This is a genomic window from Streptomyces sp. NPDC046881 (genome assembly GCF_040645015.1).
Classification (GTDB): Bacteria; Actinomycetota; Actinomycetes; order Streptomycetales; family Streptomycetaceae; genus Streptomyces.
Map to the genome: position 1 here is coordinate 1 of NZ_JBEYXJ010000079.1, position 41588 is coordinate 41588.

Here is a 41588-nt window from a genome sequence, read left to right on the forward strand (position 1 = left end):
GGCACCACGGTGCCCATCGGGCGCCCGCTGCCCGGGGTCACGATGCACGTCCTGGCCGCCCGGCGGCGTGACCGGACGCCCGGCCCGGGTTCAGGCGGGGCCGGACGTCCGGAGCTTCGATGCCCGGCTCAGGCCTTGGCGAGTTCCTTCTCGCCGTCCTGCTGCGCCTCGGGAACCCCGGCCGTCCCGGGCCGGTTCTCGTCCAGCAGCGTGGTCTCGTCGAAGGGCAGCTCACCGGCCAGCACCCGGCGCACCCGTACCTTGTCGATCTCCTTGGTCCACGTGCCCACGAGCACCGTCGCGACCGCGTTGCCCGCGAAGTTCGTCAGGGCCCGCGCCTCGCTCATGAAGCGGTCGATGCCGACGATCAGCCCGACCCCGTCGACCAGCGCCGGCTTGTGCGACTGCAGACCGCCGGCCAGGGTGGCGAGCCCGGCGCCGCTGACCCCGGCCGCGCCCTTGGACGCCAGCAGCAGGAACAGCAGCAACGGGATCTGCTCGCCGACCGACATCGGCGTGCCCAGCGCGTCCGCGATGTACAGCGACGCCATGGTCATGTAGATCATCGTGCCGTCGAGGTTGAAGGAGTACCCGGTCGGCACCGTGATGCCGACGACCGGCCGGCTGACGCCCAGGTGCTCCATCTTGGCGATGAGGCGGGGCAGCGCGGACTCCGACGAGGACGTCGACAGGATCAGCAGGAACTCGCGGCCGAGGTACTTGAACAGGGAGAAGACGTTCAGGCCCGCGACGATCCGCAGCAGCGCGCCGAGCACCACGAAGACGAACAGGAAGCAGGTGACGTAGAAGCCGAGCATCAGCACGGCGAGGCTCTTGAGCGCGTCGATGCCCGCGGAGCCGACCACGGCCGCGATCGCGCCGAACGCACCGATGGGCGCGGCCCACATCACCATGGACAGGATGCGGAAGACCAGCCGCTGGATGTGCTCGATGCCGCGCAGCACCGGCTGTCCGGCCGAGCCCATGGCCTGCAGCGCGAACCCGGCGAGCAGGGCCACGAGCAGGGTCTGCAGGACCTGGCCCTCGGTGAAGGCGGACACGAACGTGGTCGGGATGATCGACAGGACGAAGTCCACCGGCGGCAGCGCGTCGGGCGAGACCTGGCTGTGCCCGGTCGCCTTGATCGCGTTGGTGATGTGCAGCCCGTCACCGGGGTGCAGCACGTTGCCGACGACGAGCCCGATGGCGAGCGCGACGAGCGACATCACGAGGAAGTAGCCGAGGGCGATGCCGCCGACGGCGCCGACCTTCGCGGCCTTCCGTACGGATCCGATGCCGAGCACGATCGTGCAGAAGATGATCGGCGAGATCATCATCTTGATCAGGTTCACGAATCCGGTGCCCAGCGGCTTCAGCTCCACCGCGGCGTCGGGCCAGATCAGGCCCACGGCGATGCCGAGCGCGACCGCCACGATGACGGCGATGTACAGGTAATGGGTCCGGTCCCGCTTCACGCGGGCTGCGGCAGGTGCCGTATCGGGGGTGCTGGCGGCCACGACTGCCCTCCTTGACGTCTTCGTCGGCGTAACTACCGGCGTGCGGCTCACGTCCGGGCGTTATTGGGGAATGCCGTGACTATCTCCCGGCCTGTGAGGGCGGTCACCCTTCCGTTCATTTAGTTCACGCTTAACCGGAGAGGCACACTGCTGACATGCGTCTGCCCACCCTCCCCCGGCCCCGCAGCCTGGCCGGCCAGCTGTTCGCCATGCAGGCCGTGCTGATCGCGGTGGTCGTGGCCGGGTACGCGCTGTTCACCTACGTCAACGACCAGCGGCAGGCCGAGGACGCCGCCGCCCGGCAGGCCACGGCGGTGGCCCGGTCCATCGCCGACTCCCCCTCGGTCCGCGTGGCGATCCGCACCGCCGACCCCACGGCCCGGCTGGAGCCGTACGCCCTCCAGGTCATGCGGGACGCCGACGTCGACTTCGTCACGATCATGAACCCGTCCGGCATCCGCTGGACCCACCCCGACCGCAACCAGATCGGCGGACGCTTCCTCGGCAACATCGGCCCCGCCCAGCACGGTCACACCTTCACCGAGACCTACACCGGCACGCTCGGACCGTCCGTCCGCGCGGTGACCCCCGTCACCGACAACGGCCGGATCGTCGGTCTGGTCAGCGCCGGCATCAAGGTGGAGACGATCAGCGCCCGGGTCCAGGACCAGGTCGCGGCCCTGCTCGGGGTGGCCGGCGGAACGCTGCTGCTCGGCGCGGTCGGCACCTACGTGATCAACGCCCGGCTGCGCCGCCACACCCACGGCATGAACGCCACCGAGCTGAGCCGGATGCACGACTACCACCAGGCGGCGCTGCACGCCGTCCGGGAAGGGCTGCTGATGCTGGACGGCCAGTACCGGGTGGCGCTGATCAACGACGGCGGCCGGGAACTCCTGGGCGTGGGCCCCGAGGAGGAGGCGATCGGCCGCTCGGTGGCCGACCTCGGCCTGCCGGCCCCGCTGACCGGCGCCCTGCTGTCCTCCGAGCCCCGGGTGGACGAGGTACACCTGACGGAGTCCCGAGTGCTGGTCGTGAACACCTCCCCGGTCTCGGGGGGCGAGCATCGCGGCACGGTCGTGACACTCCGTGACGTGACCGAGCTCCAGTCCCTGATGGGCGAACTGGACTCCGAGCGCGGCTTCACCCAGGCCCTGCGCTCCCAGGCACACGAGGCGGCGAACCGGCTGCACACGGTCGTCTCCCTGATCGAGCTGGGCCGGGCCGAGGAGGCGGTGGAGTTCGCCACGGCCGAGCTGGAGCTGGCGCAGGCCCTGACCGACCAGGTGGTGGCCGCCGTGAGCGAGCCGGTCCTGGCCGCGCTGCTGCTGGGCAAGACCGCGCTGGCGAACGAGCGGGGTGTGGAGCTGGTGGTCTCGCCGGACAGCCGGCTGGACGACGGACTGCTCCCGGAGAGCGTGTCCGCCCGCGACCTGGTGACGATCCTCGGCAACCTGATCGACAACGCGGTGGACGCGGCGCAGGGCAGCGTGCGGGCACGGGTGACGGTGACGGCGTACGCTACGGCCGCCGAAGTGGTGCTCCGGGTGTCGGACACCGGACCGGGGGTCGACCCGGACCACGCCGACCTGGTATTCCAGCGGGGGTTCTCCACCAAGCCGGCCGGACCCGGCGGGCGGGGACTCGGGCTGGCCCTGGTCCGGCAGGCGGTGAACCGCCACGAGGGCACGCTGACGGTGACGGAGTCCGGCGAGGACGGCGAGGGCGGAGCGGTGTTCGAGGTGCGGTTGCCGTTGCGCACACCCCTGGGCGGCGGCAGATGACGAACGAGCAGCAGCCCATCCGCGTCCTCGTCGTCGAGGACGACCCGGTGGCCGCCGACGCGCACGTGCTGTACGTCGGCCGGGTGCCGGGGTTCGTCGCGGTCGGGAAGGCGCACACGGGGGCGGAGGCGCGGCGGATCCTGGACCGTACGGCGGTGGACCTGCTGCTGCTCGATCTCCATCTGCCGGACGTCCACGGCCTGCAGCTGGCCCGGTCCCTGCGGGCCGCCGGCTACCACGCCGACGTGATAGCGGTGACCTCGGCGCGGGACCTGGCGGTGGTGCGGGAGGGGGTCTCGCTGGGGGTCGTCCAGTACGTCCTGAAACCCTTCACTTTCGCGACGCTGAGGGACCGGCTGGCGCGCTATGCCGAGTTCCACGCGGCGGTGGGCGAGGCGAGCGGCCAGGACGAGGTGGACCGGGCGCTGGCGGTGCTGCGAGCACCGTCGCCTGCGGCGCTTCCGAAAGGGTTGAGCGGGCCGACGCTGGAGCGGGTGACGTCCGCTCTGCGGGAGGCGGAGGAAGGCCTCACGGCGGCGGGGGTGGCCGAAGCGGTGGGGATCTCGCGGATCACCGCCCGGCGGTATCTGGAACATCTGGTGGAGGCGGGGCGGGCTGGGCGAAGTCCGTTGTACGGGCAGGTGGGGAGGCCGGAGCTGGTGTATCGGTGGGGGGTTCAGGGGCGGTGAGGGAGGCGGCCTGGAGGGCTTGGGCGGCCTCTACGGGGGCGTTGGCCCGGGCGTAGGCCTCGGCGGCGCGCAGGTAGTGGGCGTGGGCTTCGGCCGGACGGCGGGTTTCGATGTGCGCGCCTGCCAGGTTCTGCAGAGTCTGGCCGACCCCGTACCAGTCCTCGAACTCTGTTTCGATCTCCAGTGCTTTGCCGTACGCCTCCACGGCCTCATCCGACCGCCCCACCCGTCTCAAGCCGTTTCCGAGGTTGTACCACCCCGTCGCCTCGCCCTGGCGGTTGCCCAGGGCATGGCTCAGGTCGCGCGCGCGGATGTGTGCCGCGATGGCCTCCTCCAGCCGGTCCGCGTCCTGGAGGCCGTTGCCGAGGTTGTTCCACGCCATCCCCTCCCCGTCGCGGTCACCGAGTTCCCAGTACAGATCGCGCGCGCGGATGTGTGCCGCGATGGCCTCCTCCAGCCGGTCCGCCTCTTGGAGGGCAATGCCCAGGTTGTTCGACGCCATCGCCTCACCCGCGCGGTCGCCGAGTTCCCGGCGCAGCTCGCGGCTGCGGAGGTGGGCGTCGACCGCCTCCGCCACGCGGCCCACCGCGCGGAAGGCGATGCCGAGGTTGTTCCACGCCAATGCCTCACCGCTGCGGTCACCCCTTCGGTGCGAGACCTCTCGGGCCACGACGGTGACGGCGATCTGGGCGTCGAAGTACCGGCGCCACTTCAGATACCCGCTCAAGCACAGAGCCAGCCACACAGCGATCTCGGCGTACGCCTCCTCGCGCGCCCACTGCACCGCGGCGACCAGCCCTTCGCGCTCCCGGTCCAGCCAGGCCAGTGCTTCGGCCCGGGTGGCGAAGCGGTCCGGCTCCGGCTCCCCCGGAAACCACCTCAACCGGTCATCGGCCGCGTCCGCCCACCGGTAGTAGTGCGCGAGCAGTCGCTTGCGCGCCGCATCTCGCGTCTCCGTGTCCTGCCCCAGCTCGATCACCCCGAACGCACGCACCAGGTCGTGCATCCGCCAGCACTCCCGGTTGTTGCCCCGCTCCACCAGATGCGCGCGTGCCAGAGCCCTGAGGTCCCGCGACGGAGCCTCCTCCACCCCGAGCAGCACGGCGGCCATCTCCTCGCTCACCTCCGGCCCCGGCGCGAGGGCGAGCAGGCTCAGCAAACGGGCCTGGCCGGCCGGGAGGCGTCGGTACGACAGGTCGAAGGCGGCACGCACGCTGCGGTTACCGTCGTCCAGGGCGGCGAGCCGGTTGTACGACGTGGCCAGTTCGTCGGCGAGTTCCGCCACCGGCTTGCCCGGGTCCTCCGCCAGCAACGCCACCGCGATCTGCAAGGCCAGCGGCAGATACCCGCACAGTCCCGCCAGCCGCGCCGCCGCCTCCGGGTCCCCCGCGACCCTGCCGTCATCCGGGTCCGCGATCCGCAGCGCCCGGTCGAGGAGTTCGTACGCCGCCTCGGGCGTCAGCTGGTCCAACGGCACCAGCCGAGCCCCCAGCTGCGCCAGCCGGTCCCGCGAAGTGACCAGCACCCGGTGTTTCGAGCCCCCCGGCAGCAACGGCCTCACCTGCTCCGGCGACGACGCGTTGTCGGCGACGATCAGCACCGCCTCCCGCTCGGCCAGCACCGACCGGTACAGCCCCGCCCGCTCGTCCGCCGTGGCCGGGATGTGCTCGGGATCCACACCGAGCGCCCGCAGCAGGGACTGCAGCGCCTGGTCCGCGGTGACCGGCACGTCGTCGTACCCGTGCAGGTCCACGAAGAGCACCCCGCCCGGGAACCACCCCGCCTCCCGCGCCGCGTACGCCGCCTGCACCGCCAGCGCCGTCTTCCCGATGCCGCCGAGCCCGGAAACGGCGGTGACGAGCACGGCCTGTTCGGCGTCGGCGGCCGAGGGATCCAGCGCGGCCCGCAGCCGCCCCAACTCCTCGTCGCGACCGGTGAACCCGGCGGCCGCCGGCGGCAGCGCGTCCAGTGCCGTAGGCGCCGGCGCCTGCTGCGTGTACTCCGCCTTCCCGATGACCGGCCCCCGGAAGTCCCCGCCCCGGAAGTCGACGACATCACTCACCCGCCGCCACCCCCGCCCCGAACGGCACGGCGTACTGCACCACGCACACCCCCAGCCCCACGACCGCGACCGCCTCCAGCACGGACACGATCAGCAGACCGGCCGAGACGTCACCGCCCGCCCAGTACACGACGAGCGCGCTCAACGGCACGACGCAGAAGGCCAGCAGGTCGACCACGCACTGCACGACCTTCCGGGAGAAGCGCCGGGCGTCCCCCCGGTGCGCGGTCTCCCAGCGGAACACCTCGCCGCCCTCGGCCCGGGCCAGCGCGGCGAGCCGGGGCCCCAACTCGGCCCGCACGTAGGCCCCGATCGCCGAGATCTTCTGGTCGTTGACCAGATACGTCCAGCCCAGCACGACGCACACCGGCGGCAGCGCGAGCAGCATCGCCGGCTGCTTGGCCTGGGCCGCCGCGGCGATGACGGCCGCCACCACCGTGAGGGTGACGTAGAGCAGGTTGTCCCGGAAGCCGATCCGGGTCTTCTGCTCGTCCTTCACGGTCTGGTACTCGGTGAGCAGCAACTGCCCCACGGTGACGTCTCGTTCCGGCACACATGCCCCTTCCCCCAGCAGTACCTTATGAGTGTGCCGGAGACTCAATCCACTGTTCTGGTCCTGACCGCACTGCCCCTGGAATACGCCGCTGTCCGGGCGTACATCCCGGAGCGGGAGGAAATCGTCCACACCAAGGGGACCCGCGTCGAGACGGGCCGGCTGCCGGACAGTGCCTGGCACCTGGCGATCAGCGAGCTGGGAGTGGGGGCCGAGCGCGCCGCCGCGCTCACGGCCCAGCTCATCGACTGGCTGCACCCCGAGGCCGTCCTGTTCGTGGGGGTCGCGGGGAGCCTGAAGGACGACATCGAGATCGGCGACGTCGTGGTGGGCACCCAGGTCTACGAGATCCACGGCGGCAAGCAGACCCCCGACGGCTTCAAGGTCCGCCCGAAGGCCCTGCCCGGCTCGCACGCGCTCGAACAGGCGGCGCGTTCCGTGGCCCGGGACCTGCCGGAGATACGGGTGCACTTCGCGCCGATCGCGACCGGCGACGTGGTCCTGGCCGACAACAGGTCCGACATCGCCCGGCACCTCGACGCCCACTACAACGACGCGGGCGCCATCGAGATGGAGGGCTCCGGAGCGGCCCTGGCGGCCCACCTGAGCGGACAGCTGGACGCACTCGTCGTGCGGGGCGTCAGCGACCGCGCGGACCGCAACAAGCGGCGGGCCGACGCCGGCGGCTCCCAGCAGCGGGCGGCCGCGCACGCGGCGACCGTGGCGGTCGAACTGCTGCGCAAGCACCAGCCCCGCGGCACCGGTCCCGGCGACTCCCAGGAGGGACCCCAAGCACGCTACGCGGGCGACCACATCGACTTCCGGGGCGGCACCTTCTACGGACCCGTCACCGGTAAGCAGGTCGGAGGCCGGTAAGGGCACGGCCCACGGCCCGGTCCCGCGCGCGACCGCCGCCCTGCCGGCCCGTCCGCTGGGTTTCACCGGCCGGTCGGCGGAGCTGGACCGCCTGCTCCCCCACCTCGCACCCGGCGACGACGACACGTCCGCGCTCCCGCTGCTCATCTTCGCCGTCACCGGCATGGGCGGCATCGGCAAGACCGCGCTCGCCCTGGAGGCGGCGCACCGGGCGCGCGCGGAGGGATGGTTCCCGGGCGGGACGCTCTTCGTGGACCTGCGTGGGTACGACGACGACCCGGTCACGGCCGACCAGGCGGTCCTGGCCCTGCTCGACGCGCTGGGCGTACGGGACCGGGACCTGCCGCCGACGACCGAGCGCCAGTACGACGCGTACCGCGCGCTCCTCGCCGAACGCCGGGACCGCATGCTCCTCATCCTGGACAACGCGTCGGACCCGTCCCAGTACGTGCCGCTGCTGCCCGGCACGGACCAGCATCGGGTGCTCATCACCTCCCGGGACCGTTGCGACGCACTCCCGGTACGCCTGATCGACCTTGAGACGCTCGCCCCCGATGACTCGGTCGCCCTGATCACCCGTGCCCTGCACGACACCGACGAACGCGACGACCGCCCGGCACGCGAGCCCGCCGCGCTGCGTGAGCTGGTGGATCTGTGCGGTCACCTGCCCTTGGCGTTGCAGATCGCGGCGGGCATGCTGCGCCGGCGCCGGTACCGGGACATCGCGTCCGTGGTGACCGAGATCCGGGACGCGGGGGACGCGGCTGCCGTTCTCGACAACGGCAGCCCTGGAGCGGACCTCTACGGACGCTCCCTCGTGCTGCGTCCTGTGCTGGAGACCTCCTACCGCCGCCTGCCGCCTGACCAGGCCCGCATGCTGCGGCTGCTCTGCCTGGCTCCAGGGGTGGAGACGGGGACGGAGGCGGTCGCGGCCCTCGCGGATCTGAACACGCCGTCCGCGCTGTCGCTGCTAGAGGACTTGGCGGCCACGCATCTCGTCGCACCGGTGCGGGGCGGCGACGGCACTGTTTCGGCGGTGCGGTGGCGATTGCACGACTTGGTGCGGGAGTTCGGGGCGAGTGTGGTGGCGGGGAATCCGGGGCTGCGGAAGGAGGGAGAGTCGGCGCGGAAGCGAGTGCTGGAGTTCTACCGGTGGTGGGCGGAAGCGGCCGACGACCGTTTGCGGTGGCTGCCGGGGAAGAAGGAGCCGGAGCGGTTCGAGCAGCGGGCACAGGCGTTGGCGTGGCTGGACGGTGAGCGGGCGGCTCTGGTGGCTGCGGTGGAGTGGGGGCGGCAGGAGAGGTTCGCGGACGCGGCGGTGGGGCTGGCCGTATCTCTAGGGGAATACCTGGCCTGGCGGCGGTATTCCGACGACTGGATCATCGTGGCGGAGGCGGCGCGGGAGGCCGCCCGCCTTGCCGGGGACCAGCTGGACGAGGCCATCGCGTGGGACCACCTCGGCCTGGCCTTGCGGATGACGAGCCGGGTGGAAGAGGCGATCTACGCCCACACCCGGGCCCGCGACCTGTACCTGGCCGCACAAGACCGCCAGGGTGCGGCCGGTGCGTGGAACAACCTCGGCCTCGCCCTGCGGATGGCGGGCCGGGGAGAAGAGGCGATCGACGCCCACACTCAGGCCCGCGACCTGTACCAGACCGCCGGGGACCGCCACCGTGGCGCCATCGTGTGGAACAACCTCGGCCTCGCCCTGCGGACAGCGGGCCGGGTGGAAGAGGCGATCGACGCCCACACCCGGGCCCGCGACCTGTACCAGGCCGCCGGGGACCGCCACGGCGCCGCCGGTGCGTGGAACAACCTCGGCACCGCTCTTCGGGAGGCAGGCCGCCTGGAAGAGGCGATTGCGGCTCACTGCAAGTCCCATGGGCCTCGTCTGGAGTTCGAGGACTGGTACGGCGCCGGGCAAGGCCTGAACAACCTGGCCCTCGCCTACAAGGCCGCCGACCGCCCCGCCGAAGCCCGCACCGCCTACCTCCAGGCCGCCGACGCCTTCACCCGTGCCAACGCCCCGGACCGAGCCGCCCAGTCCCGCGCCCGAGCCGACGAACTCCCGGATTGACCCGCACACGCATTGACCCCACCAGACCGCCCCTCATACCTTCACACCGCAGCAATCTCCGCGCCACCCCCACGTGTGCTCAGGAGGTCATGCCCGTGCGCCCCACCGCCGCCCTTCCTCTCCTCCTCACCGCCGCCCTCGCCGCCACCGCCCTCACCGCCTGCGGCAGCGGCTCCGGCAGCGACCCGGACACGATCAAGGTGTCGTACAAGCAGTCCACCGACAACTCCGTCAAGGTGATGGACACCTACCTCGCCGGGATCAAGAAGCAGTTCGAGCACGAACACCCCGGCAAAAAGGTCGAGTTCGTGCCGATCAAGGCCCCGGACGCCGAGTACTACACCAAGCTCCAGCAGATGCTGCGCTCACCGCGGACCGCTCCGGACCTGGTCTACGAGGACACCTTCCTCATCAACTCGGACATCACCAGCGGGTACTTGAAGCCGCTCGACCCGTACCTCGCCAAGTGGCCGGACTGGCGTCAGTTCATCGACACCGCGAAGGCGGCGGCCAAGGGGCAGGACGGGAAGACGTACGGCGTTCCGGACGGGACCGACACCCGCGGACTCTGGTTCGACAAGCGGGTGTTCGCCAAGGCCGGGCTGTCCGCCGACTGGCAGCCGAAGACCTGGGACGACGTCCTCACCGCCGCCCGGACCATCAAACGCAAGGTCCCCGGTGTCATCCCGCTCAACGTCTACACCGGCAAGCCGGCCGGTGAGCGGGCCACCATGCAGGGTTTCGAAATGCTTCTGTACGGCACGGGCGACGGCACACAGGATCCGCTCTACGACAGCGGCAGCAAGAAGTGGATCACGGGGTCGCAGGCCTTCAAGGACTCCCTCGGCTTCATCGAAACCGTCTACAAGGACAAGCTGGGCCCCGACGTCTCCGACGCCCTCGACCCGAACTTCAACACCACCGTCAACGGCGAACTGCTCCCCCAGGGCAAGCTCGGCATCGCCCTCGACGGCTCCTGGCTGCCGCAGGCCTGGTTGCCGGGCAGCGGGCACGAGTGGCCGGACTGGTCGAAGCAGCTGGGGCTCGCCGCCATGCCGACGCAACACGGGCAGGCGCCGGGCAGGGTGAGCATGTCCGGCGGCTGGACCTGGTCCATCCCGGCCAGGGCGGGCAACCCCGACCTCGCCTTCGCGTTCGTCCGGACGATGCAGACGAAGGACAACGCCCGGAAGTGGTACATCGCCAACTCCGGTATCGCCGTACGGAAGGACGTCGCCTCCGACCCCGCGTACGCGAAGGCCCAGCCCGGCCTCGCGTTCTTCACCGGCCTGGTGGCGAGCACGCACTACCGGCCCGCGTACCCGGCGTACCCGAAGGTGTCGACCGCCGTGCAGGAGGCCATGGAAGGGGTCACGACCGGCGACCAGTCCGTGGCGGAGGCGGCGCGCGGCTACGACGCCACGGTCGAGGACGTCACCGGCGGCCGAGTGGTCGAGAAGTGAGGCGCGGGAACCCGGCCGTCCGGGCCCTGCCCCTCGCCCCCGCGCTGGTCCTGCTGCTGCTCTTCCTCGCCGGGCCGATCGCCTACTGCGTCTGGATCGCCTTCACCGACCTCCAGCTGACCGGGCAGGCCCACTCCTCGTTCGTCGGCTTCGCCAACTTCCGCCGGGCGTTCCGGGACGACGCGTTCCTGAACGCGGTGTGGCTGACCCTGGTGTTCACGGTGCTGTCCTCGCTCGTCGGGCAGAACACGCTGGGGCTCGCGCTGGCCGCGTTGATGAAGCGTGCCTCGAAGCCCGTCCGGACCGTGACCGGTGCCGTCGTCGTCACCGCGTGGGTGCTGCCGGAGGTCGTCGCCGGGTTCCTGCTGTACGCGTTCTTCCGGCGCGAGGGCACCCTGAACGCCATCCTGGACTGGCTGCACCTGCCCCGGCAGAACTGGCTGTTCACGCTGCCCATCCTCGCCGTGTCCTTCGCCAACGTCTGGCGCGGGACGGCGTTCTCGATGCTCGTGTACTCCGCCGCGCTGGACGAGATCCCCGCCGAGATCACGGAGGCCGCCGAGGTGGACGGGGCCGGCGGGTGGCGGCGGCTGTGGCACATCACGCTGCCGATGATCCGGCGCTCCATCGGCACCAACCTCATGCTCAACACGCTCCAGACGCTGTCCGTCTTCGGGCTGATCTGGGTGATGACCCGGGGCGGCCCCGGCGACCGGAGCCAGACGCTGCCGCTGTTCATGTACGAGCAGGCCTTCCAGAACAGCATGATCGGGTACGGCACCGCGGTGGCCCTGCTCCTGCTGGTCGTCGGCTCCCTGTTCTCCGTCGTCTACCTGCGGCTGCTGCGGACGGAGGTCTGATGGCCGGGAAGCGCTCCGCCCGGCGGGCCGCCGCCGACCTCGCGCTGCTGGCCGTGGCCGCCGCCTTCGTGCTGCCGCTCGCCTGGGTGCTGCTGTCCGCCGTGGATCCGCACGCCGGTCTGCGGGTCCGGGTCCCGGACGGGGTCACCCTGGACAACTTCCGGGCGGTCCTGACCCCGGACATCACCTACACGCCGTTGCTCAACAGCCTGGTGCTGTGCGGGGGCGCCACGGCGCTGACCGTCGGCTGCGCCGCCCTCGCCGCCTATCCGCTGTCCCGGTTCCGGTCCCGGCTGAACCGGCCGTTCCTGCTGACGATCCTGTTCGCGACGAGCCTGCCGATCACGGCGGTCATGGTGCCGGTGTACGCCCTGTTCGTCCGGGTGAACCTGATCGACACCCTCCAGGGCACGGTCTTCTTCTTCGCCGCCTCCCAGCTGCCGTTCGCGATCTGGCTGATGAAGAACTTCATGGACGGCGTGCCGCGGGAACTGGAGGAGGCGGCCTGGACCGACGGGGCGTCGGCGGCACAGTCCCTGCTGCGGATCGTGCTGCCGCTGATGGGGCCGGGGCTCGCCGTGGTGACCGTGTTCTCGTTCGTGATGATGTGGGGGAACTTCTTCGTCCCGTTCATGCTGCTGCTCACCCCGGACCGGATGCCGGCCTCGGTGAGCATCAACGACTTCTTCGGCAACCGGGGCATGGTCGCCTACGGTCAGCTCGCCGCGTTCTCCGTCCTCTACTCGACGCCGGTGATCCTTCTGTACGTCCTGGTGGCGCGGCGGCTGGGCGGCGGATTCGCGCTGGGCGGCGCGGTCAAGGGGTGAGGGAAAGGGTGGTCCGTCCGTTACATACCGAACAGCCGGAACTGTGCTTTCGTACAATCCGTGGTCCTGGCTGAACGGACCGTAGCCATCCGGGGTGCGGCCCCCTAGCTTGTGCCGGGTGCGTGAACCCTCAGCTCCTCTCTTCAACGCTCCGGCCGCCCGCAGACTGCGCGCCGCGCTCGGCATGGGCCCCGAGCACGTCGCGTACGGCATGCGGGTCTCGTACGGACTGCCCTACGTCACACCGGACCTCGTGGTCGCCTGGGAACGCGGTACGGCCGCGCCGAGCCACCCCGAGCTCACCGCGCTGGCGGGCGTGCTGTGGTGCTCCCCGGGGGAACTGTTCGGCCGGCCGCGGACCCTGCGCGAGCACCGCATCGCCCGTGCCGTCGCCCCCGAGGACGTCGCCCGTGCCGTCGGCGTGGACGTGCGGTCGTACCTGCGCATGGAGGAGAGCGGGCAGTGGCGCGGCAACGAGCGCCAGTCGGCGGTGCTCGCCCAGGTCCTCGACCTGGCCCTGCCCGACTTCGTGGCCGTCACCGGCCGCGAGGCGAAGCTTGCCGAGCTGCTGCGCAGCGCGGTGACCACACGCTGGCAGGCCTACGTACGGCCGGTGCGCAGGCTGGCGCCCCTGGAGCCGGACGTCCTCGAAGGGGCGCTGCAGGAACTGCACGAGGACTACCAGGGGCACATGGCCGCCACCCTCAGCTGGGGCGGCGGCAGCAGGAGTGCCAGCGAGTCCGGGCGGGAGTTCCTCGACCGGCTCGTGGAGCACTTCTGGGCAGCGGTGGAGAAGCGGACCTGACGGATACGGCCTAGAAGACCGACTCGGCCTCGTCCATCCGGTCCTTGGGCACGGTCTTCAGCTCGGTGACCGCCTCCGCGAGCGGCACCATGACGATGTCGGTGCCACGCAGGGCGGTCATCCGGCCGAACTCGCCGCGGTGGGCGGCCTCGACGGCGTGCCAGCCGAAGCGGGTGGCGAGGACGCGGTCGTACGCGGTCGGGACGCCGCCGCGCTGGACGTGGCCGAGGATGACCGGCTTGGCCTCCTTGCCGAGGCGCCGTTCCAGCTCGTAGGCGAGGGCGGTGCCGATGCCCTGGAAGCGCTCGTGGCCGTACTGGTCGATCTCGCCCTTGCCGTAGTCCATGGAGCCCTCGGCGGGGTGGGCGCCCTCGGCGACGCAGATGACGGCGAACTTCTTGCCGCGGGCGAACCGCTCCTCGACCATCTTGACCAGGTCGGCGGGGTCGAACGGCCGCTCGGGCAGGCAGATGCCGTGGGCGCCGGCGGCCATGCCGGACTCCAGGGCGATCCAGCCGGCGTGCCGGCCCATGACCTCCACGACCATCACGCGCTGGTGGGACTCGGCGGTGGTCTTGAGGCGGTCCATGGCCTCGGTGGCCACGCCGACGGCGGTGTCGAAGCCGAAGGTGCGGTCGGTGGAGGAGATGTCGTTGTCGATGGTCTTCGGGACGCCGACGACCGGGAGGCCGGCGTCGGAGAGCATGCGGGCCGCGGTCAGCGTGCCCTCGCCGCCGATCGGGATCAGCGCGTCGATGCCGAACTCCTCGACCATGTCCGCGGCGCCCTCGCAGGCCTCGCGCAGCCGGTCGCGCTCCAGCCGGGAGGAGCCGAGGATGGTGCCGCCGCGGGCCAGGATGCCGCTGACCGCGTCCAGGTCGAGGGTGCGGTAGTGGCGGTCCAGCAGACCCCGGTAGCCGTCCTCGAATCCGATGACCTCGTCGCCGTACTGCGCCACCGCCCGGTGCACGACCGACCGGATCACGGCGTTCAGGCCGGGGCAGTCGCCGCCTGCGGTGAGAACTCCGATGCGCATCGTGCTGTGTCTCCTGCTCGCTGTCGGTGCCGGTGAGCCGATGTCGATTCTTTCACGTCCGCCGAGCAGGTGAAGTCCTGACGGGCGCCTTATCCGTCGGCGGGGGTATTGTCAAGAGGGTTCTGCTCACCTTGGTGGGCGATTTTTATGCCAAAGAGGCGACACGAGCGACAAGAGGAACGGAGTGGACACGTGACGCGCAGCGTGTACGTGACCGGGATCGACCGCGGTGACGGCCGCCAGGTCGTGGAGCTGGGAGTCATGGAACTCCTGACCCGGCAGGTCGACCGGGTGGGGGTCTTCCGTCCGCTCGTCCACGACGGCCCCGATCGGCTGTTCGAGTTGCTGCGGGCGCGCTACCGCCTCTCGCAGGACCCGGCGACCGTCTACGGCATGGACTACGACCGGGCGTCCGCGCTCCAGGCCGAGCAGGGCACCGACGAGCTGGTCTCCGCCCTCGTCGACCGCTTCCACCTGGTGGCCCGGGACTACGACGTCGTCCTGGTCCTCGGCACCGACTACGCCGGCACCCAGCTGCCGGACGAGCTGTCCCTGAACGCCCGGCTCGCCAACGAGTTCGGCGCCTCCGTGATCCCGGTGGTCGGCGGCCGCAAGCAGTCCGCCGCGTCCGTGCTGGCCGAGACCCGCAACGCCTACCGCGCCTACGACGGCCTCGGCTGCGACGTGCTGGCCATGGTCGCCAACCGGGTGGCCCGCGAGGACCGCGACGAGATCGCCGAGCGGCTCGCCGACCGGCTGCCGGTGCCGACGTACGTCCTGCCCGACGAACCCGCGCTGTCCGCGCCGACGGTGGCCCAGATCGCCCAGGCCCTCGGCGCCAAGGTGCTGCTCGGCGACGACTCCGGGCTCGCCCGCGACGCGCTGGACTTCGTCTTCGGCGGCGCGATGCTGCCGAACTTCCTCGGCGCCCTGACCCCGGGCTGCCTGGTCGTCACCCCGGGCGACCGCGCCGACCTGGTCGTCGGCTCGCTCGCCGCGCACAGCGCCGGCACCCCGCCGATAGCCGGCGTGCTGCTCACCCTGAACGAGGTGCCGAGCGAGGAGATCCTCACCCTGGCCGCCCGCCTCGCCCCGGGCACCCCCGTGCTCTCGGTGTCCGGCAACAGCTTCCCCACCGCCGAGCAGCTCTTCTCCATGGAGGGGAAGATGACCGCGGCCACCCCGCGCAAGGCGGAGACCGCGCTCGGCCTGTTCGAGCGGTACACCGACACCGCCGGCCTGGCCCGCCGGGTCTCCGCGCCGAGCAGCGACCGGGTCACCCCGATGATGTTCGAGCACAAGCTCCTGGAGCAGGCCCGCTCCGACAAGCGCCGGGTCGTCCTGCCGGAGGGCACCGAGGAGCGGGTGCTGCACGCGGCCGAGGTGCTGCTGCGCCGGGGCGTGTGCGACCTGACCCTGCTCGGCCCGGCCGACCAGATCCGCAAGAAGGCCGCCGACCTCGGCATCGACCTCGGCGACAGCGAGCTGATCGACCCGGCCACCTCCGAGCTGCGGGACGCCTTCGCCGAGCAGTACGCGGCCCTGCGCGCCCACAAGGGCGTCACCGTCGAGCTGGCCTACGACGTCGTCTCCGACGTCAACTACTTCGGCACCCTGATGGTCCAGGAGGGCATGGCCGACGGCATGGTGTCCGGCTCGGTGCACTCCACGGCGGCCACCATCCGCCCGGCCTTCGAGATCATCAAGACCAGGCCGGACTCCTCGATCGTCTCGTCGGTGTTCTTCATGTGCCTGGCCGACAAGGTGCTGGTCTACGGCGACTGCGCGGTCAACCCGGACCCGAACGCCGAGCAGCTCGCGGACATCGCCATCCAGTCGGCGGGCACGGCCGCGCAGTTCGGCGTGGAGCCGCGGATCGCGATGCTGTCGTACTCCACCGGCACGTCCGGGTCGGGCGCCGACGTCGACAAGGTGCGCGAGGCCACCGAGCTGGTCCGCGCGCGCCGGCCGGACCTGAAGATCGAGGGGCCGATCCAGTACGACGCCGCCGTCGAGCCGTCCATCGCCGCGACGAAGCTGCCGGACTCCGATGTCGCCGGGCAGGCCAGCGTGCTGATCTTCCCCGACCTGAACACCGGCAACAACACCTACAAGGCCGTGCAGCGCTCGGCCGGCGCGATCGCCGTCGGCCCCGTCCTGCAGGGCCTGCGCAAGCCGGTCAACGACCTGTCCCGGGGCGCGCTCGTCCAGGACATCGTCTCCACCGTCGCCATCACGGCGATCCAGGCCCAGAACTCCGCCCAGTCCCCGAACGAGAAGGCGTCCCAGCAGTGACCTCCCCCACTCGTGTCCTCGTCCTCAACTCCGGCTCCTCGTCGGTGAAGTACCAGCTGCTGGACATGCGGGACAGCAGCCGGCTCGCGGTGGGCCTGGTCGAGCGCATCGGCGAGCAGACCTCCCGGATCGAGCACACCTGCCTCACCAGCGGCGACACCCGGGAGCACACCGGCCCCATCGCCGACCACGACGCCGCCCTGAAGGCGGTCGCCGATGAGCTGGGCCGCGACGGCCTCGGCCTGGACTCCCCCGAACTGGCCGCGATCGGTCACCGGGTGGTGCACGGCGGGATGTTCTTCACCGAGCCCACCGTCATCGACGACGAGGTGCTCACCGAGATCGAGCGGCTGATCCCGGTCGCCCCGCTGCACAACCCGGCCAATCTCACCGGCATCCGCACCGCGCAGGGGCTGCGCCCCGACCTGCCCCAGGTCGCCGTGTTCGACACCGCCTTCCACACGACGATGCCAGAGTCCGCGGCGCGCTATGCGCTCGACCCGAAGATCGCCGACCGCTACCGGATCCGCCGCTACGGCTTCCACGGCACCTCGCACGCCTACGTCTCCCGGGAGACCGCCCGGCTGCTGGGCAAGGACCCGTCCGAGGTCAACGTGATCGTGCTGCACCTGGGCAACGGCGCCTCCGCCTCCGCGGTGCAGAAGGGCCGCTGCGTGGACACCTCGATGGGGCTGACCCCCTTGGAGGGGCTCGTGATGGGTACGCGGTCCGGTGATCTGGATCCGGCCGTCATCTTCCATTTGGCGCGTGTTGGGGATATGTCCATGGACGAGATCGACACTCTTCTGAACAAGAGGAGCGGTCTGTTCGGTCTGTGCGGGGACAACGACATGCGGGAGATCCGCCGCCGGATCGACGAGGGCGACGAAGAGGCCGCACTCGCCTTCGACATTTACATTCACCGGCTCAAGAAGTACATCGGCGCCTATTACGCGGTGCTCGGCACCGTGGACGCGGTGGCCTTCACCGCCGGGGTCGGCGAGAACGCCGCCCCCGTGCGGGAGGCGGCGATCGCGGGCCTGGAGGGCATGGGCCTGGCGGTCGACGCGGAGCGGAACGCCGTACGCGGCGGCGGGCCCCGGCTGATTTCGCCGGACTCCGCCCGGGTGGCGGTCGCCGTGGTGCCGACCGACGAGGAACTGGAGATCGCGACGCAGACCTACGCACTGGTGGGAAAGAACAACTGAATAGCACCTGAGCGGTGTGGCACTCATTTGTATCTTCCGCCAGACGGAATATTCCGTAGCGAAACAAACCGATAGGATCGCCCCATGCGCCGTTCGAAAATCGTCTGTACTCTCGGCCCCGCGGTCGACTCCCACGAGATGCTCGTCGCCATGATCGAGGCGGGCATGAACGTGGCCCGGTTCAACTTCAGCCACGGCACCCACGCCGAGCACCAGGCGCGGTACGACCGCGTCCGGGCCGCCTCCAAGGAGACCGGCCGTCCCATCGGCGTCCTCGCCGACCTGCAGGGCCCGAAGATCCGCCTGGAGACCTTCGCCGAGGGTCCGGTCGAGCTGGAGCGCGGTGACGAGTTCGTCATCACGACCGAGGACGTGCCGGGTGACAAGCACATCTGCGGTACGACGTACAAGGGGCTGCCGGGCGACGTCTCGCGCGGCGACCAAATCCTGATCAACGACGGCAACGTCGAGCTGAAGGTCCTGGACGTCGAGGGCCCGCGGGTGAAGACGATCGTCATCGAGGGCGGTGTCGTCTCCGACCACAAGGGCATCAACCTGCCCGGCGCGGCCGTCAACGTGCCCGCGCTGAGCGAGAAGGACGTCGAGGACCTGCGCTTCGCCCTCCGCATGGGCTGCGACATGGTCGCGCTGTCCTTCGTCCGGGACGCCAAGGACGTCCAGGACGTGCACCGCGTCATGGACGAGGAGGGCCGCCGCGTCCCCGTCATCGCCAAGGTGGAGAAGCCGCAGGCGGTGGAGAACATGGAGGACGTCGTCGCGGCGTTCGACGCCGTGATGGTCGCCCGGGGTGACCTCGCCGTCGAGTACCCGCTCGAAAAGGTCCCCATGGTGCAGAAGCGCCTGATCGAGCTGTGCCGGCGCAACGCCAAGCCGGTGATCGTCGCGACCCAGATGATGGAGTCGATGATCACCAACTCCCGCCCGACCCGCGCCGAGGCCTCCGACGTCGCCAACGCGATCCTGGACGGTGCCGACGCGGTCATGCTCTCCGCCGAGTCCAGCGTGGGCGCCTACCCGGTCGAGACGGTCAAGACCATGTCGAAGATCGTCACCGCGGCCGAGCAGGAGCTGATCTCCAAGGGCCTGCAGCCGCTGGTGCCGGGCAAGAAGCCGCGCACCCAGGGCGGTTCGGTGGCGCGCGCGGCCTGCGAGATCGCCGACTTCCTCGGCGGCCGGGGCCTGATCGCGTTCACCCAGTCCGGTGACACCGCGCGCCGCCTGTCCCGCTACCGGGCGACCCAGCCGATCATCGCCTTCACCACGGACGAGGGCACCCGCAACCAGCTGACCCTCAGCTGGGGCGTGGAGTCGCACATCGTGCCGTTCGTGAACACCACCGACGAGATGGTCGACCTGGTGGACCAGGAGATCGCCAGGCTGGGCCGCTTCGACGCGGGCGACACCCTCATCATCACCGCCGGCTCGCCCCCCGGGGTCCCCGGCACCACCAACATGCTCCGCGTCCACCACCTGGGCAGCCAGAGCGGCTGACCCGCCTCGCACGGGGTCTGAACGGCACCGAGGGCGCCCCCTGTCCCAGGGGGCGCCCTCGGTGTTGTTGCGGCTCCCGAACCGGCTTGTGCGACCGCTCAGTCGGTCGTGTACACGTGCATGCCGGGCACGTGCAGGTTGCCGCCGAACTGGGCCGCCTGCACCACCTTGACGTTGGTGAAGTAGATCAGCGGGATGTTCAGCGGGGGCGGGCTGTCGGGGCTGAACGTCACCGGTATCAGCCCGAACAGGTTGCCCGAGATGCTCTGGGTGTACATCACCGTGTCGCCGCCGGTGATGGTGGACGTCGAGCCCTTGGCCGCCTGGACGTGGTAGGTCTTGTCCGCCTGCTTGTCCTGCACCGTCTGGTGCAGGTCGCCGATGTCGGTGCCGCCGGAGATGACGTACTTCAGCACCTTCTTGGTGGTGCCGTTGGCCGTCTTCACCTTGACGATGCCCTGGTAGTCGGCGCCCTTGAGGAGCAGGGAGCTGGCGTTCAGGTACCAGGGGTCGTCCGCGACCGGCACCTTGTTGTCGACGCCGCCCTCGTCGTCCGTGGCGACCGGGCAGTCGTCCGCGGAGGCCGACTCGCTGGCGGACGGGCTCGGCGTGGCCGACGCGGTCGCGTCCCCGGCCGTCTTGGCGGTGTCCTCACCGGCCTTGGTGACGGTGCCGGTGGTGTCCTTCACCGTGTCCCCGACCGTGTCGGTGGCCTTCTTCGCCGTGTCCTTCACGGTGTCCGAGGCCCCGGAGTCCTTCCCGCCCGGCGAGGTGCCCTTCGACGAGGTGTCCGTCGAGGAGGTGTCCGTCGAGGAGGTGTCCGCGGCCGACGACTGCGACGCGGACGGCGCCGGGGTCGCGGTCTGCGACGCCGTGCCGGAGTCCTTGCCGCCGGTGAGGATGTCACCGACCGTGTCGCCGATGGTGTCCAGGACGTTCCCGCCGCCGCCCTCGGTCACCGGGGGCGCCGGCGCGGCCGTGTCACTGCCGGAGGCCGAACCCGAGCCGGAGGAGCCGGAGTCCGAGCCGGAGGAACCGGAGTCCGAGCCGGACGAACCGGAGTCCGACCCGCCGGAACCGGACCCGGACCCGGAGGTCGCGGTCGGCTCGGGCTTCGCCGTGTCACCGTCGGAGCCCGACTGCGGGGTGGAGGTCTTGCCCGACTCCTGCGTCTTGCCGCTGCCGGCGGTCTCCGACGGCGACGGCGTGGCCGTCGTGCTCTCCGACGCGGACGGCGACGGCGAGGCCGAGGGGTTCTTGTCGCCGTCCAGCGCCTTGACGCAGTCCTTGTACTCGTCGGCCGTCAGGCTCTTCGCCGACGTCGACGGGGACGGGCTGCCGTTGTTGTCGGCGAGGGCGAGCGTGGAGGTGAAGCCCATGCCCATGAGCACCGCCGTGGGCATCGCCACGGAGGCTATGGCCTTGCCGGCCGGCATGTGGAACCTGGTGAACAGGGGCTTCCTGGGGGCCGCGTGGCGGGGCCCGGTTCTCGCGCGGGACCCGTCCACGTCGGTCCCGCGGGTCACCTCGTCAGCCGGCACTGTGCCTCCCGTTCGCCCCGTTGGCCGGGTTCGTTCCTGACAGGTCGTTCGGCTTGTCCAGTCCGTACACGCGCTGCTCCGGCAGGGGCGCGTCGACGGGGGAACCACCGGCGTCCGGTGCGGCGGCCGGCGGCTGCGGCTGCGGCTGCGCGGGCGCGCCCGGCGACCAGGCCACGGCCATCGCCCCGCCGGTCAGCGCGCTCAGGAACCCGACGATGAAGCCGCCGATGTTGGACAGCGGAATGGACACCAGCGCCAGCAGGATCGCCGCGACGCCCCCGAAGACCCGGATGTGCTGCTGGAACCAGAGGATGATCCCGAGGACGAAGAGCAGCCCACCGATGATCAGGGAACTGGAGCCGCCGGGGGTCCCCATCGTCATCGTGAGGTGACCGAGCTGCAGGTGTGCGTACGGGAAGTACAGGATGAGAAAGCCGCCGAGCATGACGAACAGACCGGCCCAGAACGGACGCGTGCCCCGCCAGGCGCGGAACTGCAGCCTCCGGCGGGTGAACTGGCCGGGCTCGGCGGCAGGGGTCTCGGCGCTCATGGAAAACAGCTCCCTGGTGCGGCGTTGCTGTGGTGGTGATGTGTGCCGCGTGTGAGAACGCGGCCGGAGAGTGGACGGGCGGGGGCGCCACCGGCTCCCCCGCCCGTCAGCGAGTGCCTAGTAGCACTCCTTGACACCCGTCGACAGCGACATCTTCAGGCCGCTGAGCTTGAAGGTGCCGGCGGTGGTCGCCCACGCCGTCTGCTTCACGTTCTTCAGCGTGGCCTTGTCGGCCTGCTGCGCGAACCCGAAGGGGTTGGCCTGCTCGCCGCCGCCCTTCATGCCCGGACCCTTGGAGGCGTCCTTGGCGGCCACGCCGATGTCGATGTTGTCGAACGTCGCGTCGGCGCTGAGGTCGGCAACGTCGATGTAGATGTTGTCGGCCTGGACCTTCTCGGCGCCGTCGCCGCCGGCCCGCAGGATCAGGCTGACGTTGCCGAAGATCGGCACGTCGGGCGTGACCACGGACTGGCACAGGTTGGTGATCTCGGCGTGCTTGAACGCCGAGACGGCCACCGGGTGAGCCGTCTTCTTGCCGTCCATCGTGTAACCGCTGTCGATGGCGCCGTACTGCGAGAAGCCGGTACCGACCAGCTGGTCCGCCGACACCTTGAACGACTGGCCGGACACGCTGAACGAGGCGGCGAGAGCGCCCTGCGCGAGGGCGACACCTATACACGCCGTGGCGGCCACGCTGGGCACCATGACCACAGCGAACCGCTTCCATCTGGTCCCGCCACGCACCTGGGACTCCATATTTCCTCCTTCTCGGACGTACATCTCCTGGCCCGGACTCGCCCCAATCGGCGGCTCAGCCAGGCAGGGATGGGAGAAGTGCTACGTCCTCGGAAAGGAGAGCGCCCGCGCTCGGCGGCGCGAACCGCGCCCGAATCACCGGCGATCACCCCCGAGCGACAACCACTGGTCGCGCCTGACACACATCACGCACAACCTTGCTGGACAGGCTTCACCGGCCGGCGAAGACCCCCCTGCCCTAGAGCCGGCGCCACTGCCGTCGGCTCTGCTCGGTGGGGACCCAGAGTCTCCCGTGACCCGACCGGGTGCCGGGGTACGGGAATGGACCGAGCGTCGCCGATCGTGGTGCATTCTCGGCCTGGACACAAGGGGGTTCGTTACTGGCTAGTAACGGCCGGATAACCGGAGGACGACCGGCCGGTCTCGAAGAGCCACTCTCGGTGGCGTCTCGGGGCAGAGCAAAGCCGTTGATCCCTGGACGAATCCAGACAGATCAACGGCCTCGGTTTACTCGCAGTAACAGCGACCGCGATTACCAAGATTTGGCAAAGTGCGGTCCTCGTGACGCCTCGTCGGCAGACCTTTCACCCCGGCACCACATGCCGGGGCGTTTAGCGACTGGTCAGAACAGGGCGCGTGCCAGGGCACGCCGGGCGCCCACCACACGCGGGTCCTCCTGGCCCACGACCTCGAACAGCTCCAGCAGCCGGCGCCGTACCGCGTCCCGGTCGTCGCCCGCCGTGCGCTGCACGGTCTCGATCAGCCGCCCGAAGGCGTCCTCGACGTGACCGCCCACCAGGTCCAGGTCGGCGGCGGCGATCTGCGCCTGGACGTCCTTCGGCTTCTCGGCGGCCTCCTGGCGCACCTTCTGCGGGTCCGCACCCTGCACCCGCTGGAGCAACTCGGCCTGCGCCAGGCCCAGCTTGGCCTCCGGGTGGCCCGGGTCCTGGGCCAGCACGTTCTTGTACGCCTGGACCGCCCCGCCCAGGTCGCCCGCGTCCAGCGCCTGCGCGGCGGCGTTCAGGGCGGCTTCGTACGGCCCCTCGGGCGCCGCGGCCGCGACGGCACCGCCCGGCTCGGCCTCCGGGTCGACGGTCAGGCCGGTCAGGCCGAAGCGCTGCTCGGCGACCTGCACCAGCTGGTCCAGGGTCTGCCGGATCTGCTGCTCGCCGGCCGCCCCCTGGAAGAGCGGCAGCGCCTGTCCGGCCACCACCGCGAAGACGGCCGGGATGCCCTGGATCCCGAACTGCTGCATCAGCATCTGGTTGGCGTCGACGTCGATCCTGGCGAGCAGGAAGCGCCCGTTGTACTCGACGGCCAGCCGCTCGAGGACCGGGCTCAGCTGCTTGCAGGGCTCGCACCACTCGGCCCAGAAGTCGATAACGACGGGGACTTCGGCGGAGCGCTGCAGGACGTCCCGCTCGAACCCTGCCTCATCGACGTCGATGACGAGATCGGCCGGGGAGACGGCTCCCGTCCCGCCCTGCCGGGCGGCTTCGGCGCGCGCCTGCTCGGCCTTGGCCTTGGCCTCTTGGGCCGCCTTCACCGCGGCGAGGTCGACGACACCGCTCATGGACATGTTCCGTGGCTGCATGCGTCTATCCTCCCCCGATCCCGCGCCTGAGTGAAAAAGCGATGTGCGGCGCCGGGTCCCCACCCCACGCCTCGGTCGTCGCCCGTGTACGTCCCTCACGAGCTTTCGCTACGACCCGTAGCGTAATGCCATGAGGGCACCCCGCGACACCACACCCCGGTGATCTCCCTCACGACCGCACAGATCCCGCCGGTTATGGTCGTGGCATGCAGAGCCGCACCCCCGCCAGCCGTACCGGACGCCCGCGCAGCGCCGCCGCGGACACCGCGATCCTGGCCGCGACCCGGGAGGCTCTGGTCGAACTCGGCTGGTCCAAGCTCACCCTGGGAGACGTCGCCACGCGGGCCGGGGTTGCCAAGACCACGCTCTACCGCCGCTGGGCCGGCAAGAACGAACTGGTCGTGGACGCCGTCGCGGAACTCTTCGACGAGCTGGAACTGCCCGACCGCGGCAGCCTCGCCGCCGACATCGAGGGCGTCGTGCTCCAGTTCGCCGCGATCCTGGCCCGGCCGGAGGCCAAGAGTGGCCTGATGGCGGTGGTCGCCGAGGCCACCCGTGACGACGCCCTGCGCGAACGCATCCGCGCCTCCATCGTGGACCGCCAGATGCGCCTGGTCCTGGAGGGCCGCGCCCGGGCCCAGCGGCGGGGCGAACTCCCGCCGGAACCGGACCCGGGCGAGTCCGCCCGCACGGTGGACCTCATCTTCGACGTGGTCGCGGGCGCGGTGGTCCACCGCACCCTGGTGAGCGGCAAGCCGGCGGACGAGAACTGGGTGCACACCTTCACCCGGCTGCTCCTGCTGGGCCTGGCGGCCCAGCAGGCAGAGGGCGACTAGAAGCCGGGGGGCTCGGTGTACACGCCCCACTCGTCCCGCAGCACCCCGCAGATCTCGCCCAGCGTCGCCTCGGCCCGCACGGCCTCCAGCATCGGCTCGATCATGTTGGCCCCGGACCGCGCCGCGGCCAGCATCCCGTCCAGCGCCCCCCGCACCGCCGCCTCGTCCCGCGCCGCCTTGCGCTCGGCGAGCACCCGCACCTGCTCCCGCTCCACCTCGTGGCTGACCCGCAGGATCTCCAGGTCCCCGGTGACGGAGCCGGTGTGGACGTTGACGCCGACGACCCTCTTCTCACCCTTCTCCAGCGCCTGCTGGTACCGGAACGCGGACTCCGCGATCTCCCCGGTGAACCACCCGTCCTCGATCCCGCGCAGGATCCCGGACGTGATGGGCCCGATCGGGTGACGCCCGTCCGGGTGAGCCCGCAGCCCCCGCTCCTTGATCTGGTCGAAGATCTTCTCCGCGTCCGCCTCGATCCGGTCCGTCAGCTGCTCGATGTACCACGAACCGCCCAGCGGGTCGGCCACGTTGGCGACCCCGGTCTCCTCCATCAGCACCTGCTGGGTCCGCAGCGCGATCTCCGCGGCCTGTTCGCTGGGCAGCGCGAGGGTCTCGTCCAGGGCGTTGGTGTGCAGCGAGTTGGTCCCGCCGAGCACGGCGGCCAGCGCCTCCACGGCCGTACGCACCACGTTGTTGTACGGCTGCTGGGCGGTCAGCGAGACACCCGCGGTCTGCGTGTGGAACCGCAGCCACTGCGCCTTGTCGCTCTTCGCCCCGTACACGTCCCGCATCCACCGGGCCCAGATACGCCGGGCCGCGCGGAACTTGGCGATCTCCTCGAAGAAGTCGACGTGCGCGTCGAAGAAGAAGGAGAGCCCGGGGGCGAAGACGTCGACGTCGAGACCGCGGCTGAGCCCCAGCTCGACGTACCCGAACCCGTCCGCCAGCGTGTACGCCAGCTCCTGCGCGGCCGTGGCCCCCGCCTCCCGGATGTGGTACCCGGACACGGACAGCGGCTTGTACGCGGGGATGCCCGCCGCGCAGTGCTCCATCAGGTCGCCGATCAGCCGCAGATGGGGCTCCGGCTGGAAGAGCCACTCCTTCTGGGCGATGTACTCCTTGAAGATGTCGGTCTGGAGGGTGCCGTTGAGCACCCCCGGGTCCACACCCTGCCGTTCGGCGGCGACCAGGTACATGCAGAAGACGGGCACGGCCGGACCGCTGATGGTCATGGACGTCGTCACGTCCCCCAGCGGGATGTCCTTGAACAGCACCTCCATGTCGGCGGCCGAGTCGATGGCGACCCCGCAGTGCCCGACCTCGCCGAGCGAGCGCGGGTCGTCGGAGTCGCGGCCCATGAGCGTCGGCATGTCGAAGGCGACCGACAGGCCCCCGCCGCCGGCGGCGAGGATCATCTTGTACCGCTCGTTGGTCTGCTCGGCGTTGCCGAAGCCGGCGAACTGGCGGATCGTCCAGGTCCGTCCGCGGTAGCCGGTCGGATGGAGCCCGCGCGTGAAGGGGTACTCCCCGGGCCAGCCGATCCGCTCGAATCCCTCGTACGTGTCGCCCGGTCGGGGCCCGTACACCGGCTCCACGGGATCGCCGGAGAGCGTGGTGAAGTCCGCGTCGCGCTTGCGCGCGGCGTCGTAGCGGGCCTGCCAGCGTCGGCGGCCCTCCTCGATGGCGTGAGCGTCCATACCCTCGAATTTACTAGGACGTCCTAGTAAATGTCGATGGCAGACCGCCGCACGGCATCCGTACGGCGGTATCCGCTAGACCTTGGCGACGGCCGGGGCCCCGTCGGCGACCCGGCCTTCCAGCTCGCGGCTGATCTTCCGCTCCACGAAGAAGGCGGCGGTGGGGATGGTGCCCGCGAGCAGCACCCAGAGCTGGCGCCCGACCGGCATCTTCGCCTTGGAGCCCAGGTCGAAGGCGAAGACCAGGTAGAGGACGTACAGCCAGCCGTGCGCGATGGCGACGACCCGGGTGAAGTCGGCGGCACCGTCGACGTCGAGCCCGTACTTCGCGATCATGCTCAGGCAGAGCAGCACCAGCAGCACGCCGGTGGTGTAGGCCATGACGCGGTAGCGGGTCAGCACGCTTTTTTTCATGGAGTCGAGCGTAACCACCCGTTCCGGGAGATCTTGCCCCGGGTCACTCCTCGTCGAAGTCGTGTGCCGCGATCCGCAGCGGCCGGAGCATCGCGAAGATCTCCCGGCACTCCTCCGCGTCGTACACCCCGAGCCCGAAGTCCATGGCCATCAGGTCGCGGGTGGCCGCGTCGACCACCTCGCGGCCCTTGTCGGTGATGACGGCGAGGGTGCCGCGGCCGTCGTTGGGGTTGGGCCGCTTGGCGACCAGCCCCGACCTGACCAGCCGGTCCACGGTGTTCGTCACGGATGTGGGATGCACCATCAGCCGCTCGCCGATCTTGGACATCGGCAGCTCACCGGCCTTAGAGAAGGTGAGCAGCACCAGTGCCTCGTAGCGGGCGAACGTCAGCCCGTACGGCTTGACCACCGCGTCCACCTCGGCGAGCAGGATCTGCTGGGCCCGCATGATCGAGGTGATCGCGGCCATGGACGGCACGTTTCCCCAGCGCTGCTTCCAGAGCTCGTCGGCGCGCGCGATGGGGTCGAACGGAAGACTGAGAGGCTTCGGCACGTCTTCAGACCCTACCGGCCGGTCATATGCCGGTCAGCTCTGTCTCGGGTTTCGGTCGCCGGCCGTTCCCGCACGGGCGGCCACCCCGGTCGGCGCCATGCCGCCCACGCGCCGTGGCTGCGGCGGATCCGGGCGGCGGCGGCCGGGCTGGACCTCGCCCCGCTGTGGCTGCTGATGCCCCGGCGGGACACTCGCCGGACCGGCTGGGGCCGCCGCCGATCGGGCCGGCCGCCACCTTCGAGGAGGAGATCGCGGCCGTCCGGGCGTCCGACCCCGAGGCGGCCCGCGAGGACACCGCCCGCTCGCCGGCCTGCACGCCGGGTGCGCCGGAGTCCGCGCGCGGCCGGGCCTGGCCGGCGGACCCGGCGCGGAGGGTGCGCGAGCCGGCGGACCTGCTGGAGGAGGCCTGGCGGGTGCTGGTCGAGCCGGACCGGCCCCGGCTGCGCGCCCCGCTGGACGCGGACGTGGCCTGCCACTCGCGGCGGCCGGCCGAGGTGGGCCTCGGCAGGCTGCTGCCGGAGCCGGACCCCCGGCTGTCCTGGAACGGCCGCACGCCGGCCCTCGCGCTGCACACCGAGTACGCGCGCGACCTCGGCGGCCAGGGCCTGGTGCCGATGCCGAGCGCCTTCTCCCGGCCCGACGTGGTCACGGGGTTCGAGCCCCCGTGGCAGCCCACCATCGTCCACCCGGCCCGCGCGCTCGCCGGCCTGTGGACCGACCCCGGCACCCGGACCCCCGAGACCCTGGTACGCCTGCCGGGCCGCAACCGCGCCACGGTCCTGACCGCCCTGGCCGAACCGGCGACCACCAGCACCCTCGCCCACCGCCTCGGCCCGGCCCCGTCCTCGGTGTCGGCCCACCTGACGACCCTGCGCGACGCGGGCCTGCCGACCACCCGCCGCTGCGGCCACCAGGTGCTGTACGAACGGACGCCCCCGGGGATGGCACTGGCGTCAGGAGCGTGAACCGGGGCCGCCGGGCCCGGGGCCCCGCCGCCGCAGGTGGTGCCGCACGGCCCGCTGGGCCACCGGCCCGAGAGACTCCACCGCGCCGATCAGCGCCCCCAGTTGTTCGAGGGCGTCCAACGCCGCACCCGCGCCGGCCTCGTCCACGCCCTCGTACAGCTCGATGCCCACGAACGCCGCCGCCACGGCCCGGGCCAGCCCCACCGGGTCGGCGAACTCCCCGAGCGGCGTCGCCGCCAGCACCCGCCGCAGCACCTGCTCGATCTCGGTGATCCACAGCTGGAGACCGGCGGCCGTGGCCGGCCCGACGGCCGGGTGGGCCGGGGCCCCGGCCAGCAGCTGGCCGAGCAGCGCCACGTGGCCCCCGGCCCGTTCGTGCTCGTGGATCTCCCGCCCGACGGCGAGGAGTTCGGACAGCGAGCCCACCGTGGCGAGCCGCTCCCGGTACCGGCCCACGGCCTTCTCTGCGCCGTACCGGCAGGCCGCGGCGAGCAGTTCGTCCACCGATCCGAAGTGGTAGAAGACGAGCGCCTGGTTGACGCCGGCCGCCGCCGCCACCGTCCGGGCCGACGTCTTGGCGATGCCCTGTTCGGTGAGCGTCCGCAGGGCGCCCTCCAGCAGCTTCGTCTTGGTCTCCTGCGACTTCGCCGTCTCGGGGCTCATGCGCGCGCCTCCTCCCGCACCGGCCGCAGCCCGGGCCGCACGCCCCGCGCGCGGACGTCGCCGTACGAGGCGGTGAAAGAGCCCTCGTAGCCGAAAAGCGGTCCGAACCAGCGGTTCACCACGCGCACGCGGATGCGGAAGCGGCCGGCCCGGTCGTCGTACGACTCCCGCACCTCGGCGGTGGCGCCGACGAGTTCGGGGACCCGGACGTCCACCGGCCCCTCCCGGAACCGGTGTTCGCCGGAGCGGATCAGCAGGGAGCCGTCGGGCTCGGCGCGGAAGTGCAGTTCGCTGGCGAGGTGCTGGTGGGTGCCGAGGTAGTCGAGGACGCGGTCGCCCCGGGGGTCGAGCACCATCTGCGCGTCGAAGCGGCGGGCACGGCCGGGGAGGTCGAAGGTGCGCACGAAGCTCACCGTCTCACGGCCGAAGGTGTCGGTGTACGGCACGTTCTCGATCACGAAGGGGATGTTCCGGCCGGCCCGCGGGACGAGGATGTTCCGGGTGGCGCCGAGGGCGAGGAACGGCCGGACGAACGCCGGTCCGTGCCAGATCCGGTCCATCAGGCCCCGGCCGGTGCACGCCTCGCCGCCGGCCAGGCCGACCGAGAAGCGGCGCCGCAGGGCCGGGTGGAGGCGGTGGAAGTCCGGGCCCATCGCGGTCTCGAAGATCGACGTCATCCGTACTTCTCCAGGGTCTTCAGCAGCCGGGGCGCGCGGGTCCGGGTGGCGGGGGCGCGCAGGCAGCGGCGGGCGGCCGGGGTCGCGGCGAGGGGTGCCTTGAACAGGGCAAGGAAGACGCAGAGCACGAGCAGCAGCGGGCACAGGTAGGCCATCGAGTCCGCGAGGGCGGCGGGGCCCGGGAGCGAGCCCCGCTCCAGCACGGTCACGCACAGGGCGAGCAGGAGCGCGCGGGCGGTCAGTTCGGCGAGCCAGTTGGCCAGGGCCCGCTCGGGGGTGATGCCCCGCTCCAGCCAGAGCCGCAGCCGGTCGAACGACCAGGCGGTCGCCCAGCCCATGAGCGGGCGGAACAGCAGGCGGTCGGCCAGGGCGCCGAAGGCTCCCCAGCGGGGGCGGTAGTCGTAGCCGGTGAGGAAGCGGACGCCGTGCGCGTCGGGGACGTAGCGCCAGTAGCCGCTGCCCTCGGCGATCAGGGAGAGGGGGTGCGGGGAGGCGAAGCGCAGGGCGGAGGTGCGGGTGCCGTCGGGGCGCTCCTTCTCGCCCGCGGAGACGCCGGTGCCGGAGACCGTGAGGAACGGCAGTACCCGGGTGGCGTAACGGAAGCGCTGCGGTTCGCCCTCCGCGCGCGGGAGGTGGTGGATCTCGGTGAAGCGCAGGTCCCAGCGCTGGTGCCGGGCCGGGTCCTGGGTGCGGGCCCACAGGTCGTCGAGGTCGGCGCGGATGTGCGTCTCTATGTAGAGACCCATGTGTTCCCCCACGTGAGCACGGTGCTTGAGCGACTGCTCAAATCCTCTGGCGGTGAACCTACACCGTCTTTGAGCGATCGCTCAAACAGCGGGGGCGAGAAAACCCCGGCCCTGGGGACCGGGGTTCCGGCCGGCGGGGCGCGCCGGCTACTGCGCGAGGTGCCGCTCCACGGTCTCCACCTTGGAGGTGAGTCCGTCCGTCACCCCGGGGCGGATGTCCGCCTTGAGGACGAGCGACACGCGCGGGGCGCGCGCCTCCACGGCGGCGACGGCCCGCCTGACGACGTCCATGACCTCGTCCCACTCGCCCTCGATCGAGGTGAACATGGCGTCGGTGCGGTTCGGCAGGCCCGACTCGCGGACCACGCGCACGGCGTCGGCGACGTACTCCCCCACGTCCTCGCCGACGCCGAGGGGCGTCACGGAGAAGGCGACGATCATGCGTTCACGACTCCTTCCTGGCGGGCGCGGGCGGCGATGACGGCGTCCTCGGCCTCGCGGCGCAGCTTGCGCTCGGCGAAGAAGCCGCCGGTCGGCAGCACCGAGAGGACGAAGTAGAGGGCCGCCGTCCCCAGCGGCCACCTGGTGCGGTTCCAGGCGTCCGCCCAGAAGATCACGTACAGGACGAACAGGACGCCGTGGATCGCACCCATCACGGGGACCGCGTTGAAGTCCGTGGTCCGCTTCAGCACCGAGCAGAGGAGCAGGATCAGGAAGGACACGGCCTCCGGGGCCGAGACCAGGCGGAGACGGCGGAGGGAGGTGGCGGTCTTGATGTCCACGGGTCACCTTCGGTGGGAGTAATCGTTTGTGAACGCACGCACAAGCGTTCCCCCATTGTGGCAAACCGCGCCCCTAGGGGTCCGCTCAGGGTGGGTCTCCACCCATGGCCCCTGTTCCGTCCACCTGCCGGGCCGCTACTTTCGCAGCGTGGCGATGTTCCGACTCCAGGGCAGCAAGGTGCTCGCCGTCGACATGACCGGGGACGCCGTCAAGGCGAAGAACGGCTCGATGGTCGCGTACGACGGGCAGATGGCCTTCAAGAAGCTGAGCGGTGGCGGCGAGGGGCTGCGCGGGATGGTGACCCGGCGGCTCACCGGCGAGCAGATGACGGTGATGGAGGTGAGAGGACACGGAACCTGCTGGTTCGCGGACCGGGCGGCCGAGATCAACCTGGTCACCCTCCAGGGCGACAAGCTCTGCGTCGAGGCGGGCAACCTGCTGGCGACGGACGCGGGGCTGCGGACGGGCACGACCTTCACGGGGCTGCGCGGGGCCTCGCAGGGCAACGGCCTGTTCACGACGACCGTGGAGGGCCACGGCCAGGCGGCGATCGTCTCGGACGGGCCGGCGGTCGTGCTGCGGGTCAGCCCGCAGTATCCGCTGATCGTCGATCCGGGCGCCTACGTGGCCCATCAGGGCAACGTCCGGCAGTCCTTCCAGTCCGGTGTGACGTTCCGCACGCTCCTCGGTGAGGGCGGCGGCGAGGCGTTCCAGATCCGGTTCGAGGGCGACGGGCTGGTGTACGTGCAGCCGAGCGAGCGGAACACGATCGCGGGGGACCTGTGAGATGACCTTCCGAGAGATCAACTCCAAGATGGTCGAGGCGACCGTGGTGCCGGGGCAGCGGCTGTTCAGCCAGCGCGGGGCGATGCTCGCCTACAAGGGGGACGTGTCCTTCACGCCCAACGTCCAGGGCGGCCAGGGCGGCCTGATGTCCATGATCGGGCGCCGGGTGGCCGGCGAGGCGACCCCGCTGATGACCGTGGAGGGCAGCGGCACGGTCTTCTTCGGGCACGGCGGCCACCACGTCCATGTGATCGCCCTCTCCGGCGACACGCTCTACGTCGAGGCCGACCGGCTGCTCGCCTTCGAGGGCACGCTGCGCCAGGGCACGATGTTCATGGGCTCGCAGGGCGGGGTCATGGGCATGGTCCGGGGCCAGGTCACCGGGCAGGGCCTGTTCACGACGACCCTCCAGGGCCACGGCTCGGTGGCCGTGATGGCGCACGGCGGCGTCTTCGAGATCCCGGTCACCCCGCAGCGCCCGGTGCACGTCGACCCCCAGGCCTACGTCGCCCACCACGGCGAGGTCCGCAACAAGCTGTCCACCGCCCTGGGCTGGCGCGACATGGTGGGCCGCGGCTCCGGCGAGGCCTTCCAGCTGGAGCTGAGCGGCAACGGCACGGTCTACGTCCAGGCGTCGGAGGAGAAGCTGTGACCACCTACGGAACGCCGGGCGCCGGACCGGTCGTGTACGACCCGGTGACCCTTCCGGCCGACGACAACGTGAACAAGTACACCTTCTGCGTCGAGCTCAAGAGCGGGCAGTGGTTCCTCCAGAAGGGGAAGATGATCGCCTACTACGGGGCGATCGAGTTCAACGGCATCGGGCACGGGCGACTCGACCGACTTGTCCGCACGTCGTTCCATTCGCCACTGCACGCGAGCGACTGGGTCGTGGCGCAGGGCTCCGGCAAGATGCTGCTGGCCGACCGGGCCTTCGACGTCAACTCCTACGACCTGGACGACGGGAACTTGACCATTCGCGCGGGCAATCTGCTCGGTTTTCAGCCAAGTCTCGCGCTCAAGCAATCGATCGTGCCGGGTTTTCTGACCCTTATCGGAACCGGGAAGTTTGTGGCCGCATCTAACGGGCCGGTGGTGTTCATGGAACCTCCGATCCGGGTCGACCCCCAGGCGCTCGTCGGGTGGGCCGACTGTCCGTCCCCGTGCCATCACTACGACCACGGGTACATGGCGGGTGTACTGGGCGGACTACGCGCAGTGACGGGCCTCGGCGGGGTTTCCGGGGAGGAGCACCAGTTCGAGTTCGTGGGCGCCGGGACGGTCCTGCTGCAGTCGACGGAGACCCTGATGGCCGAGCCGGCCACGGGGGCCGTTCCCCCCGAACCGGGGGTCCCCGGAGGTGGCGGAACGGCACCGGGCGGACACGGTCCGCAATCGTCGGGCGTACCGCGCCTTCCCGGACAGCTGGGGGACCTCCAGCGTCGCTTCGGGCTGTGAGCGGTAGTCTGCGGAGTGTGACATCGAACGCGTGCGCACTGTCACACCACCCGAAGTAGTTCGTCATTCAACTTCTTAGGTAGACTTCATTCATGGAGACCGAGACGGCCACGCGCTGGCTGACCGATGCGGAGCAGTGCGCCTGGCGCACCCACCTGGAGGTCAACAGGCTGTTGACGTACCAGCTCGAAAAAGATCTGCAGCCGTTCGGCCTGACAATGAACGACTACGAGATCCTGGTGAACCTGTCCGAGTCGGACGACGTGCGGATGCGGATGAGCGACCTCGCCTCCGCGACCCTGCAGTCCAAGAGCCGGCTCTCGCACCAGATCACGCGCATGGAGAACGCGAACCTGGTGCGCCGTGAGAACTGCGAGTCGGACCGGCGGGGCCTGTACGCCGTGCTGACGGAGCACGGCATGGAGACGATGAAGAAGGTCGCGCCGCACCACGTGGCATCGGTGCGGCGGCATTTCATCGACCTGTTGTCGCCGGATGCGCTGATGGAACTGGACAAGGCGCTCAAGCCGATCGCCGAGCACCTGAGGGGGCACCGGGGGCGCCCCTGAGCCTCGCCGGGCTCACACAGGCGGGCGACTCGCTCGCGGTTCCCCGGGGACGCGGGGAACCGCGCGGCCGCCCACCCGCGGCCGCGTGACCGCCGCGCCCGCCGCGGCCAGGGCCGCCGCGCCCGCCAGGGCGAAGCACACGGACAACGGGAGTCGGCCGATCAGCAGCCCCGCCGCCAGCGCCCCGGCGGAACTTCCCGCGTTCACCCCGGTGTTCACCCACGCCCCGGCCTGGGTCCGGGAGCCCTCCGCCGCCGTCTCGTCGGCCAGCAGGTACGCCGTCGTCAGCGCCGGGGCGATGAACGCGCCGGCCAGGGCCATCACGGCGGTGAGGGTCCACAGGTCGGAGACCAGCCCCGCCAGGGCGAGGACCACCCCGAGGGCCGCCGCGAACCGGCACAGCCGGACCCGGGCGGCCGTACGCCACCGCACCGCCCCGTTGGCCAGGCCGCCCAGCGCGCTGCCCGCCGAGAGCGCGCCCAGCACCCAGGGGACGAGGGCGGGGTCGTGGGAACGTTCCGTGACGAAGGCCATGACCAGCAGTTCCGCGGAGCTGAGGGCCAGTCCGACGCCCAGCGCGACCGCCACCGGGGGCAGCAGGCCCCGGACCGCGGCGGGCCGCTCCCGGCGGCGCGCCGGGCGCGGGCCGGGCAGCACCGGGGAACCGACGAAGACACAGGTGCCCGCCACGTTCAGGGCCGCGCTCAGCAGGATTCCGGCGGCCGGCGGGGCGAAGCCCATGAGCGCGCCGACCAGCGCCGGACCGGAGACGTACAGCAGTTCCTCGGCGACGCCGTCGAGGCTGTAGGCGCGCTGCAACAGGTCCCGGTCCGCGACCAGTTCCGACCACAGGGCGCGCATGGTCGGGCCCAGCGGCGGCGCGCAGGCCCCGGCCAGGGCGGCGGACACGGCGACGAGCGCGGCCGGGGCCCCCGGACGCCAGGTGAGGGCCGCCAGGACGCTCAGCAGGGCGCCGTAGAGCGCCGACATGGGCAGCAGGGCCCGGCGCGGGCCGTGCCGGTCGATCAGCGAGGCCCGCAACGGCATCAGGAAGACCGTCGTGGCGCCGAACAGGGACAGCACGGTCCCGGACACCGCCCAGGACCCGGTGGCCCGGGAGACGGACAGCAGGACCGCGAGGGCGACCGTGCCGTAGGACAGGCGGGCCGTGAGGGCGGCGGTGAAGGTGCGGCGCGCATGCGGAACGCGCAGGACGGCGGCGTACGAGGGCCGCGAAAGGTGCGTGGACACGCGGAAGTTCCCCTGGCTAGGGCGGAAGAGGGACACCGAAGGACGCGGTGGCCGTCGCTCGGCCCCGCGATCCCGGGTGCGCTCTACGCCAGGAGGAGGAACATGCCCGTCACGCTAGCAGCGCGCTCACCGGTACGGCGAGCCCTCAGCCCTGCGTCAGGCCCTCGACCAGTTCGTCCGCCGCGCGGTAGGGGTCCAGCTCGCCGGCGGTGATCCGTTCGGCGAGGGCGCTCAGGCGGCGGTCGCCGTGCAGGTCGCCGATGCGTTCGCGCAGCGCGGTGACGGCGATGGTCTCCACCTCGCGGGCCGCGCGGGCCCTGCGGCGCTCGGCGAGGACGCCCCGCTCCTCCATCCAGGCCCGGTGCTTCTCCAGGGCCTCCACGACCTCGTCGACGCCCTGCGCGCGGGCCGCGACCGTCTTGACGATCGGCGGGCGCCAGTCGCCGGGGCCGCGGGACTCGCCCAGGCCCAGCATGTGGTTCAGCTCGCGGGCGGTCGCGTCGGCGCCGTCCCGGTCGGCCTTGTTGACGACGTAGACGTCGCCGATCTCCAGGATCCCGGCCTTCGCCGCCTGGATGCCGTCGCCCATGCCGGGGGCCAGCAGCACCACGGAGGTGTCCGCCTGGGAGGCGATCTCGACCTCCGACTGGCCGACACCGACCGTCTCGACCAGGATCACGTCGCAGCCCGCCGCGTCCAGCACCCGGATGGCCTGCGGGGCCGCCCAGGCGAGGCCCCCGAGGTGGCCGCGGGTGGCCATCGAGCGGATGTAGACACCGGGGTCGGAGGCGTGGTCCGACATCCGGACCCGGTCGCCGAGCAGGGCGCCGCCGGAGAACGGCGACGAGGGGTCGACGGCCAGGACGCCGACCCGCCTGCCCTGCTTGCGGTACGCGGTGACCAGCGCGGAGGTGGAGGTCGACTTGCCGACGCCGGGCGAGCCGGTCAGGCCCACCACATAGGCGTTGCCGGTCAGCGGCGCCAGGGCCGCCATGACCTCCCTGAGCTGCGGTGACGCCCCCTCCACCAAGGAGATCAGCCGGGCCACGGCCCGCGGCCGGCCTTCCCTGGCCTGGGCCACCAGAGAGGAGACGTCCTGCATCACAGCTCCGTTCACTTCACCGACGTACCGCTGCACGAGACCTACGGGGCCTCAGGCCTTCGGGACCCGCACGATCAGCGCGTCACCCTGGCCACCGCCACCGCACAGGGCCGCCGCGCCGACACCGCCGCCGCGCCGCTTCAGCTCCAGCGCCAAGTGGAGCACGAGCCGGGCGCCGGACATGCCGATCGGGTGCCCCAGCGCGATCGCGCCGCCGTTGACGTTCACCTTTTCCGTGGACACGCCGAGGTCCTTCATTGACTGCACGGCGACCGCGGCGAAGGCCTCGTTGATCTCGATGAGGTCCAGGTCGGAGACGTCCAGGCCCTCCTTCTTCAGGGCGTGCTGGATGGCGTTGGACGGCTGGGACTGCAGGGAGTTGTCCGGGCCGGCCACGTTGCCGTGGGCGCCGATCTCCGCCAGCCACTCCAGGCCCAGCTCCTCGGCCTTGGCCTTGCTCATCACGACCACGGCCGCCGCACCGTCCGAGATCTGCGAGGCGGAGCCGGCCGTGATCGTGCCGTCCTTGGCGAAGGCCGGGCGCAGCTTGCCCAGGGACTCCGCGGTGGTGTCGCCGCGGATGCCCTCGTCCTTGCTGAACAGCACCGGGTCGCCCTTGCGCTGCGGGATCTCCACCGGGGTGATCTCGGCCTCGAACAGGCCGTTCTTCTGGGCGGCGGCGGCCCGCTGGTGGGACAGGGCGGCGATCTCGTCCTGCTCGGCGCGGCCGATGCCGAGACGGGTGTTGTGCTTCTCGGTGGACTCGCCCATCGGGATGTTCTCCCACGGGTCGGTCAGGCCGTCGTAGGCCATCGCGTCGAGCATCTGCACCGCGCCGTACTTGAAGCCGTCGCGGGACTTGGGCAGCAGGTGCGGCGCGTTGGTCATGGACTCCTGGCCGCCCGCCACGACGATGTCGAACTCGCCGGCGCGGATCAGCTGGTCGGCCAGGGCGATCGCGTCGAGGCCGGACAGACACACCTTGTTGACGGTGAGCGCCGGGACGTTCATCGGGATGCCGGCCTTGACCGCGGCCTGGCGGGCCGGGATCTGGCCCGCGCCGGCCTGGAGCACCTGGCCCATGATGACGTACTGCACCTGGTCGCCGCCGATCCCCGCACGGTCGAGGGCGGCCTTGATCGCGAAGCCGCCCAGGTCGGCTCCGGAGAAGGACTTCAGCGAGCCCAGCAGACGCCCCATGGGCGTCCGGGCGCCCGCGACGATCACCGAGCTGGTCGTTCCAGAAGACATGAGGTGCGATCCCCTTCCAGCTGCACACAGCCGAGGAGTGAACGAGGGTTTACTTCGAATGTACTGAGCGGTTGGACATGGCGTCACCGGCCTGTCGGTGTGATCGCGCGCACGTTGCGTAACCACCCCGGGAGCGCTGCACTGAATCCATGCTGACGCGAATCGACCACATCGGGATCGCCTGCCACGACCTCGACGCGACCGTCGAGTTCTACCGGGCCACGTACGGCTTCGAGGTGTTCCACACCGAGGTCAACGAGGAACAGGGCGTGCGCGAGGCCATGCTCAAGATCAACGAGACCTCGGACGGCGGCGCCTCCTACCTCCAGCTGCTGGAACCGACCCGCGAGGACTCCGCGGTCGGCAAGTGGCTGGCCAAGAACGGGGAGGGCGTCCACCACATCGCCTTCGGCACGGCGGACGTCGACACGGACTCCGAGGAGATCCGCGGCAAGGGCATCCGGGTGCTCTACGAGGAGCCACGGATCGGCTCCATGGGGTCGCGCATCACCTTCCTGCACCCCAAGGACTGCCATGGCGTTCTGACAGAACTGGTCACTTCGGCCCCTGTTGAGTCACCTGAGCACTGACCCCCGTACATAGGGGCCGGTAGGGTTGGGGGCGGTCGTCCCTTCCACCGGGACGACCGCATGCCGGGGTCCGGGTTTCGGGGGGCGAGCGTCGGGGCAGCAGCCCGTGCTCCGCCGTCTGTCTGACACCATTCCCCGGGGGCCCCGTTCGGCGGTTGGACGGAGCTCGTTGCAGAAGCTGACCAGGGGACGGATGGGACCGCGCAGTGCGGGGCTACGAGAGCCAGGAGCGAGAGCCGGCGGCTGACGTCGACCACCTCTCTCGGTTCGAGGCCGAGATGAAACGGCTGAGGACCGAGCGGGAGAAGGCGATCCAGCACGCCGAGGACCTCGGCTACCAGGTCGAGGTGCTGCGCGCCAAGCTGCACGAGGCGCGGCGCACCCTCATGACCCGGCCCGCCTACGACGCGGGTGACATCGGCTACCAGGCCGAGCAGTTGCTCCGCAACGCCCAGATGCAGGCCGAGCAGCTGCGCCAGGACGCCGAGCGGGAGCTGAGCCAGGCCCGCGCGCAGACCCAGCGGATCCTGCAGGAGCACGCCGAGCAGGCCGCCCGGCTCCAGGCCGAACTGCACCAGGAGGCGGTCACCCGGCGCCAGCAGCTGGACCAGGAGCTGGCCGAGCGCAGGGCCACCGTCGAGTCGCACGTCAACGAGAACGTGGCCTGGGCCGAGCAGCTGCGGGCCCGCACCGAGCAGCAGGCCCGCCGGCTGCTGGAGGAGTCCCGCGCGGAGGCCGAACAGGCGATGGCCGCCGCCCGTACGGAGGCCGAGCGGCTGACCCGGGAGGCCCGGGAGCGGCTGCAGAGCGAGGCCGAGGCGGCGCGTACGGAGGCCGAGCAGATCCTGCGCCGGGCCCGCACGGACGCGGAGCGGCTGCTGAACGCCGCCTCCACGCAGGCGCAGGAGGCCACCGAGCACGCCGAGCAGCTGCGGACGGCCACGGTCACCGAGTCGGACACGGCCCGCCGGCAGGCCGCCGAGCTGAGCCGGGCCGCCGAGGAGCGGATGGCCGCGGCCGAGGAGGCACTGCGCAAGGCGCAGGCCGAGGCCGAGAAGGTGGTCACCGAGGCGAAGGAGGCCGCCGCCAAGGCCCTCGCCAGCGCCGAGGCCGCCAACGAGACCCGCACCCGGACGGCCAAGGAGCAGGTCGCCCGGCTGGTGGAGGAGGCCACCAAGGAGGCCGAGAGCACCAAGTCGGAGGCCGAGCAGCTGGTCGCGGACGCCCGCGCCGAGGCCGAGAAGATCGTCGCCGAGGCCGCCGAGAAGGCCCGCTCGATCACCGCCGAGGAGACGGCCACCCAGCTGTCGAAGGCGGCGAGGACCGCCGAGGAGGTCCTGAACAAGGCGTCCGAGGACGCCCGGAAGACCACCCGGGCCGCCGCCGAGGAGGCCGAGCGGATCCGTTCGGAGGCCGAGACCGAGGCGGACCGGCTGCGCGCCGAGGCGCACGACATCGCCGAGCAGCTCAAGGGCGCGGCGAAGGACGACACCAAGGAGTACCGCGCCAAGACGGTCGAGCTGCAGGAGGAGGCCCGCCGGCTGCGCGGCGAGGCCGAGCAGCTGCGTGCCGACGCGGTCGCCGAGGGCGAGTCGATCCGTGCCGAGGCCCGCCGGGAGGCGGTGGCGCAGATCGAGGAGGCGGCCAAGTCCGCCGAGGAGCTGCTGGCCAAGGCCAAGGCGGACGCCGACGAGCTGCGCCGCAGCGCGACCGCCGACAGCGAGAAGGTCCGCACCGAGGCCATCGAGCGGGCCACCGCGCTGCGCCGGCAGGCCGAGGAGGCCCTGGAGCGCACCCGCAAGGAGGCCGAGCGGCTGCGCGCGGAGGCCGCCGAGCAGGCCGAGAAGGTCCAGGCGGACGCCGAGAAGGCCGCGCGGGAGCTGCGCGAGGAGACCGAGAAGGCCGTCGAGGCCCGCCGTGCGGAGGCCGCCGAGGAGCTGACCCGGCTCCAGACGGAGACGCAGGACCGGCTCGCCTCGGCCGAGCAGGCGCTGATCGACGCCCGGGAGGAGGCGTCCCGGATCCGCCGGGAGGCCGGCGAGGAGACCGAGCGGCTGCGCACCGAGGCCGCCGAGCGGATCCGTACGCTCCAGCAGCAGGCCGAGGCCGAGGCCGAGCGGCTGCGCACCGAGGCGGCGTCCGACGCGTCCGCCTCCCGCGCCGAGGGCGAGGCCATCGCCGTACGGCTGCGGACCGAGGCCGCCACCGAGGCCGAACGGCTCAAGACGGAGGCCCAGGACACCGCCGACCGGGTGCGTGCCGAGGCGCAGGCCGCCGCCGAGCGGCTGGGCGCCGAGGCGTCCGAGACGCTGGCCGCCGCGCAGGAGGAGGCCGCCCGGCGCCGCCGCGAGGCCGAGGAGCTCCTCGGCGCCGCCCGCGAGGAGGCCGACCAGGAACGGCAGCGGGCCCGCGAGCAGAGCGAGGAACTGCTGGCCTCCGCGCGCAAGCGCGTGGAGGAGGCGCAGGCCGAGGCCACCCGCCTGGTGGAGGAGGCCGACCGGCGGGCCACGGAGATGGTGTCCGCCGCCGAGCAGCACGCCCAGCAGGTGCGGGACTCCGTCGCCGGGCTGCACGAGCAGGCGCAGGAGGAGATCGCCGGGCTGCGTTCGGCCGCCGAGCACGCGGCGGACCGTACCCGCCGGGAGGCCGAGGAGGAGGCGGACCGGGTCCGCGCCGACGCCTACGCCGAGCGGGAGCGGGCCAGCGAGGACGCCTCCCGGGTCCGGCGCGAGGCGAACGAGGAGTCGGAGGCCGCCAAGGCGCTGGCCGAGCGGACGATGGCGGAGGCCATCGCCGAGGCCGAGCGGCTGCGCGCGGACGCGGGCGAGTACGCCCAGCGGGTGCGCACCGAGGCGTCGGACGCGCTCGCCGAGGCCGACCAGGCGGCGTCCCGTACCCGGGCGGACGCCCGCGAGGACGCCAACCGCATCCGCTCCGACGCGGCGACCCAGGCCGACACCCTCATCACCGAGGCCCGCCACGAGGCCGAACGGCTCCAGAACGAGACCGTCGCGGAGGCCGACCGGGTGCGCACGGAGGCGCTCGCCGACGCCGAGCGGCTGCAGGCGGAGACCGCCGCCGAGGCCGAGCGGATCCGCACGGAGGCGTCGGAGACGCTCACCGAGGCCAACGAGGCGGCGGCCCGTGCCCGGGCGGACGCCCGCGAGGACGCCAACCGCATCCGCTCCGACGCGGCGACCCAGGCCGACACCCTCATCACCGAGGCCCGCCACGAGGCCGAA

General features: G+C 71.6%; 37 protein-coding genes and 1 pseudogene. 19 read left to right on the forward strand and 19 right to left on the reverse strand.

Translation table 11 applies throughout. The annotated features are described in order from the left end of the window. Positions 1 to 128: 128 nt before the first annotated feature. The gene (locus ABZ923_RS29335; RefSeq protein WP_361477271.1) at positions 129 to 1517 is read right to left on the reverse strand and encodes a cation:dicarboxylase symporter family transporter; all 1389 of its coding nucleotides are present in this window, start codon (positions 1515 to 1517) and stop codon (positions 129 to 131) included. A gap of 155 nt (positions 1518 to 1672) precedes the next feature. Here ABZ923_RS29335 and ABZ923_RS29340 point away from each other — a divergent pair, with 155 nt between their 5' ends. Then, complete coding sequence (locus tag ABZ923_RS29340; RefSeq protein ID WP_361477274.1) at positions 1673 to 3301, forward strand: sensor histidine kinase; 1629 nt, start codon at positions 1673 to 1675, stop codon at positions 3299 to 3301. Beyond that, positions 3298 to 3990, forward strand: coding sequence for a response regulator (locus ABZ923_RS29345; RefSeq protein WP_361477277.1), 693 nt, complete (start codon positions 3298 to 3300; stop codon positions 3988 to 3990). Before ABZ923_RS29340 ends, ABZ923_RS29345 begins: the two co-directional genes overlap by 4 nt. On the opposite strand, the gene ABZ923_RS29350 is transcribed toward ABZ923_RS29345, so the two are convergent. Together ABZ923_RS29350 and ABZ923_RS29355 are read right to left on the reverse strand one after the other, a co-directional pair. Next, entirely contained in the window at positions 3872 to 6052 is a 2181-nt protein-coding gene (locus ABZ923_RS29350) for a tetratricopeptide repeat protein (RefSeq protein WP_361477280.1), read from the reverse strand. The two genes, ABZ923_RS29345 and ABZ923_RS29350, sit on opposite strands and share 119 nt — an antisense overlap. Continuing rightward, positions 6045 to 6605 (reverse strand): hypothetical protein, encoded by a 561-nt coding sequence (locus ABZ923_RS29355; protein ID WP_361477283.1) that lies wholly within the window; start codon positions 6603 to 6605, stop codon positions 6045 to 6047. The genes ABZ923_RS29350 and ABZ923_RS29355 overlap by 8 nt, the downstream gene beginning before the upstream one ends. Positions 6606 to 6632: 27 nt before the next feature. On the opposite strand from ABZ923_RS29355, the gene ABZ923_RS29360 reads away from it, so the two are divergent. From ABZ923_RS29360 to ABZ923_RS29385, 6 genes are all read left to right on the forward strand, one after another. Next, complete coding sequence (locus tag ABZ923_RS29360; RefSeq protein WP_361477286.1) at positions 6633 to 7481, forward strand: 5'-methylthioadenosine/S-adenosylhomocysteine nucleosidase; 849 nt, start codon at positions 6633 to 6635, stop codon at positions 7479 to 7481. 139 nt (positions 7482 to 7620) lie between these two features. Then, a complete protein-coding gene (locus tag ABZ923_RS29365; protein WP_361477369.1) occupies positions 7621 to 9558 on the forward strand; it encodes a tetratricopeptide repeat protein in 1938 nt (645 codons plus the stop codon). Between the two features lie 89 nt (positions 9559 to 9647). Further along, positions 9648 to 11021, forward strand: coding sequence for an extracellular solute-binding protein (locus tag ABZ923_RS29370; protein WP_361477288.1), 1374 nt, complete (start codon positions 9648 to 9650; stop codon positions 11019 to 11021). Next, positions 11018 to 11881: a sugar ABC transporter permease gene (locus ABZ923_RS29375; RefSeq protein ID WP_361477291.1), complete on the forward strand. Its 864-nt coding sequence runs from the start codon at positions 11018 to 11020 to the stop codon at positions 11879 to 11881. Before ABZ923_RS29370 ends, ABZ923_RS29375 begins: the two co-directional genes overlap by 4 nt. Continuing rightward, complete coding sequence (locus ABZ923_RS29380; RefSeq protein WP_361477294.1) at positions 11881 to 12708, forward strand: carbohydrate ABC transporter permease; 828 nt, start codon at positions 11881 to 11883, stop codon at positions 12706 to 12708. The genes ABZ923_RS29375 and ABZ923_RS29380 overlap by 1 nt, the downstream gene beginning before the upstream one ends. A 118-nt stretch (positions 12709 to 12826) precedes the next feature. Further along, complete coding sequence (locus tag ABZ923_RS29385; protein WP_361477296.1) at positions 12827 to 13513, forward strand: helix-turn-helix transcriptional regulator; 687 nt, start codon at positions 12827 to 12829, stop codon at positions 13511 to 13513. A 10-nt stretch (positions 13514 to 13523) separates the two neighbouring features. On the opposite strand, the gene ABZ923_RS29390 is transcribed toward ABZ923_RS29385, so the two are convergent. Next, the gene (locus ABZ923_RS29390) at positions 13524 to 14549 is read right to left on the reverse strand and encodes an ATP-dependent 6-phosphofructokinase (protein ID WP_361477299.1); all 1026 of its coding nucleotides are present in this window, start codon (positions 14547 to 14549) and stop codon (positions 13524 to 13526) included. 192 nt (positions 14550 to 14741) lie between these two features. On the opposite strand from ABZ923_RS29390, the gene pta reads away from it, so the two are divergent. From pta to pyk, 3 genes are all read left to right on the forward strand, one after another. Further along, a complete protein-coding gene (gene pta, locus ABZ923_RS29395; protein WP_361477302.1) occupies positions 14742 to 16844 on the forward strand; it encodes a phosphate acetyltransferase in 2103 nt (700 codons plus the stop codon). Further along, the gene (locus tag ABZ923_RS29400; protein WP_361477305.1) at positions 16841 to 18052 is read left to right on the forward strand and encodes an acetate kinase; all 1212 of its coding nucleotides are present in this window, start codon (positions 16841 to 16843) and stop codon (positions 18050 to 18052) included. The genes pta and ABZ923_RS29400 overlap by 4 nt, the downstream gene beginning before the upstream one ends. An 84-nt stretch (positions 18053 to 18136) precedes the next feature. Further along, complete coding sequence (gene pyk, locus ABZ923_RS29405; protein ID WP_361477308.1) at positions 18137 to 19564, forward strand: pyruvate kinase; 1428 nt, start codon at positions 18137 to 18139, stop codon at positions 19562 to 19564. 98 nt (positions 19565 to 19662) lie between these two features. Here pyk and ABZ923_RS29410 read toward each other — a convergent pair whose 3' ends face one another. The 4 genes from ABZ923_RS29410 to ABZ923_RS29425 all read right to left on the reverse strand — a co-directional run bounded on the left by ABZ923_RS29410 (position 19663) and on the right by ABZ923_RS29425 (position 24005). After that, a complete protein-coding gene (locus ABZ923_RS29410) occupies positions 19663 to 21105 on the reverse strand; it encodes a hypothetical protein (protein WP_361477311.1) in 1443 nt (480 codons plus the stop codon). After that, complete coding sequence (locus tag ABZ923_RS29415) at positions 21095 to 21655, reverse strand: DUF6114 domain-containing protein (RefSeq protein WP_361477314.1); 561 nt, start codon at positions 21653 to 21655, stop codon at positions 21095 to 21097. Before ABZ923_RS29415 ends, ABZ923_RS29410 begins: the two co-directional genes overlap by 11 nt. A 117-nt stretch (positions 21656 to 21772) precedes the next feature. Beyond that, positions 21773 to 22411: a DUF6230 family protein gene (locus ABZ923_RS29420; protein ID WP_361477317.1), complete on the reverse strand. Its 639-nt coding sequence runs from the start codon at positions 22409 to 22411 to the stop codon at positions 21773 to 21775. 622 nt (positions 22412 to 23033) lie between these two features. After that, positions 23034 to 24005, reverse strand: coding sequence for a tetratricopeptide repeat protein (locus tag ABZ923_RS29425; protein WP_361477320.1), 972 nt, complete (start codon positions 24003 to 24005; stop codon positions 23034 to 23036). Between the two features lie 206 nt (positions 24006 to 24211). Here ABZ923_RS29425 and ABZ923_RS29430 point away from each other — a divergent pair, with 206 nt between their 5' ends. Beyond that, positions 24212 to 24841: a TetR/AcrR family transcriptional regulator gene (locus tag ABZ923_RS29430; protein ID WP_361477323.1), complete on the forward strand. Its 630-nt coding sequence runs from the start codon at positions 24212 to 24214 to the stop codon at positions 24839 to 24841. On the opposite strand, the gene ABZ923_RS29435 is transcribed toward ABZ923_RS29430, so the two are convergent. The 3 genes from ABZ923_RS29435 to ABZ923_RS29445 form a co-directional block, all read right to left on the reverse strand. Further along, positions 24838 to 26538 (reverse strand): methylmalonyl-CoA mutase family protein, encoded by a 1701-nt coding sequence (locus ABZ923_RS29435; RefSeq protein WP_361477325.1) that lies wholly within the window; start codon positions 26536 to 26538, stop codon positions 24838 to 24840. The two genes, ABZ923_RS29430 and ABZ923_RS29435, sit on opposite strands and share 4 nt — an antisense overlap. A gap of 75 nt (positions 26539 to 26613) precedes the next feature. After that, a complete protein-coding gene (locus ABZ923_RS29440) occupies positions 26614 to 26952 on the reverse strand; it encodes a DUF3817 domain-containing protein (RefSeq protein WP_361477328.1) in 339 nt (112 codons plus the stop codon). Between the two features lie 43 nt (positions 26953 to 26995). Then, positions 26996 to 27505, reverse strand: coding sequence for a MarR family transcriptional regulator (locus tag ABZ923_RS29445; RefSeq protein WP_361477331.1), 510 nt, complete (start codon positions 27503 to 27505; stop codon positions 26996 to 26998). A 93-nt stretch (positions 27506 to 27598) separates the two neighbouring features. Here ABZ923_RS29445 and ABZ923_RS29450 point away from each other — a divergent pair. Beyond that, a pseudogene (locus tag ABZ923_RS29450) lies at positions 27599 to 28470 on the forward strand (transcriptional regulator); the annotation flags it as partial. On the opposite strand, the gene ABZ923_RS29455 reads toward ABZ923_RS29450, so the two are convergent. From ABZ923_RS29455 to ABZ923_RS29475, 5 genes are all read right to left on the reverse strand, one after another. Further along, positions 28459 to 29133 (reverse strand): TetR/AcrR family transcriptional regulator, encoded by a 675-nt coding sequence (locus ABZ923_RS29455; protein ID WP_361477333.1) that lies wholly within the window; start codon positions 29131 to 29133, stop codon positions 28459 to 28461. The pseudogene ABZ923_RS29450 and the gene ABZ923_RS29455 overlap by 12 nt on opposite strands. Continuing rightward, on the reverse strand, positions 29130 to 29810 hold the full coding sequence (locus ABZ923_RS29460) for a DUF4166 domain-containing protein (RefSeq protein ID WP_361477336.1): 681 nt from the start codon (positions 29808 to 29810) through the stop codon (positions 29130 to 29132). The genes ABZ923_RS29455 and ABZ923_RS29460 overlap by 4 nt, the downstream gene beginning before the upstream one ends. Continuing rightward, a complete protein-coding gene (locus ABZ923_RS29465) occupies positions 29807 to 30556 on the reverse strand; it encodes a hypothetical protein (protein ID WP_361477339.1) in 750 nt (249 codons plus the stop codon). The genes ABZ923_RS29460 and ABZ923_RS29465 overlap by 4 nt, the downstream gene beginning before the upstream one ends. Positions 30557 to 30703: 147 nt before the next feature. Then, positions 30704 to 30997: an MTH1187 family thiamine-binding protein gene (locus ABZ923_RS29470; protein ID WP_189891742.1), complete on the reverse strand. Its 294-nt coding sequence runs from the start codon at positions 30995 to 30997 to the stop codon at positions 30704 to 30706. Next, on the reverse strand, positions 30994 to 31338 hold the full coding sequence (locus ABZ923_RS29475; protein WP_361477342.1) for a DUF3817 domain-containing protein: 345 nt from the start codon (positions 31336 to 31338) through the stop codon (positions 30994 to 30996). Before ABZ923_RS29475 ends, ABZ923_RS29470 begins: the two co-directional genes overlap by 4 nt. Positions 31339 to 31492: 154 nt before the next feature. Here ABZ923_RS29475 and ABZ923_RS29480 point away from each other — a divergent pair, with 154 nt between their 5' ends. From ABZ923_RS29480 to ABZ923_RS29495, 4 genes are all read left to right on the forward strand, one after another. Then, positions 31493 to 32125: an AIM24 family protein gene (locus ABZ923_RS29480; protein WP_361477372.1), complete on the forward strand. Its 633-nt coding sequence runs from the start codon at positions 31493 to 31495 to the stop codon at positions 32123 to 32125. A 1-nt stretch (position 32126) separates the two neighbouring features. Beyond that, the gene (locus ABZ923_RS29485) at positions 32127 to 32777 is read left to right on the forward strand and encodes an AIM24 family protein (RefSeq protein ID WP_361477346.1); all 651 of its coding nucleotides are present in this window, start codon (positions 32127 to 32129) and stop codon (positions 32775 to 32777) included. Continuing rightward, entirely contained in the window at positions 32774 to 33583 is an 810-nt protein-coding gene (locus ABZ923_RS29490; protein ID WP_361477349.1) for an AIM24 family protein, read from the forward strand. Before ABZ923_RS29485 ends, ABZ923_RS29490 begins: the two co-directional genes overlap by 4 nt. A 92-nt stretch (positions 33584 to 33675) precedes the next feature. After that, entirely contained in the window at positions 33676 to 34152 is a 477-nt protein-coding gene (locus ABZ923_RS29495) for a MarR family transcriptional regulator (RefSeq protein ID WP_361477352.1), read from the forward strand. A 12-nt stretch (positions 34153 to 34164) separates the two neighbouring features. On the opposite strand, the gene ABZ923_RS29500 is transcribed toward ABZ923_RS29495, so the two are convergent. From ABZ923_RS29500 to ABZ923_RS29510, 3 genes are all read right to left on the reverse strand, one after another. After that, positions 34165 to 35403, reverse strand: coding sequence for an MFS transporter (locus ABZ923_RS29500; RefSeq protein ID WP_361477355.1), 1239 nt, complete (start codon positions 35401 to 35403; stop codon positions 34165 to 34167). A 145-nt stretch (positions 35404 to 35548) separates the two neighbouring features. Continuing rightward, entirely contained in the window at positions 35549 to 36505 is a 957-nt protein-coding gene (gene meaB / locus ABZ923_RS29505; RefSeq protein ID WP_361477358.1) for a methylmalonyl Co-A mutase-associated GTPase MeaB, read from the reverse strand. Positions 36506 to 36556: 51 nt separating this feature from the next. Beyond that, a complete protein-coding gene (locus ABZ923_RS29510; protein WP_361477360.1) occupies positions 36557 to 37756 on the reverse strand; it encodes an acetyl-CoA C-acetyltransferase in 1200 nt (399 codons plus the stop codon). A gap of 149 nt (positions 37757 to 37905) precedes the next feature. Between ABZ923_RS29510 and mce the strand changes: the two genes are divergently transcribed. Continuing rightward, positions 37906 to 38346, forward strand: coding sequence for a methylmalonyl-CoA epimerase (gene mce, locus ABZ923_RS29515; RefSeq protein WP_361477363.1), 441 nt, complete (start codon positions 37906 to 37908; stop codon positions 38344 to 38346). A 206-nt stretch (positions 38347 to 38552) separates the two neighbouring features. After that, positions 38553 to 41588: polarized growth protein Scy (scy, locus tag ABZ923_RS29520; RefSeq protein ID WP_361477366.1), on the forward strand; the 3036-nt coding region annotated here is incomplete at its 3' end.

Coding starts and splice junctions, on each gene's coding strand:
- ABZ923_RS29370 (WP_361477288.1), top strand. CDS start 9,648: ATGCCCGTGCGCCCCACCGCCGCCCTTCCTCTCCTCCTCACCGCCGCC.
- ABZ923_RS29480 (WP_361477372.1), top strand. CDS start 31,493: ATGTTCCGACTCCAGGGCAGCAAGGTGCTCGCCGTCGACATGACCGGG.
- ABZ923_RS29420 (WP_361477317.1), bottom strand. CDS start 22,411: ATGGAGTCCCAGGTGCGTGGCGGGACCAGATGGAAGCGGTTCGCTGTG.
- ABZ923_RS29495 (WP_361477352.1), top strand. CDS start 33,676: ATGGAGACCGAGACGGCCACGCGCTGGCTGACCGATGCGGAGCAGTGC.
- ABZ923_RS29345 (WP_361477277.1), top strand. CDS start 3,298: ATGACGAACGAGCAGCAGCCCATCCGCGTCCTCGTCGTCGAGGACGAC.
- pyk (WP_361477308.1), top strand. CDS start 18,137: ATGCGCCGTTCGAAAATCGTCTGTACTCTCGGCCCCGCGGTCGACTCC.
- ABZ923_RS29460 (WP_361477336.1), bottom strand. CDS start 29,810: ATGACGTCGATCTTCGAGACCGCGATGGGCCCGGACTTCCACCGCCTC.
- ABZ923_RS29360 (WP_361477286.1), top strand. CDS start 6,633: ATGAGTGTGCCGGAGACTCAATCCACTGTTCTGGTCCTGACCGCACTG.
- mce (WP_361477363.1), top strand. CDS start 37,906: ATGCTGACGCGAATCGACCACATCGGGATCGCCTGCCACGACCTCGAC.
- ABZ923_RS29380 (WP_361477294.1), top strand. CDS start 11,881: ATGGCCGGGAAGCGCTCCGCCCGGCGGGCCGCCGCCGACCTCGCGCTG.
- ABZ923_RS29340 (WP_361477274.1), top strand. CDS start 1,673: ATGCGTCTGCCCACCCTCCCCCGGCCCCGCAGCCTGGCCGGCCAGCTG.
- ABZ923_RS29485 (WP_361477346.1), top strand. CDS start 32,127: ATGACCTTCCGAGAGATCAACTCCAAGATGGTCGAGGCGACCGTGGTG.
- ABZ923_RS29470 (WP_189891742.1), bottom strand. CDS start 30,997: ATGATCGTCGCCTTCTCCGTGACGCCCCTCGGCGTCGGCGAGGACGTG.
- ABZ923_RS29455 (WP_361477333.1), bottom strand. CDS start 29,133: ATGAGCCCCGAGACGGCGAAGTCGCAGGAGACCAAGACGAAGCTGCTG.
- ABZ923_RS29415 (WP_361477314.1), bottom strand. CDS start 21,655: ATGAGCGCCGAGACCCCTGCCGCCGAGCCCGGCCAGTTCACCCGCCGG.
- ABZ923_RS29465 (WP_361477339.1), bottom strand. CDS start 30,556: ATGGGTCTCTACATAGAGACGCACATCCGCGCCGACCTCGACGACCTG.
- ABZ923_RS29425 (WP_361477320.1), bottom strand. CDS start 24,005: ATGCAGCCACGGAACATGTCCATGAGCGGTGTCGTCGACCTCGCCGCG.
- ABZ923_RS29435 (WP_361477325.1), bottom strand. CDS start 26,538: ATGGACGCTCACGCCATCGAGGAGGGCCGCCGACGCTGGCAGGCCCGC.
- ABZ923_RS29440 (WP_361477328.1), bottom strand. CDS start 26,952: ATGAAAAAAAGCGTGCTGACCCGCTACCGCGTCATGGCCTACACCACC.
- ABZ923_RS29510 (WP_361477360.1), bottom strand. CDS start 37,756: ATGTCTTCTGGAACGACCAGCTCGGTGATCGTCGCGGGCGCCCGGACG.
- ABZ923_RS29430 (WP_361477323.1), top strand. CDS start 24,212: ATGCAGAGCCGCACCCCCGCCAGCCGTACCGGACGCCCGCGCAGCGCC.
- ABZ923_RS29390 (WP_361477299.1), bottom strand. CDS start 14,549: ATGCGCATCGGAGTTCTCACCGCAGGCGGCGACTGCCCCGGCCTGAAC.
- meaB (WP_361477358.1), bottom strand. CDS start 36,505: ATGCAGGACGTCTCCTCTCTGGTGGCCCAGGCCAGGGAAGGCCGGCCG.